Annotated in this window: 44 protein-coding genes and 1 riboswitch; of the genes, 27 read left to right on the top strand and 17 right to left on the bottom strand. The window is 71.1% G+C overall.

The features are described from left to right. Positions 1-133: 133 nt before the first annotated feature. From ACFU97_RS31785 to ACFU97_RS31760, 6 genes are all read right to left on the bottom strand, one after another. Positions 134-1,801 (bottom strand): M4 family metallopeptidase, encoded by a 1,668-nt coding sequence (locus ACFU97_RS31785; RefSeq protein ID WP_384263617.1) that lies wholly within the window; start codon positions 1,799-1,801, stop codon positions 134-136. Positions 1,802-2,050: 249 nt separating this feature from the next. Beyond that, the gene (locus tag ACFU97_RS31780; RefSeq protein ID WP_384263615.1) at positions 2,051-4,075 is read right to left on the bottom strand and encodes a M4 family metallopeptidase; all 2,025 of its coding nucleotides are present in this window, start codon (positions 4,073-4,075) and stop codon (positions 2,051-2,053) included. A gap of 274 nt (positions 4,076-4,349) precedes the next feature. Beyond that, positions 4,350-6,107, bottom strand: a complete 1,758-nt coding sequence (locus ACFU97_RS31775; RefSeq protein WP_384263612.1) for an ABC transporter ATP-binding protein — start codon at positions 6,105-6,107, stop codon at positions 4,350-4,352. Beyond that, positions 6,104-7,906 carry an ABC transporter ATP-binding protein gene (locus tag ACFU97_RS31770; protein WP_384263609.1) on the bottom strand — a complete coding sequence of 601 codons (1,803 nt, stop codon included), beginning with the start codon at positions 7,904-7,906 and terminating at the stop codon, positions 6,104-6,106. The genes ACFU97_RS31775 and ACFU97_RS31770 overlap by 4 nt, the downstream gene beginning before the upstream one ends. 22 nt (positions 7,907-7,928) lie before the next feature. Next, positions 7,929-9,788, bottom strand: coding sequence for an ABC transporter ATP-binding protein (locus ACFU97_RS31765; RefSeq protein WP_384263607.1), 1,860 nt, complete (start codon positions 9,786-9,788; stop codon positions 7,929-7,931). After that, positions 9,785-11,584 (bottom strand): ABC transporter ATP-binding protein, encoded by a 1,800-nt coding sequence (locus tag ACFU97_RS31760; RefSeq protein WP_384263605.1) that lies wholly within the window; start codon positions 11,582-11,584, stop codon positions 9,785-9,787. The genes ACFU97_RS31765 and ACFU97_RS31760 overlap by 4 nt, the downstream gene beginning before the upstream one ends. Before the next feature lie 145 nt (positions 11,585-11,729). Between ACFU97_RS31760 and ACFU97_RS31755 the strand changes: the two genes are divergently transcribed. From ACFU97_RS31755 to ACFU97_RS31740, 4 genes are read left to right on the top strand one after another with little or no spacing between them, the layout of a single operon-like run. Next, positions 11,730-12,635 carry an ATP-binding cassette domain-containing protein gene (locus tag ACFU97_RS31755; RefSeq protein WP_384263602.1) on the top strand — a complete coding sequence of 302 codons (906 nt, stop codon included), beginning with the start codon at positions 11,730-11,732 and terminating at the stop codon, positions 12,633-12,635. Beyond that, entirely contained in the window at positions 12,632-13,366 is a 735-nt protein-coding gene (locus ACFU97_RS31750; protein ID WP_384263600.1) for an ABC transporter permease, read from the top strand. Before ACFU97_RS31755 ends, ACFU97_RS31750 begins: the two co-directional genes overlap by 4 nt. Before the next feature lie 25 nt (positions 13,367-13,391). Beyond that, positions 13,392-14,657 carry a sensor histidine kinase gene (locus ACFU97_RS31745; protein ID WP_384263598.1) on the top strand — a complete coding sequence of 422 codons (1,266 nt, stop codon included), beginning with the start codon at positions 13,392-13,394 and terminating at the stop codon, positions 14,655-14,657. Next, positions 14,647-15,291, top strand: coding sequence for a response regulator (locus ACFU97_RS31740; protein WP_384263595.1), 645 nt, complete (start codon positions 14,647-14,649; stop codon positions 15,289-15,291). Before ACFU97_RS31745 ends, ACFU97_RS31740 begins: the two co-directional genes overlap by 11 nt. A gap of 17 nt (positions 15,292-15,308) precedes the next feature. Here the strand turns inward: ACFU97_RS31740 and glgX are convergent, their stop codons facing one another. Beyond that, complete coding sequence (gene glgX, locus ACFU97_RS31735) at positions 15,309-17,561, bottom strand: glycogen debranching protein GlgX (protein ID WP_384263593.1); 2,253 nt, start codon at positions 17,559-17,561, stop codon at positions 15,309-15,311. A 170-nt stretch (positions 17,562-17,731) separates the two neighbouring features. On the opposite strand from glgX, the gene ACFU97_RS31730 reads away from it, so the two are divergent. From ACFU97_RS31730 to ACFU97_RS31695, 8 genes are all read left to right on the top strand, one after another. Next, complete coding sequence (locus ACFU97_RS31730) at positions 17,732-18,964, top strand: Ig-like domain-containing protein (protein ID WP_384263590.1); 1,233 nt, start codon at positions 17,732-17,734, stop codon at positions 18,962-18,964. 165 nt (positions 18,965-19,129) lie between these two features. Next, the gene (locus ACFU97_RS31725) at positions 19,130-20,371 is read left to right on the top strand and encodes an Ig-like domain-containing protein (RefSeq protein ID WP_384263587.1); all 1,242 of its coding nucleotides are present in this window, start codon (positions 19,130-19,132) and stop codon (positions 20,369-20,371) included. 90 nt (positions 20,372-20,461) lie between these two features. Next, a complete protein-coding gene (locus ACFU97_RS31720; RefSeq protein WP_384263585.1) occupies positions 20,462-21,229 on the top strand; it encodes an enoyl-CoA hydratase/isomerase family protein in 768 nt (255 codons plus the stop codon). Positions 21,230-21,556: 327 nt separating this feature from the next. Further along, positions 21,557-22,060, top strand: a complete 504-nt coding sequence (locus tag ACFU97_RS31715; RefSeq protein WP_384263583.1) for an ATP-binding protein — start codon at positions 21,557-21,559, stop codon at positions 22,058-22,060. A 96-nt stretch (positions 22,061-22,156) separates the two neighbouring features. After that, positions 22,157-22,966 carry a polysaccharide deacetylase family protein gene (locus ACFU97_RS31710; RefSeq protein WP_384263581.1) on the top strand — a complete coding sequence of 270 codons (810 nt, stop codon included), beginning with the start codon at positions 22,157-22,159 and terminating at the stop codon, positions 22,964-22,966. Further along, a complete protein-coding gene (locus ACFU97_RS31705) occupies positions 22,966-24,153 on the top strand; it encodes a YncE family protein (protein ID WP_384263578.1) in 1,188 nt (395 codons plus the stop codon). The genes ACFU97_RS31710 and ACFU97_RS31705 overlap by 1 nt, the downstream gene beginning before the upstream one ends. Before the next feature lie 58 nt (positions 24,154-24,211). After that, positions 24,212-25,123, top strand: a complete 912-nt coding sequence (locus tag ACFU97_RS31700; protein WP_384263576.1) for a MerR family transcriptional regulator — start codon at positions 24,212-24,214, stop codon at positions 25,121-25,123. A gap of 58 nt (positions 25,124-25,181) precedes the next feature. After that, positions 25,182-25,394, top strand: a complete 213-nt coding sequence (locus ACFU97_RS31695) for an EF-hand domain-containing protein (protein WP_384263574.1) — start codon at positions 25,182-25,184, stop codon at positions 25,392-25,394. Positions 25,395-25,455: 61 nt separating this feature from the next. On the opposite strand, the gene ACFU97_RS31690 is transcribed toward ACFU97_RS31695, so the two are convergent. Further along, a complete protein-coding gene (locus ACFU97_RS31690) occupies positions 25,456-26,244 on the bottom strand; it encodes an ABC transporter ATP-binding protein (protein ID WP_384263572.1) in 789 nt (262 codons plus the stop codon). Then, positions 26,241-27,929, bottom strand: coding sequence for a 2-isopropylmalate synthase (locus tag ACFU97_RS31685; protein WP_384263569.1), 1,689 nt, complete (start codon positions 27,927-27,929; stop codon positions 26,241-26,243). The genes ACFU97_RS31690 and ACFU97_RS31685 overlap by 4 nt, the downstream gene beginning before the upstream one ends. Before the next feature lie 198 nt (positions 27,930-28,127). On the opposite strand from ACFU97_RS31685, the gene ACFU97_RS31680 reads away from it, so the two are divergent. Together ACFU97_RS31680 and ACFU97_RS31675 are read left to right on the top strand one after the other, a co-directional pair. Further along, on the top strand, positions 28,128-28,805 hold the full coding sequence (locus ACFU97_RS31680) for a FadR/GntR family transcriptional regulator (protein ID WP_384263566.1): 678 nt from the start codon (positions 28,128-28,130) through the stop codon (positions 28,803-28,805). A gap of 129 nt (positions 28,806-28,934) precedes the next feature. Continuing rightward, complete coding sequence (locus tag ACFU97_RS31675) at positions 28,935-29,594, top strand: NADPH-dependent F420 reductase (protein ID WP_384263563.1); 660 nt, start codon at positions 28,935-28,937, stop codon at positions 29,592-29,594. Between the two features lie 18 nt (positions 29,595-29,612). Here ACFU97_RS31675 and ACFU97_RS31670 read toward each other — a convergent pair whose 3' ends face one another. From ACFU97_RS31670 to gcvT, 6 genes are all read right to left on the bottom strand, one after another. Continuing rightward, positions 29,613-30,155, bottom strand: coding sequence for an MOSC domain-containing protein (locus ACFU97_RS31670; protein WP_384263560.1), 543 nt, complete (start codon positions 30,153-30,155; stop codon positions 29,613-29,615). A gap of 288 nt (positions 30,156-30,443) precedes the next feature. Continuing rightward, positions 30,444-31,001, bottom strand: coding sequence for a GH25 family lysozyme (locus ACFU97_RS31665; RefSeq protein ID WP_384263558.1), 558 nt, complete (start codon positions 30,999-31,001; stop codon positions 30,444-30,446). 97 nt (positions 31,002-31,098) lie between these two features. Next, positions 31,099-32,466 carry an L-serine ammonia-lyase gene (locus ACFU97_RS31660; RefSeq protein ID WP_384263556.1) on the bottom strand — a complete coding sequence of 456 codons (1,368 nt, stop codon included), beginning with the start codon at positions 32,464-32,466 and terminating at the stop codon, positions 31,099-31,101. 56 nt (positions 32,467-32,522) lie between these two features. Next, a complete protein-coding gene (gene glyA / locus ACFU97_RS31655) occupies positions 32,523-33,803 on the bottom strand; it encodes a serine hydroxymethyltransferase (RefSeq protein WP_384263552.1) in 1,281 nt (426 codons plus the stop codon). Positions 33,804-33,817: 14 nt separating this feature from the next. Continuing rightward, the gene (gene gcvH, locus ACFU97_RS31650; protein ID WP_384263550.1) at positions 33,818-34,195 is read right to left on the bottom strand and encodes a glycine cleavage system protein GcvH; all 378 of its coding nucleotides are present in this window, start codon (positions 34,193-34,195) and stop codon (positions 33,818-33,820) included. A gap of 119 nt (positions 34,196-34,314) precedes the next feature. After that, positions 34,315-35,433: a glycine cleavage system aminomethyltransferase GcvT gene (gene gcvT / locus ACFU97_RS31645; protein ID WP_384263548.1), complete on the bottom strand. Its 1,119-nt coding sequence runs from the start codon at positions 35,431-35,433 to the stop codon at positions 34,315-34,317. A gap of 143 nt (positions 35,434-35,576) precedes the next feature. Beyond that, positions 35,577-35,669, bottom strand: a riboswitch (glycine riboswitch). A 185-nt stretch (positions 35,670-35,854) separates the two neighbouring features. Here gcvT and ACFU97_RS31640 point away from each other — a divergent pair. The 10 genes from ACFU97_RS31640 to ACFU97_RS31595 all read left to right on the top strand — a co-directional run bounded on the left by ACFU97_RS31640 (position 35,855) and on the right by ACFU97_RS31595 (position 47,203). Continuing rightward, the gene (locus tag ACFU97_RS31640) at positions 35,855-36,526 is read left to right on the top strand and encodes an AAA family ATPase (protein ID WP_384263634.1); all 672 of its coding nucleotides are present in this window, start codon (positions 35,855-35,857) and stop codon (positions 36,524-36,526) included. 115 nt (positions 36,527-36,641) lie between these two features. Beyond that, a complete protein-coding gene (locus tag ACFU97_RS31635; RefSeq protein ID WP_384263546.1) occupies positions 36,642-37,436 on the top strand; it encodes an enhanced serine sensitivity protein SseB in 795 nt (264 codons plus the stop codon). Between the two features lie 139 nt (positions 37,437-37,575). After that, complete coding sequence (locus ACFU97_RS31630; RefSeq protein WP_384263631.1) at positions 37,576-38,334, top strand: enhanced serine sensitivity protein SseB C-terminal domain-containing protein; 759 nt, start codon at positions 37,576-37,578, stop codon at positions 38,332-38,334. A gap of 309 nt (positions 38,335-38,643) precedes the next feature. Beyond that, complete coding sequence (locus ACFU97_RS31625; RefSeq protein ID WP_384263544.1) at positions 38,644-39,651, top strand: ABC transporter permease; 1,008 nt, start codon at positions 38,644-38,646, stop codon at positions 39,649-39,651. Between the two features lie 70 nt (positions 39,652-39,721). Continuing rightward, entirely contained in the window at positions 39,722-41,512 is a 1,791-nt protein-coding gene (locus ACFU97_RS31620) for an ABC transporter substrate-binding protein (RefSeq protein WP_384263541.1), read from the top strand. Positions 41,513-41,622: 110 nt separating this feature from the next. Further along, positions 41,623-42,621: an ABC transporter permease gene (locus ACFU97_RS31615; RefSeq protein ID WP_384263539.1), complete on the top strand. Its 999-nt coding sequence runs from the start codon at positions 41,623-41,625 to the stop codon at positions 42,619-42,621. Further along, positions 42,618-43,715, top strand: a complete 1,098-nt coding sequence (locus ACFU97_RS31610) for an ABC transporter ATP-binding protein (protein ID WP_384263536.1) — start codon at positions 42,618-42,620, stop codon at positions 43,713-43,715. Before ACFU97_RS31615 ends, ACFU97_RS31610 begins: the two co-directional genes overlap by 4 nt. 23 nt (positions 43,716-43,738) lie before the next feature. Beyond that, positions 43,739-45,034, top strand: coding sequence for an ABC transporter ATP-binding protein (locus ACFU97_RS31605; RefSeq protein WP_384263534.1), 1,296 nt, complete (start codon positions 43,739-43,741; stop codon positions 45,032-45,034). A gap of 97 nt (positions 45,035-45,131) precedes the next feature. Continuing rightward, the gene (locus tag ACFU97_RS31600; RefSeq protein WP_384263532.1) at positions 45,132-46,523 is read left to right on the top strand and encodes a M1 family metallopeptidase; all 1,392 of its coding nucleotides are present in this window, start codon (positions 45,132-45,134) and stop codon (positions 46,521-46,523) included. Positions 46,524-46,546: 23 nt separating this feature from the next. After that, positions 46,547-47,203 carry a trimeric intracellular cation channel family protein gene (locus ACFU97_RS31595; protein WP_384263529.1) on the top strand — a complete coding sequence of 219 codons (657 nt, stop codon included), beginning with the start codon at positions 46,547-46,549 and terminating at the stop codon, positions 47,201-47,203. On the opposite strand, the gene ACFU97_RS31590 is transcribed toward ACFU97_RS31595, so the two are convergent. Next, positions 47,112-48,335 (bottom strand): alpha/beta hydrolase, encoded by a 1,224-nt coding sequence (locus ACFU97_RS31590; protein WP_384263527.1) that lies wholly within the window; start codon positions 48,333-48,335, stop codon positions 47,112-47,114. The genes ACFU97_RS31595 and ACFU97_RS31590 overlap by 92 nt on opposite strands. Positions 48,336-48,499: 164 nt before the next feature. On the opposite strand from ACFU97_RS31590, the gene ACFU97_RS31585 reads away from it, so the two are divergent. Beyond that, positions 48,500-49,387 (top strand): thioesterase family protein, encoded by an 888-nt coding sequence (locus ACFU97_RS31585; protein WP_384263525.1) that lies wholly within the window; start codon positions 48,500-48,502, stop codon positions 49,385-49,387. On the opposite strand, the gene ACFU97_RS31580 is transcribed toward ACFU97_RS31585, so the two are convergent. Next, complete coding sequence (locus ACFU97_RS31580) at positions 49,374-49,961, bottom strand: TIGR03086 family metal-binding protein (protein WP_384263523.1); 588 nt, start codon at positions 49,959-49,961, stop codon at positions 49,374-49,376. The genes ACFU97_RS31585 and ACFU97_RS31580 overlap by 14 nt on opposite strands. A 106-nt stretch (positions 49,962-50,067) precedes the next feature. Between ACFU97_RS31580 and ACFU97_RS31575 the strand changes: the two genes are divergently transcribed. Together ACFU97_RS31575 and ACFU97_RS31570 are read left to right on the top strand one after the other, a co-directional pair. Then, the gene (locus ACFU97_RS31575; RefSeq protein WP_384263520.1) at positions 50,068-51,093 is read left to right on the top strand and encodes a helix-turn-helix transcriptional regulator; all 1,026 of its coding nucleotides are present in this window, start codon (positions 50,068-50,070) and stop codon (positions 51,091-51,093) included. A 58-nt stretch (positions 51,094-51,151) separates the two neighbouring features. Continuing rightward, positions 51,152-51,526, top strand: a complete 375-nt coding sequence (locus ACFU97_RS31570; RefSeq protein ID WP_384263518.1) for a hypothetical protein — start codon at positions 51,152-51,154, stop codon at positions 51,524-51,526. Positions 51,527-51,650: the final 124 nt, after the last annotated feature.

Here is a 51,650-nt window from a genome sequence, read left to right as displayed (position 1 = left end):
ACACAAACACCCTTATTTCCCTCCCCCGCCCCTCCCCGCCGCATCGCACCCCCCAAAGCCAAAAAAAAAAAAACGTCCTCCCGCCCCTCCCACCCTCCCCCTCCCCCCCCCCCCCCCGCCAACCCCCCTCGGGTCAGTTCACGTTGACCGCGGACCAGGCCGCGGCCACCGCCTTGTACTCGGCGCTGCTCGCGCCGTACAGGGCGGAGGCGGCGGACAGCGTGCCCGCGCGCGCCTTCGAGTAGTTGGTCGTCGAGGTGAAGTACGTGGTCAGCGCCTTGTACCAGATCTGCAGCGCCTTGTCCCGGCCGATGCCGGTGACCGTCGAGCCGTTGGACGTCGGCGAGTTGTAGCTCACGCCGTTGATGACCTTGGCCCCGCTGCCCTCCGACAGGAGGTAGAAGAAGTGGTTCGCGACACCGGACGAGTAGTGCACGTCCTTGTTGCCGACGCCGGAGGACCAGTAGTCGGCCGAACCGCCGTCCTTGCTGGGCTTGTCCATGTAGCGCAGCGGGGTGCCGTCGCCGTTGATGTCGATCTTCTCGCCGATGAGGTAGTCGCCCTTGTCGGTCGAGTTGTTGGCGTAGAACTCCACGCCGGTGCCGAAGATGTCCGAGGTGGCCTCGTTCAGGCCGCCGGACTCACCCGAGTAGTTCAGGCCCGCGGTGTTCGAGGTGACGCCGTGGCTCATCTCGTGGCCGGCCACGTCCAGCGCGGTCAGCGGGTGGTTGTTGCCGGAGCCGTCGCCGTACGTCATGCAGAAGCAGCTGTCGTCCCAGAACGCGTTCACGTACGAGTTGCCGTAGTGCACGCGGGAGTAGGCGCCGACACCGTCGTTCTTGATGCCGCTGCGGCCGAAGGTGGCCTTGTAGAAGTCCCAGGTCTCCTGCGCGCCGTAGGCGGCGTCGGCCGCGGCGGTCTGGTCGGTCGCGGAGCTGGAGGCGGTGCCGGTGCCCCAGACGTTGTCCGTGTCGGTGAACAGCGTGCCGGTGCCGGACGTGCCGTGCTTCAGGTTGTACGTCTTGTGGTTGCCGCGCGAGGCGTCGGTCAGCGTGTACGACGAGCCCGAGCCGGACGTGGTGAGGCTCACCGTGCCCGAGTACAGCGTCTTGCCGGTGCCGGTGGCGTTCTCGATGCCCTGGTACTCGAAGAGCTTCTTGCCGGTGGCAGCGTCGGTGATGACGTGCAGCTGGTTGGGGGTGCCGTCGTCCTGGAGGCCGCCGACGACCGTCTCGTAGGCGAGGACGGGCTTGCCGGAGCCGGCCCAGATGACCTTGCGGGCGCCGTCGGCAGCGGACTTGGCGGAGCCGAGCGTCTTGGCGGCGCTGACCGCCTGCTTCTCGGCCGCGGCCGGGGTGACCTGCGCCTTGAGCGAGGCGACCTTGATGGTGGCCGAGTTCGCCTTCGTCACACCCTCGGTCTTTCCGGCCTTCGAGGTGTGGACGACCAGGTCGCCGCCGAGGACGGGCAGGCCCGCGTAGGTGCGCTCGTAGCGGGTGTGCAGCGTGCCGTCCGCGTCTCTGACGACGTCCTTGACGACCAGCTTCTCCTTGGCGCCGAGGCCTATCTTCTGGGCCGTCCGGGCTATGTCGGCCTGGGCCTGCTGCACGAGCGAGGTACGGGCTGCCGCCGAGAGCGCGGTGGGCGCGGCGGCGAGGGTGGCCCTGCCCGTCTGGTCGGACGGGACCTGGGCCGATGCCGTACCGGCGGCGAGTCCGCTGGTGAGCAGGGCTCCGGCGGCGACGGCGGTGGCGATGGCCAGGCTTGAGCGCTTGTGACGCGCGTAGCGGGGGGTGGTCACACAAGCTCCTTGAAGTGGGGGCCGGCTCGGCGTGGGGCGCCCGGGCCGGAAGCGGAGTGAATTTGTGCGGCGGTTGTGAGGAAGAGTGACACCGGCGATGCGTACATGTCAGGACCCTCAAGTGATGTTGGCTGAAATTCGACTGCCGGGTGAACTTTGCGGTCATGTAACAGCGGGCGGAACAGGAGGGCGCCGCCCCGGGGATTCGAACCTCCGGAGCGGCGCCCTGACTTGGGGTCCCGTCTCGGTCTACGGGAAGGTGAGCTTCCAGCTGTTGATGTAGCCGGTGTCCTGCGCAGCCTGGTCCTGCACCCGCAACTTCCAGGTTCCGTTGGCGACTTCGGAGGAGGCGTTGACCGTGTAGGTCTGCTGGACGTTGTCCGCCGAGTCGGAGCCGCTGAAGTTCTTCAGGCGGTACGCCGTCCCGTCCGGGGCCAGCAGGTCGATCACCAGGTCACCGCGCCAGGTGTGCACGATGTCGACCGAAACCTGAAGGTTCGACGGGGCGTTGCCCGTGCGGCCGGAGACGGTGATGGACGACGTCACGGCCGGGCCGTTGTCCGGAATCGACACGTCGGTGGTGTTCTCGAAGGACGTGCCGCCGCCCCCGCCGCCCCCGGAGCGCGAACCGACCGCGACGCCGGCCCAGGCGTCCTGCACGGCCTTGTACTCGGCGGACGTGGTGCCGTACAGCTCACCCGCCGCCGCGAGCGTGCCGGTGCGGGCGGCCGCGTAGTTGGTGGTGGAGGTGAACTTCGTGGTCAGCGCCCGGTACCAGATCTGCAGCGCCTTGTCCCGGCCGATGCCGGTGACCGGAAGCCCGTCCGCCGTCGGCGAGTTGTAGCTGACGCCGTTGATGACCTTGGCGCCGCTGCCCTCGCTCAGCAGGTAGAAGAAGTGGTTCGCGGGGCCGGACGAGTAGTGCACGTCCAGGCCGCCGAGCCCGGAGTACCAGCTGTCCTTGGACGCGCCGTCCTTGCTGGGCTTGTCCATGTAGCGCAGCGGGGTGCCGTCGCCGTTGATGTCGATCTTCTCGCCGATGAGGTAGTCGCCGACGTCGGAGGAGTTGTTGGCGTAGAACTCCACCCCGGTGCCGAAGATGTCGGAGGTCGCCTCGTTCAACCCGCCCGACTCACCGGTGTAGTTGAGTCCGGCCGTGTTCGAGGTGACGCCGTGGCTCATCTCGTGGCCGGCCACGTCGAGGGAGGTCAGCGGGTCGGCGTTGCCGGAGCCGTCGCCGTAGGTCATGCAGAAGCAGCTGTCGTCCCAGAACGCGTTCACGTACGAGTTGCCGTAGTGGACGCGGGAGTAGGCGCCGACGCCGTTGTTCTTGATGCCGCTGCGGCCGAAGGTGTTCTTGTAGAAGTCCCAGGTGACCGCCGCGCCGTAGTGGGCGTCCGCGCCCGCCGTCGCCGCGTTCGACGTGGTGCCGTTGCCCCAGGTGTTGCTCGTCTGCGAGAACAGCGTGCCGGTGCCGGACGTCCCGTGGTTCAGGTTGTACGTCTTGTGGCCGCCGCGGTCGCCGTCGGTCAGCGTGTAGGAGGAGCCCGACTGCGTCGTCGTCAGCGAGACCGTGCCGCTGTACTGGGTGTTGCCGGTGCCGGTGGCGTTCTCGATGCCCTGGTACTCGTAGAGCTTCTTGCCGGTGGCCGCGTCGGTGATGACGTGCAGCTGGTTGGGGGTGCCGTCGTCCTGGAGGCCGCCGATGACGGTCTCGTAGGCGAGGACGGGCCGGCCGCTCGCCGCCCAGATCACCTTGCGCGCGCTGTCGGCGGTCGCCTTCGTCGAGCCGAGGGCCTGCGCACGCTTCACGGCCTGCTGCTCGGCGGCCGCCCTGGTGATGTCCGGGGTGACGTCGGGGACCTTGATGGCGGCGTTCGTCGCCTTGATGACCTGCTTGGTCGCGCCCGACTTGGCGGTGTCGACGATGAGGTCGCCGCCGAGGACCGGCAGGCCGTCGTAGGTGCGCTCGTAGCGGGTGTGAACGGTGCCGTCGGCGTCCTTGACCACGTCACGGGCGACGAGCTTCTCCTTGGCGCCGAGGCCGATGTCGCGGGCGGTCTGCGCGCGGGCGGTGTCGGCGTCGCGTATCAGCTCCGCGCGCTGGGAGGCGGTGAGCTGCACGGCCGTGTGGGCGGGGTTGACCTTTCCCGCCGAGGGCCGGGCGGGGGCGGCGGAGGCGGCGCCCGACTGGACGGCCGCGGCGAGCAGCGCGGTGACGCCGGCGACGGCGACGATGTGGGAGGTGCGTCTGCGAGAGATATTGCTTCTCAACACTGACTCCTTCTGCGTGGCCGCGGGGTTGCGCGGCCAGGGGAGATCCGGACGGTGGGTCGACCGTCCGGGCAGAGCTGTGCAGAACCAATGCGGAACCAGGTGCGCGGCCGTGACGACACAGCGAGGTGTTTCTGTGGGGTTGCTGTGAAGCGGCCGTGGGAAGCGTGGCACCGGATGGCGCTTTCTGTCAGGCGCGCGTCAGAAACTTGGCCGAATTTGGTTCGTTGTCCGGTTGTTCGTGTTCGTTATCCGGAAACGTGGTCGATGGACGTCAGGTGCGGTCCCCGTGCCACGTCCGCCACAGCGCCGCGTACGCCCCCTCGGCCGCCACCAGCTCCTCGTGCGTGCCGAGTTCGCTGAGCCGGCCGTCCTCCATCACGGCCACCCGGTCCGCGTCGTGCGCGGTGTGCAGGCGGTGCGCGATGGCGACGACCGTGCGGCCCTCCAGCACGGCAGCCAGGGCGCGTTCGGTGTGCCGGGCCGTCGCCGGGTCCAGCAGCGCCGTCGCCTCGTCGAGGATCAGCGTGTGCGGGTCGGCCAGCACCACGCGGGCGAGGGCGAGTTGCTGCGCCTGGGAGCCGTCGGTGCGGCACCCCCCGTCGCCGAGCGCCGTGTCGAGGCCGCCCGGCAGCTCCCGCACCCAGTCGTCGGCGCCGACCGCCGCGAGCGCGGCCCACAACTGCGCGTCCGTGGCGGCCGGTTCGGCGATCAGCAGGTTGTCGCGGACCGTGCCGAGGAACACGTGGTGCTCCTGGGTGACCAGCACGACCTGGCGGCGCAGCTGCTCCGGTCCGAGCGCGACCACCGGCACCCCGCCGACCGTCACCGTGCCCTCGGTCGGCGCGTCGACGCCCGCGAGCAGCCGGCTGAGCGTGGTCTTGCCCGCGCCGGAGGGGCCCACCACGGCCAGCCGCTCACCCGGCCGCACGGTCAGGTCCACCCCGCGCAGCACCTCGCCGCCGCGGTCGTAGGCGTACCGCACCGCGGTCACGTCGAACCGGTCGTCCGCCGGTGCCGGCGCCCCGGTCTCCCGGGTGCGCGGGGCCCGGGCCAGGCCCTCCACGCGGGCGAACGAGGCGCCGCTGTTCTGGAGTTGCTCGATCCGCATCAGGATCTCGTCGAGCGGGCCGCTCAGCCGCTGGAGGTACAGGGCCGCGGCCACCACCGCGCCCAGACTCAGCGTGCCCCGGCCGTGCAGCACGCCGCCGACCAGCAGCACGGCCGCCACGGGCACCAGGTAGGAGACCTCCACGGACGGGAAGAACACGGTGCGCAGGAACAGCGTGTAGAGGCGGGTGCGCCGGGAGGTCTCCAGCGCGTCCCGGCTCGCCGCGATCCGCTGCTTCTCCAGCCGCAGCGCCTCGACCGTGCGGGCGCCGGAGGCCGTCGCCGCGACGATCTCCGCGATGTCGGAAGTGGCGGCGCCCTCGGCGAGGTAGCCGTCGCGGGCCCGGCGCAGATACCAGCGCAGCGCCCACCAGATGCCGATCAGGCCGAGCAGGCCGCACGCGCCGAGCAGCGGGTTCAGCCAGAACACCGCGCCGAGCAGGAACACCGCCTGCACGGTGTTGATGAGCAGCTCGGGCCCGACGTCGCGCAGCGTGGTGCCGACCATGGCCACGTCGGCCGTGCCGCGGGCCGTCAGGTCGCCGGTGCCGGCCCGTTCCACCACGGCGGCGGGCAGGGCGAGGGTCCGCTCCACGAACTGCTCCCGCACCCGGGCCAGGGTCCGCTCGCCGAAGCGGTGGCCGACGTAGCGGGCCCAGCGGGCGAGCACCAGCTGGGCGAGGGAGCAGAGCAGGATCCACAGGGCCAGGCGGTCCACCGCGTGGACGCCGTCGCCGGCCTTGACCTCGTCCACGATCCGGCCGACCAGCCAGGGGCCGGCCAGACCCGCGGCGGCGGCGAGCGCGTTGAGCGCGAGCACGGCGGCGAACGCCCCGCGGTCGGCCCGCAGCAGCCGTACGACGGCCCGGCGCACGTCGGCACGGTCTGCGACGGGCAGCCGGCCCGATGCCGTCGCCGTCACCGTACGACCTCCTCGGCGTCGGCGTCCCGGGCCACGAGGGCGCGGTATCCCGGCTCGGTGTCCAGCAGTTCCTGGTGTCTTCCGGTGGCCGCGACCTTGCCGTCGACCAGGTAGTACACGGTGTCGGCGTGGTCCAGGACCAGGGGGGAGGTGGTCGTGACCACGGTCGTACGGCCCTGGCGGGCGGTCCGCAGGCGCTGCGCGACGCGGGCTTCGGTGTGGGCGTCGAGGGCGGAGGTCGGTTCCACGGCGAGCAGTACCTCGGGGTCGGCGACGAGGGCTCTCGCCAGGCGGATGCGCTGGCGCTGGCCTCCGGAGAGGTTTCTGGCCTGGGCGTCGATGGCCGAGTCGAGGCCGCTCGGGAGGGCCTGGACGATGTCCTCCGCGGCTGCGGTGCGAAGGGCCCGGGTGAGGTGCGCGTCTTCATTCGCCGGGGGGTGTTCGTCGGCGGGTGCGGGTTCGTCGTGGCTGGTCGCGCCCCGCGGCGGAGCCGCGTGCCGGTACGGTCCCGCGCCCCTGGCAAACCTGCCGCCCACCGCTTCGCGCAAGGTGCCTGCGAAGAGGTCTGCCTCGTGGTCCGCGACCAGGATGCGGCGGCGGATCCGGGGGAGGGGGATCTCGTCCAGGGGGATGCCGGACCAGGTCGCCGTGGAGGGGGCGTAGCGGCCCAGGCGGTCGACGACGGACGCCGCGTCCGACGGGCGGGCGCAGGCCAGCGCGGTCAGGCTGCCGGGGAGCACCCGGACGCCCGACTGCGGGTCGTGCAGGGGCGACGGCCGTGCGGGGGCGTCGCGGGTGCCGAGGTCGGCCAGCGGCTGGAGCTGCAGGAAGCGCACGACCCGGCGGGCGGCGACCAGGCCGCGGCTGATCTGGTAGCCGCACTCGACCCAGAAGGCGACCGGGCCCACCAGGACCGCCACGAAGCCGTAGACCGAGACCAACTCGCCGATGCTGATGGTGCCTTGGGCGGCGAGGCGGGCCGCGAGCCAGGTCACCACGGCGAGGAAGAGCGTCGGCAGCCCGACGCCGAGCGCCTGCACCCAGCTGGTCACCGCGCCGACCCGGTAGCCCTGCCGGCGCAGATGCTGCGAGTCGCGGTGGAAGGCGTCGGCGAACAGGCCCTTGCCGCCGAGGCCGTTGAGGACGCGCAGGCCGCCCGCGAGGTCCGCGATCCGCGCGGTGAGCACGCCCTGGCGCTCGCGGTACTCGGCCTCCGCGCCCTGGAGCCGGGCGAGCAGCGGGCCGACGAGGACGACGATCAGCGGGATCCCGAGCAGGACGACCGAGGCGATCAGCGGGGAGATCGACAGCAGCAGACCGGCGACCACCAGATACGCCACGACCGCGCCGACCCCGGGCCCGACGACCGTCAGGGACTGGCTGATCGTCTGCACGTCGCCCACCCCGATGGTGACGACCTCCCCGGACCCGACCCGGCGCTGCAGTGCCGCCCCCAGCCGGACCGACTGCGCCACCACCACCTTCACGGTGCGGAAGTTGGCGTCCATCCGCACCCGGGTCATGGTGCGATGGCGCATGATGCTCAGCCAGGCGTTGAACGCCCCGACCGCGAACAGCGCGGCCGTCCAGCCCGCCAGCGCCGGGTAGTCACCGGGCTCCAGCCCCTCGTCGATCGCCCGGGACAGCAGATACGGCGTCGCCGCCAGCAGCACCATCCACACGCTGCCGAGCACCGCACCGGCCAGCGACCGGCCCGGCTGGCACCGCACCAGCCACCACAGATAGCGCCCGCCCCCGCGGCAGTCGGGCTCACCCGGCTCCTCGTACGCGTCGATCATCCGACCCCCGCTCCCCTGATCCCTACGCCAGACTGTCGCGCCACGCCCGGTGCAGATCCGCGAACCGCCCTGTGCCCGCGACGAGTTCGGCCGGGCTGCCGTCCTCGACGATCCTGCCGTGCTCCATGACCAGGACCCGGTCCGCGATCTCGACGGTCGACAGGCGGTGCGCGATGACGATCGCCGTACGCCCCTGCAGGACCGTCGACATCGCCCGCTGCACGGCCCGTTCGCCCGGGACGTCGAGCGAGCTGGTCGCCTCGTCGAGTATCAGCACGGCCGGGTCCGCCAGCAACGCCCGTGCGAACGCGACGAGTTGGCGCTGGCCCGCGGAGATGCGGCCGCCCCGTTTGCGTACGTCCGTGTCGTACCCGTCCGGCAGCGCGCCGATGAACTCGTGCGCCCCGATCGCCTTCGCGGCCCGCTCGATCTCCTCCCGGGTCGCGTCCGGGCGGCCGATGGCGATGTTCTCGGCGACCGTGCCGGAGAACAGGAACGCCTCCTGCGTGACCATCACCACCCCGCGCCGCAGGTCGGCCACCGACAGCTCGCGCAGGTCGACGCGGTCCAGCAGGACCCGGCCCGCGGAGGGGTCGTAGAAGCGCGCGAGCAGCTTGGCCAGGGTCGACTTGCCGGCGCCGGTCGAGCCGACCACGGCGACCGTCTGCCCGGCGGGGACCGTGAGATCGAAGCGGGGCAGGACCTCGCCGCCGGTGCGGTAGCCGAAGCCGACCCCGTCGAAGACGACCGCGCGGCCCGGGTGCTCGCTCTCCAGCCGCGGCAGCTCCACGGGGGCCGCCGGCTCCGGCACGGACGGGGTCTGCGCGAGCAGCCCGGCGATCTTCTCCAGGGAGGCGGCCGCCGACTGGTACGCGTTCAGGAACATGCCGAGCCGGTCGATGGGGTCGTACAGCCGCCGCAGATACAGCACCGCGCCCGCCAGCACGCCCAGTTCCAGCGAGCCGCCCGCCACCCGGTACGCGCCCCACAGCACGATCCCCGCGACGGCCGTGTTGGCGACCAGCCGGGAGCCCACCACGTAGCGGGCCATCTCCAGCAGCGCGTCGCCGTTGACCCGCTCGTGCCGCCGGTTCAGCACCCGGAAGGCGGCGTCGTTGGCGGCCTCGCGGCGGAAGGCGCGCACCGGGCGGATGCCGTTCATGGTCTCGACGAACTTCACGATGACGGCCGCGATGGCGGTGGACCGCACCCGGTACACCCGCACCGCACGTCGCTGGTAGACCCGGACGAGCAGGTACAGCGGCACGAAGGACGCCACCGCCACGGCGCCGAGCCCGAGGTCCAGCCAGAGCAGCATCGCCGAGATGTAGACGAACGACAGGACGACCGTGATGAGTTCCTGCAGGCCCTCGTTGAGCAGCTCCCTGAGCGACTCCACGTCCGCCGTCGAACGGGAGATCAGGCGGCCGCTCGTGTACCGCTCGTGGAAGTCGATGCTGAGAGCCTGCGCGTGGCGGAAGATACGGCCGCGCAGATCGAGCAGCACGTCCTGGCTGACGCGGGCGGAGGCGAGGATGAACGCGGACTGCAGCCCGCCGGAGACCAGCGCGCACAGCAGATAGGCGACGGCCACCGCGATCAGCGGCCCGTGGTCGTGGTCCCGGAACGCGGGCACGGCGCTGTCGATCGCGTACGCCACCAGCAGCGGGCCCGCCTGCACGGCCGCCTGCTGGAGCAGCAGCAGGACCGTGGTGAAGGCGACGCGCCCCTTCATCGGGGCGAGCAGGGAGCGCAGCAGCGTGGCGGTGGCGCCCGGGGGAGAGGGCAGGACGTCCCGGTCGAAGGGGTCGCCGGTGTCCTTGGGGAGGGGGAGGTCCGGGTCGTCGTCCGCCGTGGGCGCGGACGTGGTCGGAGCCGTCATCGGTCGTCCTCCGCTTCTCCGATCCCGGACATCAGGTGCGCGTACTCGGCGTTCGTACGCAGCAGTTCGTGGTGCGTGCCGACGGCGGTGATCCGGCCGCCGGAGAGCAGGGCGACGCGGTCGGCGAGCAGGACCGTGGAGGGGCGGTGCGCCACGATGAGCGCGGTGGTGTCCGCCAGCACGTCGCGCAGCGCGGCCTCCACGGCGGCCTCGGTGTGCACGTCCAGGGCGGACAGCGGGTCGTCCAGGACGAGGAATCTCGGTCTGCCGACGACGGCCCGGGCGAGCGCGAGACGCTGGCGCTGACCTCCGGAGAGGCTGAGGCCCTGCTCGCCCACCTCGGTGTCCGTGCCCTGGGGGAGCGCGTGGGCGAAGTCCGCCTGGGCGACGGCCAGGGCACGGTTCAGGTCGGCCGCGCCGGCGGTGTCCCCGCCACCCATGAGGACGTTGTCCGCGACGGTGGCGGAGAAGAGGGTGGGTTCCTCGAAGGCCATGGCCACCTTCGCGCGCAGCTCCTCCCGGGACATGGCGGTGATGTCCTCGCCGTCCAGGGTGATGCGGCCGGAGGTGACCTCGTGGAGGCGGGGGACGAGGGCGGTGAGGGTCGTCTTGCCGCTGCCCGTCGCGCCCACCAGCGCCATGGACTCGCCGGGCCGGACGTGCAGGTCGATCCGGTCGAGGACGGGCGGGGAGTCCGCGGGCGCGTCCGGGTAGCGGAACCGGACGTCGTCGAAGCGGAGTCCCGCGCCCTCGGGGTGCGGCGGGGCCGCTCCCGGCACCGAGGTCTCCGGACGCGCGTCCATGACCTCGAAGAAGCGCTCCGTCGCCGTCGCCGCCTCCTGGCTCATCGCCAGCAGGAAGCCGATGGAGTCGACCGGCCAGCGCAGGGCCAGGGCGGTCGAGAGGAAGGCCACCAGGGTGCCCGCGGACAGGGAGCCGTCGGCCACCTGGACCGTGCCGAGGACCAGGGCCGCCCCGATCGCGGCCTCCGGGAGGGTCACGATGACGCCCCAGATCGTGGCGAGCAGGCCGGCCTTGCGAAGTTCCGTCCCGCGCAGGGTGCGTGCGAGGTCGCGGAAGGCGCGGGCCTGGCTGCGGTGGCGTCCGAAGCCCTTGATGATGCGGATGCCGAGGACGCTCTCCTCGACGACCGTGGTGAGGTCGCCGACCTGGTCCTGCGCCCGGCGCGCCGCGCGGGCGTAGCGCTTCTCGAAGACGGCGCAGGTGACGATCACGGGGACGGCGGGACCGAGGATCACCAGTCCGAGCGTCCAGTCCTGGAGCAGCATGATGATCACGCCGACCAGAATCGTCACGCCGTTGACCAGAAGGAACGTCATCGGGAAGGCGAGGAACTGACGCAGCAGCATCAGGTCCGTCGTCCCCCGCGACAGCAGCTGCCCGGAGGCCCAGCGGTCGTGGAAGGCGACGGGCAGGCGCTGCAGATGCCGGTACAGGTCCGCGCGCATGCCCGCCTCGACGCCCGCCAGTGGCCGCGCCACGAGCCAGCGCCGCAGTCCGAACAGCAGGGCCTCCGCGACTCCGAGGAGCAGCAGGTACAGCGCCCCGAGCCAGACGCCCGCCGGGTCCCGGCCGGCGACCGGCCCGTCGACCATCCACTTCAGGACGAGCGGGATCACCAGCCCCGTGCACGAGGCGACCACGGCGACCGACGCGGCCGTGAACAGGCGTACCCGCACGGGCCGCACATACGGCCACAGACGCAGCAGGGTGCGTACGGCGGATCGTTCGGTGGTCTCCCCGGGTTCTTCTGCGGCGGCGTGTGTAGTGGGCATCGGATGTGAGCCTACGGACCGGCACCGACAACGCCCACCGAGTTTTGGCCGGTCCGGTCGTACCCCGGCATCAACCGATCGGTTGATGCCCCTTCGAGCGCGACGGCCGATGTGGCGGACCCCGGCCTGCCGGGACTCTGATGCCATGCCTGTCATCGAAGTCACCGATCTGCGCAAGTCCTACGGCGGCCGGCCCGCCGTCGACGGCGTCTCCTTCGCCGTCGAGGAGGGCGAGATCTTCGGCATCCTCGGCCCGAACGGCGCCGGCAAGACCACGACCGTCGAGTGCGTCGAAGGGCTGCGCGTCCCCGACGGCGGCAGCGTCCGGGTCACCGGCCTCGACCCCGTCGCCGACCACGCGCGCGTGTCCCGCGTCCTCGGTGCCCAGCTGCAGCAGAGCGAGCTGCAGCCCAAGCTCACCGTCCGCGAGGCGCTGGAGCTGTACGCCTCCTTCTACCCGGGCCCGCTCGACTGGGCGCCGCTCGCCGAACGCCTGGGCCTGACCGCCAAGCTGACCACCCGGTTCGGCAAGCTCTCCGGCGGGCAGAAGCAGCGCCTGTTCATCGCGCTCGCCCTGATAGGCAACCCCCGCGTCGTCGTCCTCGACGAGCTCACCACCGGCCTGGACCCGCGGGCGCGCCGGGACACCTGGCAGCTGATCGAGGACGTCCGGGCCGGCGGCGTCACCGTCCTGCTCGTCACCCACTTCATGGAGGAGGCGCAGCGGCTGTGCGACCGGATCGCCGTCATCGACAAGGGCCGGGTGGCCGCCCTGGACACCCCGTCCGGGCTGATCCGGCGCTCGGCGGGCTCCACCGTCATCAGCTTCACGCCGTCCGCGCCGCTGGACGAGCGTGACCTCAACGCGCTGCCCGAACTCGCCTCGGTCGAGCACCGGGACGGCCGGATCACGCTGACCGGCACGGACGAGACGGTCAACGCCGTCATCACGCTGCTCGCCCGCCACCGCGTCACCGCCCACCAGCTCCGCGTCGTGGACGCCACGCTCGACGACGCCTTCCTCGACCTGACGAAGGAGACCGCGGCATGAGCACCGCCGTCCTGCGGACCGAGGTCCGCCTCTTCCGCCGCGAACCCGGCGCCGTCTTCTGGATCCTGCTCTTCCCGACCCTGCTGCTGCTGATCCTCGGCTCCATCCCGTCCTTCCGGCAGCACCAGGACGACCTCGGCGGCCTGCGCACCATCGACGCCTACGTCCCGGTGGCCGTGCTGCTCGGCCTGATCGTCGGCGGCCTGCAGTCCATGCCGCAGTCCCTGACCGGCTACCGGGAGCGCGGCATCCTGCGCCGGATGGCCACCACGCCCGTCCGCCCCGGCTCCCTGCTGTCCGCGCAGATGGTGGTGTTCGGCGCCGCCTCGCTGCTGTCGGCGCTGCTGGTGCTCGTGGTCGGCAGGCTCGCCTTCGCGGTACGGCTGCCGAAGCAGGGCGCCGGATACGTCCTCGCCCTGCTGCTCGCCGTCCTGGTGGCCCTCGCTCTCGGATCGGTGGTGTCGGCGCTGTCCCGTACGACGAAGATCGCGGGTGCGATCGGGTCCGCGGTGTTCTTCCCCTCGATGTTCTGCGCGGGCGTGTGGCTGCCGGTGCAGGCCATGCCGCACCTGCTCGGCAGGATCGTCGGGTACACGCCGTTCGGCGCCGCCGCACAGGCCCTCAATCAGGCCGCCGCGGGGCACTGGCCGGGCTGGAGCCACCTGGGCGTGCTGGCGGTGTGGATCCTGCTGCTGACGGGGGCGGCCACGCGCTGGTTCCGCTGGGAGTAGGCGGCCGGCCGTGCAGACTGGGGACATGACCGTGGTGGACACGCACCTGGACCGGCGCTGGGAGCAGTTTCACACCTGGGGGCCGTACGGGCTGCTGGGCATCAGTGTCGTCCTCGCCCTCGCCACCGCCGACCCGCATGCGCCCGCGGCCAAGTGGTACGCCGCCTGGAGCCTGATCGCCGGTGCGATCGCGCTCCAGCTGTGGTGGCACAGCACCCGGCCCGACGGGCCCGACCGGCGCCGGACGCCGTCCCGCGCCGGGACGGCGTACTACACCGTCCGCTGGGCCCTCGCCTTCGGCCTGACCTACCTCAACCCGTTCTTCGCGTTCTACGCCGCCACCGGCTTCATGGACGCCGACGAGACCCTCCCCGGCCGGTGGCACCGGCTCGGACTGCTCGCGAGCGCGGCCACCGTGGCCGGCGCGCAGGCCGGCGGAGTGCCGTTCCACGGCGCGCTCCAGTGGACCGTCTTCGCCGCGCTGCTGGTCGCCAACTCCGGTCTGCAGATGGTGGTCGCGCACCTCACCGAGCAGGAGGCGCAGCGCTCCCGCGAGCGCACCGAGACCATCGCCGAGCTGGAGCGCACCAACACGGCGCTGCAGCAGGCCCTCGACGAGAACGCCGCCCTGCACGCCCAACTGCTGGTCCAGGCGAGGGAGGCCGGGGTCGCCGACGAGCGGCGGCGGCTGGCGGCCGAGATCCACGACACCATCGCCCAGGGGCTGACCGGGATCATCGCCCAGCTCCAGGTCGTGGTGAACGCGCCCGACCGGGACCAGGCCCGCGAGCACACCGGGCGGGCCATGGAGCTGGCCCGGCACAGCCTCGGCGAGGCCCGCCGCTCCGTGCACAACCTGGCGCCGGTGGCGCTGGAGAACGACGGGCTGCCCGAGGCGCTGAAGAAGACGGTCGCCGAGTGGGGCGAACGGACGGGTGTACGGGCCGAGTTCACGGTCACCGGGACCGCCGAGCAGCTCCACGAGGAGGTCTCGGCCACCCTCCTGCGCATCGTCCAGGAGGCCCTGTCCAACGCGGCCCGGCACGCCCGCGCCACCCGCGTCGGCGTCACCCTCTCCTTCCTCGGCGACGAGGTCATCCTCGACATCCGCGACGACGGCACCGGCTTCGACCCGCTGGCGCTGCCCGCCCGCACCAGCGCGGGCGGCTTCGGCCTCGACGGCATGCGGGCCCGCGCGGAACGCATCGCCGGCTCACTGGCCGTGGAGTCCGAACCGGGGCACGGCACGGCGCTGTCGGCTCGCGTACCGTTGGTCCGCCATGACCAGTGACGCCCTGATCTCCCTGCTGATCGTCGACGACCATCCCGTCGTACGGGACGGCCTGCGCGGCATGTTCGACGCGGCCCCCGGTTTCACCGTCCTCGGCGAGGCCGCGAACGGCGTCGAGGCGCTGGAGCGCGCCGCCGTCCTCGACCCCGACGTGATCCTCATGGACCTGCGCATGCCGGGCGGCGGCGGGGTCGACGCCATCAAGGAGCTCGCCCGCCGCGGCGCCCGCGCCAAGGTCCTCGTCCTGACCACGTACGACACCGACTCCGACACCCTGCCCGCGATCGAGGCGGGGGCGACGGGCTATCTGCTCAAGGACGCCCCGCGCGACGAACTGTTCACCGCCGTGCGCGCCGCGGCCGACGGCCGCACGGTGCTCTCCCCGGCGGTCGCCTCCCGGCTGGTCTCCGCGGTCCGCTCGCCCGGCACCCCCGGCGGCGAGCCGCTCTCCGCCCGCGAGCGCGAGGTCCTCGCGCTGGTCGCCCGGGGCACCTCCAACCGCGAGATCGCCCGCGAACTGTTCATCAGCGAGGCGACCGTGAAGACCCATCTCACGCACCTCTACGCCAAGTTGGGCGTGAGCGACCGCGCGGCGGCGGTGGCGACGGCGTACGAGCGCGGGATCCTCGGCTAGGGCGCGAGGGCCCCGGCTCACCCGGCCGCCGACACCTTCAGCAGCAGGACCGACCGCGCCGGCACCGTGATCGACGTCCCCGACCGGTGCACCACCCCCGGCTCCTCGGCCTGGGCCTCGCACGAGGTGTCGACCACGACCTCGTACCGCTCCGCCCACGGCGGCCCGGGCAGCACGAACGCCGCCGGCCGGTCGCCCGCGTGCAGGACGGCGAGGAAGCTGTCGTCGAGGACCGGGTCGCCGAGTTCGTCGCGCCCCGGGATGTCCCGCCCGGAGAGGTACATGCCGAGCGTGGCGGCCGGCGCGTACCAGTCCCGTTCCGTCATCTCCGTGCCGCGCGCGGTGAACCAGGCCAGGTCGCGCAGGCCGTCCGCGGAGTGCGCCCGGCCGGAGAAGAAGGCGCGGCGGCGCAGCACCGGGTGGCGGTGGCGCAGGGCGATCAGCCGGGCCGTGAGGTCGAACAGGGCCTTCCAGCCCGGCTCCTCGAGCAGCCCCCAGTCCAGCCAGCTGATCTCGTTGTCCTGGCAGTAGGCGTTGTTGCTGCCGCGCTGGGTGCGTCCCAGCTCGTCGCCCGCGACCAGCATGGGCACGCCCGTCGACAGCAGCAGTGTGGTCAGCAGGTTCCTGAGCTGGCGCCGCCGCAGGGCGCGTACCCGCTCGTCGGGCGTCTCGCCCTCGGCGCCGCAGTTCCAGGCCCGGTTGTCGTCCGTGCCGTCCCGGTTGCCCTCGCCGTTCGCCTCGTTGTGCTTGCGCTCGTAGGACACCAGGTCGCGCAGGGTGAAGCCGTCGTGCGCGGTGACGAAGTTGACCGAGGCGTACGGCCGCCGGCCGCCCCAGGCGTACAGGTCGCTGGAGCCCGACAGGCGGTAGCCCAGGTCCCGTACGTCGGGCAGGGCGCCCCGCCAGAAGTCCCGTACGGCGTTGCGGTACCGGTCGTTCCACTCCGTCCACAGGGGCGGGAACGCGCCCACCTGGTAGCCGCCGGAGCCGACGTCCCACGGCTCGGCGATCAGCTTCACGCGCCGCAGCACCGGGTCCTGCGCGATGACCGCGAGGAACGGCGACAGCATGTCGACGTCGTGCATCGAGCGGGCGAGCGCTGCGGCCAGGTCGAAGCGGAAACCGTCCACGCCCATCTCCGTCACCCAGTAGCGCAGCGAGTCGGTGATCAGGCGCAGCACGTGCGGCTGCACGACGTGCAGGGTGTTGCCGCAGCCGGTGTAGTCGGCGTAACGCCGCGCGTCGGACTGCAGGCGGTAGTAGCCGCGGTTGTCGATGCCCTTCAGGGAGAGCGTCGGACCCAGTTCGTTGGCCTCCGCCGTGTGGTTGTAGACCACGTCCAGGATGACCTCGATGCCCGCCGCGTGCAGCGCCCGCACCATGCGCTTGAACTCGCCGACCTGCTGGCCCGTGGTCCCGGACGCGGCGTACGCGGCGTGCGGCGCGAAGTAGCCGATCGAGTTGTAGCCCCAGTAGTTCCGCAGGCCGCGGCGCAGCAGGTGGTCCTCGTGCGCGAACTGGTGGACGGGCAGCAGCTCCACGGCGGTGACGCCGAGCCGGACCAGGTGCTCGACGGCGGCGGGATGCGCCAACCCGGCGTAGGTGCCGCGCAGTTCCTCGGGAATGCCGGGGTGCAGCTTGGTGAAGCCCTTGACGTGCAGCTCGTAGATGACCGAGTCCGCCCAGGGCGTCTTCGGGCGGCGGTCGTCGGCCCAGTCGTCGTCGTCGTGGACCACCACGCCCTTGGGGACGTACGGCGCCGAGTCGCGGTCGTCGCGGACGGTGTCGGCCACGTGCTGCTGCGGCCAGTCCCGCACATGCCCGTACACCTCCGGCGGCAGGCTGAAGTCGCCGTCCACCGCGCGCGCGTACGGGTCCAGGAGCAGCTTCGCCGGGTTCCAGCGGCCGCCGGTCCACGGGTCCCAGCGGCCGTGCACCCGGTAGCCGTAGCGCTGCCCCGGCATCACGCCCGGGACGAAGCCGTGCCAGATCTCGTGGGTCAGCTCGGTCAGCCGCGCCCGCGTCTCCTTGCCGTGCTCGTCGAACAGGCACAGCTCCACCGCCTCGGCCCCGCCCGCCCACAGCGCGAAGTTGGTGCCCGCCACCCCGTCCTGGCCGACCCGGAACCTCGCACCGAGGGGCGTCGAGGAACCCGGCCGCACGGGCACGCCCGGCATCTTCCGGGGCGCGCCGTTGACCGCGGCGGCCGGCTGCCCGTCCCCTTCGGCCTGCCCCTCGGCCACCGCCTCCTGCTCGGCTGCGCTGGACACCTCTCAGCCTCCCACGGCTCGTGGGACGACCTGGAAAAAGAGCGCACGGCGTCCCGGCCGCGGCTCCTCGTCGCGTCGTCCTCCCCACTGTTCTGCCCAGACGACGCCCGGGCGACCCCGGTGACCTCCCATTCACGTTTCCCCCGGGGGCCCGCGTCGTTGGGCAGCACGTGAGGCAAGGACAAGGGCGCGCACGGCGCGCGGGGGCCGCGCTGGCCGCCGTACTGACATGGGCAGGACTGCTGGCCGGAGCCGCCGGCTGCACTTCGGACGGGACGGGCGGGAGCGACATCGGGGAGGCCCTCGGCAAGGCCCCCGCACCCGAGGACGTCATCCGCATCTCCCCGGACGACGGGAGCAAGGACGTCAGGCCGGGCCGCAAGCTCCTGGTGCGGGTGCCCAGCGGCCGCCTGGAGTCGGTGAAGGTCGTCCGGTCCCAGGACGCACAGGACTCCGCGGTGCCCGGCCGCATCTCCGCGGACGGCCTGCGCTGGGAGCCCTTTGAGCCGCGGCTGTCGCTGGCCGCCAAGTACACGGTCGACGCGGTGGCCCTGGACGGCCACGGCCGCCGCTCCGCACGGCACACGACGTTCACCACGTACGTCCCCGACGAGCGCTTCATCGGCTACGTCACTCCGGAGAACCGCTCCACGGTCGGCACCGGGATGATCGTCTCGCTGGAGTTCAACCGGGAGATCGACCACCGCGCTGCCGTCGAGCGCGCGATCCGCGTCACCGCGAAGCCCGCGGTCGAGGTCCGCCCGCACTGGTTCGGCAAGGCCCGCCTCGACTTCCGCCCCGAGCGGTACTGGAAGCCCGGCACCCAGGTCACCGTCTCCCTCAGGCTCCGCGACGTCGAGGGCGCGCGCGGTGTCTACGGGCTCCAGCACAAGACCTTCTCCTTCACCGTCGGCCGCAGCCAGGTCTCCCTGGTGGACGCGGCCGCCCACACCATGCAGGTGCGCCGCGACGGCGCACTGCTGGGCACCGTGCCGATCACCGCCGGGGCGCCCAAACACACCACCTACAACGGGAAGATGGTGGTGATGGAGATGCTCGACGTGACCCGCATGAACAGCCGCACGGTCGGCTTCGGCGGCGAGTACGACATCCCGGACGTCCCGCACGCCCTGCGCCTGACCGACTCGGGCACCTTCCTGCACGGCAACTACTGGGCGCCGGACGCCCCCGGGCACGTCAACGTCAGCCACGGATGCGTGGGGCTCAGGGACGTGAAGGGCGGCAGCTCCGACACCCCCGCGGGCTGGTTCTACGACCGCAGCCTGGTCGGGGACGTGGTCGAGGTCGTCAACAGCAATGACAAAAAGGTCGCTCCCGACAACGGACTCGGAGGGTGGAACATGGGCTGGAAGGAGTGGAAAGCGGGCGGCGCGGTCAAGTGACCGGTGCGGAGGCGGGGATGGAGTCGGGCGCGAGGAACGATGTTGCTACTGAACGGTGACCTTCACCTGACACGATCCCCAAAACCTTGCGGTTAATATGCGCCAATGCGCGCGTGAAACGCGCCGGGGCGCGGGCCCGACCAGGCCCGGCGAGGGGAGAGCAACTTGAACGTGTGGCCGATATCGGGGGCGTCGGTTGACGCGAGCGGACGCCGGCGCCGGGGGGTGCCGGTCCTCATATCCGGAGTGCTGCTGCTGGCCCTCACGGCGTGCGGCGGGGGAGGTTCGAGCTCCGGGTCGGCCGACGACGGCAAGGCCAAGGGGGCGGACGCGGCGCAGACCAAGCAGTCCGAAGCCGTCGTCACCATCAGCCCCAGGAGCGGCGCCAAGTCCGTGGACACCACCGGCGCGCTGAAGGTGAGTGCCGGCAAGGGCAAGCTCACCGCCGTCGAGGTCAAGGACGACAAGGGCGCGAAGATAGCCGGCACCATCACCGGCGGCGGCACCGCCTGGGCGCCCGCCACGCACCTGGCGGCGTCCACCAAATACACGGTGCACGCGGTCGCCAAGGACTCCGCGGGCCGCCAGGCGGCCGAGGACTCGACCTTCACCACCCTCACCCCGCAGAACACCTTCATCGGCAACTTCACCCCCGAGGACGGCTCCACGGTCGGTGTCGGAATGCCGTTCTCCGTCCGCTTCACCCGGGGCATCACCCACCCCGCGGACGTCGAGAAGGCCATCAGCATCACGACCGAGCCGGCCGTCGACGTCGAGGGCCACTGGTTCGGCAACGACCGCCTCGACTTCCGTCCCGAGCAGTACTGGAAGTCCGGGACGAAGGTCACGGTCAAGATGAACCTCGACGGCGTCGAGGGCCGCAAGGGCGTCTACGGCAAGCAGGCCAAGACGGTCAAGTTCACCATCGGCCGCAACCAGGTCTCGGTCGTGGACGCCAAGACCCACAAGATGAAGGTCACCCAGGACGGCAAGGTCGTCAAGACCCTGCCCGTCACCACCGGCAAGCCCGGCTACGACACCTGGAACGGCCAGATGGTCATCAGCGAGCGGCTCCGGGTGACCCGTATGAACGGCGAGACGGTCGGCTACGGCGGCGAGTACGACATCAAGGACGTCCCCGACGCGATGCGCCTGACCGACTCCGGCACCTTCATCCACGGCAACTACTGGGCCGGCGGCGCCTTCGGCAACTACAACGCCAGCCACGGCTGCGTCGGTCTGCGCGACGTGCGCGGCGGCTACGACCGCAAGGTGCCCGCGGGCTGGTTCTTCGACCACTCGATCATCGGCGACGTGGTGGTGGTCAAGCGCTCCCACGACGAGACCGTCGACCCGGCCAACGGCCTCAACGGCTGGAACATGTCCTGGGAGAAGTGGAAGGCGTAGCCCTCCCGCGGTCCACGGATCGTGACCTACGGCCCCGGTGTGAGGTACCGCACCGGGGCCAACGCCGTTAGTGCCCGTTAACCTGCCTTCATGACCGTGAATCTCGAAGTCGCCGAAGGCGTCGGCACCATCCGTCTCGACCGTCCGCCGATGAACGCCCTGGACGTCGCCACGCAGGACCGGCTGAAGGAACTCGCCGAGGAGGCGACCCGGCGCGACGACGTGCGGGCCGTGATCGTCTACGGCGGGGAGAAGGTGTTCGCGGCGGGCGCGGACATCAAGGAGATGCAGAACATGGACCACGCCGCGATGGTCCTGCGCTCCCGCGCCCTGCAGGACTCGTTCACGGCCGTGGCCCGCATCCCCAAGCCGGTGGTGGCGGCCATCACGGGCTACGCGCTCGGCGGCGGCTGCGAGTTGGCGCTGTGCGCGGACTACCGGATCGCCGCGGAGAACGCCAAGCTGGGCCAGCCCGAGATCCTGCTCGGCCTGATCCCGGGCGCGGGCGGCACCCAGCGGCTGTCCCGTCTGGTCGGCCCGTCGAAGGCCAAGGACCTCATCTTCACCGGTCGCATGGTCAAGGCCGACGAGGCGCTGACGCTGGGTCTGGTGGACCGCGTGGTGCCGGCCGAGGAGGTCTACACGGCCGCGCACGCGTGGGCGGCGAAGCTCGCGCAGGGGCCGGCGATCGCCCTCCGGGCCGCCAAGGAGGCGATCGACACCGGTCTGGAGACGGACATCGAGACCGGCCTGGCCGTCGAACGGAACTGGTTCGCGGGCCTGTTCGCCACCGAGGACCGCGAGCGCGGGATGCGGAGCTTCGTGGAGGAGGGCCCGGGCAAGGCGAAGTTCCTCTGAGCCCGCGCCCTCCGCTTCCGCGGCCGCTCTGCCTCCCGTCACGCGAAGCCGTGAACATCCGTGGAACCACTTGCAATTGACGCGGTGTCTGATCCGGGTCCCTCGATGGGGCGGTTTATGGGAGCCTTAAGGTAACCTTAAGTCTGTCTCGTCGAGGGAGACCGTCGATTGCCATCCGATGAGCCTTCATCGCAGGCCAGACGGGCTGCGAGCACCCCCAATCTGCCGTTGGCATATGCCGAACCGATCATTCGGAATGGTGTGTTCCGGGGGGTGGATTCCCCTGGAACGGCCCCGAAGGACGCTCCGGGCGGCCATGATGGGGGCATGGCGGGGCTGGAGGGCATCGAACAGCCGCGGGGACACGGCCGTGTGACGGCGGCGCGCTGGTCGCCCGCGGTCGAGGACGAACAGGCGCTCAAGGCGCTCGACTTGTTCGGCAATCCGACCGAGGCGGAGGTTCCGCTGCCGTCGCGCCCGGAGTCCGCCGCCACCGCCCGCCGGCTCACCCAGGTCGTGGTGCTGAGGCAGTGGGGCCTCACGCTCAAGATGACCGAGGACGCCGTCCTGCTCGTCTCCGAACTCGTCGGCAACGCCGTCCGGCACACCGGCGCCCGCACCTTCGGCCTGCGGATGCGCCGCCGCCGGGGCTGGATCCGCATCGAGGTCCGCGACCCCTCCCGGGGCCTGCCCTGCCTGATGCCGGTGCAGGAGCTGGATGTCAGCGGGCGGGGCCTGTTCCTGGTCGACAAGCTCTCCGACCGCTGGGGGGTCGACCTGCTGCCGCGCGGCAAGACGACCTGGTTCGAGATGCGGGTGGCCGACCGCTAGGGCGCCTCCGGCCCCTTTCTGCCCGCCCGTCGGCGCGACTCGAAGAGTGTCCCTCGATCGGATGAATCACCCGATTTCCCACTGATCACCCTTTAAATGGGGCGGGTGACCTCGACCGACCGCCGGACGGCGCTTCGCACGGGCGCCGGGCTTCTCGCCGCGGGCGCCCTCACCGCAGGCTGCGCGCCGAACGGCACCGTCGCGCACTCCTCCTCCGTGGCGCACACCGCCGCCCGCCCCTCCGCGCAGGCGGACGCCGACGCTCCCGCCGCGTCGCCCGCGCCGTCCCCCCGCGGCTACCCGGGCCAACCCGCCCAGCTCGTCCACGGCCCGCGCACCCGGCCCCGGGTGGCCCTCACCTTCCACGGGCAGGGCGACCCCGCCATCGCCCACTCGCTGCTCACCACCGCCGAGAAGCACGGCGCCCGCCTCACCGTCCTGGCCGTCGGCACCTGGCTCGACGCCCAGCCGGCTCTCGCGCGCCGCATCCTCGACGGCGGCCACGACCTCGGCAACCACACCCAGCGCCACCTCGCGGTGAACACCATGTCCGAGGCCGACGCCCGCACCGAGATCACCGCGTGCGCCGGCCGGCTGAAGAAGCTCACCGGCTCCATCGGCACCTGGTTCCGCCCCTCCCGCGCCCCGCTCGCCTCGCCGCAGGTCGTGCGGCTGGCCCGCGAGGCCGGCTACCCGCACGTGCTGTCGTACGACGTCGACTCGCTCGACTACACCCGGCCCGGCGCGGACGCCGTGGCGCGCAAGGTCCTCGGCGAGGTCCGGGGCGGTTCCGTGGTGAGCCTGCACTTCGGCTACCCGGACACCGTCGCCGCGCTCCCCGTCGTACTCGAAGAACTCGCCCGTCGCGGCCTGTCCGCGGTGTCCACCACGGAGTTGTTCAGCTGATGCACCCCACCCGGCTCACCCGCGCCCTCACCGCCACCGCCGCCCTCGCCGCGCTCTCCACCCTCGCCTCGTGCACCGACGCGCCCGGGAAGCACAAGGACGAGGCCCTCGGCAGCAATCCCGCCGTCGCCCCGGTGAAGCAGAAGGCGCCCGTCGGCGGCCTGCCCGGCATGCCGCCGGTCCTCGACCCGTCCGACGTGTACGCGGCCGACCGCCCCAACCGGCTCTCGCCGGTGGTCCGGGACTTCCCGTCCCGCGTGTACGTCCCCAACACCAACTCCAACACCGTCACGGTCATCGACCCGACGACGTACAAGGTCATCGAGACGATCCCGGTCGGCACCCAGCCGCAGCACGTCGTGCCGTCCTGGGACCTGAAGACGCTGTGGGTCAACAACGACCGGGGCAACACCCTCACCCCCATCGACCCGCGGACGGGGAAGGCCGGCAAGAGCGTCGACGTGCACGACCCGTACAACCTCTACTTCACGCCCAACGGCAAGTACGCGATCGTCATGGCCTCCCTCGACCGCGAACTCGTCTTCCGCGACGCGCACACCATGAAGCGCGAGAAGACCGTCCCGGTCAGCTGCTACGGCGTCAACCACGCCGACTTCTCCGCCGACGGCCGCTACTTCATCGTCTCCTGCGAGTTCAGCGGCGAGCTGCTCAAGGTCGACACCGAGAAGATGAAGGTGGTCGCCCAGGAGAAGCTGCCCTTCGACGGCGCGATGCCGCAGGACGTCAAGATCTCGCCGGACGGCAAGCGGTTCTACATCGCCGACATGATGGCCGACGGGGTGTGGATCCTGGACGGCGACAGGTTCACGCGGCCCACCCTGCTGCATACCGGCAAGGGCGCCCACGGCATCTACGTCAGCCGCGACTCGCGCGAGATGTACATCTCCAACCGCGGCGAGGGCACCATCTCCGTCTTCGACTTCACGGAGAACCGGCTCACCAAGAAGTGGCGGCTGCCCGACGGCGGCAGCCCCGACATGGGCGGCGTCTCGGCGGACGGCAAGGTGCTGTGGCTGTCGGGGCGCTACAACGCCGAGGTGTACGCGATCGACACCCGCACCGGCGAGCAGCTGGCCCGCATCAAGGTGGGCAGCGGCCCGCACGGTCTCGCCGTGTACCCGCAGCCCGGTCGCTACTCCCTCGGCCACACGGGCGTCTTCCGCTGACCACGGCCTCGCCGCGCTCCTTGAGTCTCCACCCACTGGAAGGCCCAGACTCGTCGGCATGAGCGACGACGGCACCGCACTGTTCACCATCGGCGAGCTGGCCAGGTCCACCGGCCTGACGGTGCGCACAATCCGCTACTGGTCCGACGAGGGCGTCCTCACCCCGGTGACCCGCTCCTCGGGCGGCTACCGGCTCTACGACGCCGCGTCCGCCGCCCGGCTGGAGCTGATCCGCACGCTGCGCGAGCTGGGGCTCGGGCTGGAGGACGTGCGCCGGGTGCTGGCCGGGGAACGGACGGTGGCGGAGGTCGCGGCGGCGCACGTGGTGGCGCTGGACGCGCAGATCAGCACGTTGCGGGTGACGCGGGCGGTGCTGTCGTCGGTGGCGCGACGCGGTTCGACCGCACAGGAGATGACCCTGATGAACAAACTGGCGAGGCTGTCCGCGGCCGAGCGCAGGCGGATCATGGAAGAGTTCGTCGAGGAGATGTTCCACGGGCTCGACCTCGTCGACCCGGACATCCGCGAACGGATGCGCAACACCGCGGTGAACCTGCCGGACGACCCGACACCCGAGCAGGTCGACGCGTGGGTGGAGCTCGCGGAGATGGTGCAGGACCCCGAGTTCCGGGCGCAGATGCGCAAGGCGGCCGAGTTCAACCACGCCGACCGCGGCCCGGACACGCCCGCCGGCGCGTCCATGTGGTTCGCCAAGCGGCTCGTGGAGCTGGTGGGCGAGGCGCGCGGGAACGGGATCGCCCCCGAGTCGCCGGAGGCCGAGACGGTGCTGCGCCACCTCCTCGGGGACGCCGACCGCGCCGCGGTCCTGGAGCGCATCACGGCGTCCCACACCATCCGCATCGCCCGCTACCGCGAACTGCTGGGCGTGCTGAAGGGGACGCCGGTGCGGGCGTACGAGGAGGAGTTCGGGTGGGTGGTCGCCGCACTGGAGGCGCATCCGGGCCGTTAGTCTGACCAGCGTCAGTACGCCAGCACGGCACAGAAGCACGAACAAAAGGGGCGGATCGGTGGCCGACATCGAAGAAGCACGCAAGGATTTCCAGCGGATCGACACCGACGGCGACGGCTTCATCACCGCCGCCGAGTTCAAGACCGCCCTCGCCCAGGGAGGCGACTGGAACGTCACCGACTCGGTCGCCGAGGCGATCATCAAGACGCGTGACCTCAACGGCGACAAGGTCCTGTCGTTCGACGAGTTCTGGGCGTACCTGAGCAAGTAGGACCTGGCTCGCAGGACATCAGGGGGGTGCCCGGCCGCACGGCGGACGGGCACCCCCTTCGTCACGTCCGGCGCCGGATCCGCACGCTCCAGCGGCCGTCGTGCCGGTCCAGGGTCAGCGGCAGGTCGAAGCACTTGCCGACCTGGTCGCCGGTGAGGACGCCGGCCGCCGGGCCCTGCGCGAGGACGCGGCCCTCGCGCAGCAGCATCGCGTGGGTGGTGTGCGCCGGGAGCTCCTCCAGGTGGTGGGTGACCAGGACCGTCGCCAGGGCCGGGTGCGCGCGGCGCAGGTCGTCCAGGGCGGCGATCAGCTGCTCGCGGCCGGGCAGGTCCAGTCCCGTCGCCGGTTCGTCGAGCAGCAGCAGCCGCGGCTCCGGCATGAGCGCCCGGGCGATCAGGGTCCGGCCGCGCTGGCCCTGCGAGAGCGTCGTCCAGCGGGCCTCGCGCAGGCCGTCCAGGCCGAGCGTGCCGATGAGCCGCTCCGCCCTCTCCTCCTGCTCCGGCGTCGCACGCCAACGGGGCAGCGGGGCCACGGAGTTGGTCAGCCCCGTCAGGACGACGTCCCGGACCCGCAGCGGCTCGGCGAGCGGATGGCGCGGATCGACATGGCCGACGAACGACCGCAGTTCCCGCAGGTCGACCCGGCCCAGCCGGCGGCCGAGCACCTCCACCGTGCCCCGGGTGGGGTGGACGAGCGCGCCGAGCAGGCGCAGCAGCGTCGACTTGCCCGCGCCGTTCGCCCCCAGCAGCGCCCAGTGCTCGCCGGACCGCACGGTCAGCGACACCTCCTGCAGAAGCGGCCGGCCGTCCCGGACGACATGGACGTCCTCCGCGCGCAGCACCTCGCTCATCGCACCGCCCGGTTCACCGCGGAGAGCACGGCCCGCACCGGGGCCGCCGGGCCCTCGCCCGCACCCCAGGCGGTGACCCCGTCCACCCGGCACTCCGCGAAGGCCGCCGTCCCGTCCTCGTGGAAGTCCAGCACCTCGACGGTGTACCCGGCGCCGGCCAGCGCGTCGACGAAGGCGGTCAGCGGGCCCGCGCCCGTGCCCTCGTGGTCGCCGGCGCGGTCACCGGTCTCCAGGGTGCCGACGAAGCGGTGGACGCCCGGGGCCTCCTCGTGCGTGGACCAGTCGTGCAGCCGTACGGAGCCCTCCGCCAGGTAGGTCGCCCGGAACAGGTCGTACAGCTCCTTCGGGGTGGCCTCCCGGCCGCTGTCGTCCGTCGCCCGCTGGACGACCCGGGAGAAGTCCGGCCGCATGCGCGGCGGCAGGTCGATGCCGTGCCGTGTGCGCAGCAGGTACGCCACTCCGCCCTTGCCCGACTGGGAGTTGACGCGGATGACGGCCTCGTAGGAGCGCCCGAGATCGGCCGGGTCGATCGGGAGGTACGGCACCGACCACGGTGCCCGGTCCGCCGGCACGCCCAACTCCTCGGCCCTGCGGGCGTGGTGGGCGAGTCCCTTGCCGATGGCGTCCTGGTGGGTGCCGGAGAACGCGGTGTGGACGAGGTCGCCGGCGTAGGGGTGACGGGGATGCACGGGCAGCCGGTTGCAGTGCTCGACCGTCTCCCGGACCGCGTCGATGTCGCTGAAGTCGACCATGGGGTCGACTCCTTGGGCGTACAGGTTCAGCGCGAGGGTCACCAGGTCGACGTTGCCGGTGCGCTCGCCGTTGCCGAACAGGCAGCCCTCCACGCGCTGCGCGCCAGCGAGCACGGCGAGTTCGGCGCAGGCCACGCCCGTGCCGCGGTCGTTGTGCGGATGGACGGAGAGGATCACCGACTCGCGGCGGGCCAGCCGGCGGTGCATGTACTCGATCTGGTCCGCGTACACGTTCGGGGTGGCGATCTCCACGGTCGCGGGCAGGTTGTGGGTGACCGGCCGGTCCGGGCTCGCGTCCCACAACTCGGTGAGCCCGTCGCACAGTTCGAGCACGAAGTCCGGTTCGGTGAGGTTGAAGGTCTCGGGGGAGAACTGGAAGCGGACGCCCGGGGCGTCCCCGGCCCGGCGCGCCATGTGCTCGGCCGCCGCCCGGACGGTCCGCCACACCCCGCCCCGGTCCCGGCCCAGCACGACGTCCCGCCAGACCGGCGAGGTCGCGATGTACAGGTGCACGACGGCCCGCTCCAGCCCGGCGATCGCGTCGAAGGTCCGGTCGATCAGCTCCGGCCGGGCCGGGGTGAACACGACCGGCGTGACGTCGTCCGGGACGGCGCCGCCCGCCGCCAGGTGCCGTACGAAGTCGAAGTCCGTGCGGCTCGCCGAGGGGTAGCCGACCTCGATCTCCTTGAAGCCGGTCGCCACCAGCAGATCGAAGAAGCGGCGCTTGCGGGGCGTGTCCATCGGCTCGGCGAGCGCCTGGTTGCCGTCGCGCAGGTCCACGGGGACCCACAGGGGAGCGCGCTCGATCCGGGCGCTGGGCCAACTCCGCTCCGCGACAGGGACGTTCACGCGCTCCTGGAAGGGGCGGTAGCGATGGTGGGGCATGGGGCCGGGACGCTGCGGGTTCCACGGCTCGTACGGGGTGGTGGTCATCGTCTGCTGCTGGCCTTCGGCTCGGTAGGACGGTGACCGGCAGCACGGCGACCCGCGGCGGGGTGCCGGTCGCGTCAGGCCCCGCCGCGGCAGCCGAGAAGAAGGAGACCGCGGAGCGTCATGCCGGTAGGCTAGCCACTGCTCAGCTCCTCAGACAAGTGAGAACGGCTCACTCCTCAGACAAGTTGGTGGATCCGTATGCCGCTCGGCGCCCTTCGCCCCAGCCCCCTGGTCGAGCAGGCAGCCGAGCGGCTGCGGGCGCAGATCACCGGCGGGCACTGGCCGGTCGGCACCCGGCTGCCGGGCGAGACGACGCTCGCCAAGGAGCTCGGCGTGGGCCGCTCCACCGTCCGTGAGGCGCTGCGCGCGCTGGCCGGGGCGGGCCTCGTCCGGGCCCGGCAGGGCGCCGGCGTCTTCGTCATCGCCGCCGAACCGGTCGCGGACTGGCCCACACGGCTGCGCCGCGCGGCGGTGACCGACGTCTACGAGGTGCGCATGGCCGTCGAGGTGCACGCGGCCCGGCTGGCGGCCCGCCGCCGCACCCCCGAGGACGTCACGGCGATGGAGCTCGCGCTGGAGGGCCGCCGCACCGCCTCGGCCGGTGACGACGTGGCCTTCGTCGACGCCGACATCGCCTTCCACGCGGCCGTGGTCGCCGCCGCCCACAACCCCGTACTCGCCGACCTGTTCACCGAGTTCACGCCCGTCCTGCGCACCGGCCTGGTCGACCTGCTGGCCCTGACCGGCCTGCGGCACCAGGACCCGAACACCGCGGACGCCGCCCACGAGGCTCTCGTGCGGGCGATCGCGGACGGGGACGCGGAGGCGGCGGCGGAGGTGCTCCGGCAGGAACTGGAGGACCCCTTCGGGGGCTAGCCGCGCCCGTCGCGCCCGTTCGGGTGGCGCGTTACGCCGGTCGGGGCAGCGCCCGGAATAGGGCGCAGACCCTGGGGGTTGACGCCACCCAGACAGATGCGCATGCATGAATTCATGGAAGGGCCTGTCATGAAGATCGGCATCATCGGCGCGGGCAACATCGGCGGCAACCTCACCCGCCGGCTCACCGCCCTCGGCCACGACGTCTCCGTCGCCAACTCCCGTGGCCCCCACACCCTCACGGCACTGGCCGAGGAGACCGGCGCGACGCCCGTACCCGCCGAGCAGGCGGCCCGCGGAGCCGAGATCGTCGTCGTCACGGTCCCCGTGAAGGCGCTGTCCGGCCTCCCGTCCGGCCTGCTCGACGGCGCGGCGGACGGTGCCGCGGTCATCGACACCGGCAACTACTACCCGCAGCGCGACGGCCGGATCGCGGCGATCGAGGACGACGGCCTCACCGAGAGCCGCTACGCGGAGCGCGAGATCGGCCACCCCGTGATCAAGGCGTTCAACGGGACCTACGCCCAGGACCTGCTGGAGCGCCCCCTCCCGGCCGGCGACCCCGGGCGCATGGCGCTGCCGGTCGCGGGCGACGACGCCGCCGCGAAGCGCAGGGTGCGGGACCTGATCGACGAGCTCGGCTTCGACACCGTGGACGCGGGCGGTCTCGACGACTCCTGGCGCCAGCAGCCCGGCACGCCGGTCTACGGCCTGCGGGCGGGCGTCGACGCGGTCACCAAGGCGCTGGCCGAGGCGTCGCCGGAACGCCCGGCGGACTTCCGGGCGTAGGGCCCCGGGCCCGGCGCCTCAGACGACCTCGAGGGGACGGTGCGGTCCGTCCGGCAGCTCGACCTTCACCGGGTCGCCCGGCCGCACCACCCCACCGGTCAGCACCACGCTCATGATGCCGGCCTTGCGCCAGGCCGAGCCGTCCTCGTCCCGCCCGACCATCTGCTTCAGCAGCCCGTGGTCGAAGCCGTCGATCTGCGGGCAGGGGTTGCGCAGGCCGGTGACCTCGACCACGGCCTCGTCGCCGAGGCGCAGCAGCGTCCCGGCGGGCAGGCCCAGCAGATCGATCCCGCGCGTGGTGACGTTCTCGCCGAGCTGCCCGGCGGCCACCTCGAAGCCGGCCGCCCGGACCTCGTCGAACAGCTCCTCGTGGATCAGGTGCACCTGCCGCAGATTCGGCTGCGAGGGATCCCGGCGCATCCGGCTCCGGTGCTTCACCGTCGTCCCGGCGTGCACGTCCCCCTCCACCCCGAGCCCGGCGAGCAGGGTGATGCTCTCCCGGTTCGGCTTGGTGAACGAGTACACACCGTTGCTGCTGACCGCACTGACTGTCCCACCCACGCAAAGCTCCCCTGACCTGACGAGTGCCTCTACCGCAGTTCAGATCGTATAAGCGGCCCGACCGGTGGAGGCGTGCGACCTCGACTCGGCGTGCGATCGGTCGCCCGACCGGTATGCGATGACCAAGGGGCTCTGCAGAACCCACTACGCACAGCACCGGCGAGTGAAGGAGCGGGCGCCCATGGACAGCGCACGCGCGACGGCCGGCAGCCGCTGAACCACTCCATCGCGGATCCACCCGCTCGGCAGCTCCGGTTCCGCCCGGCCGCCACGCAAGACGGTTGGCCGTCAGGCGTTGTTGGCCCACTCCTTCAGGGCGGCCTTGCTGGCGAAGTCCGCGACGTCTTTGTCGTGCGGTTCGCTCGTGTACTGGTGGAAGCGCCACTTGGCCTTGATGCGGGGGTGGCCGGCGGTCACATAGTCGGCGATCCACAGACCGTCACCCGCGTACGAGGTCGTGTCGACGTTGAGCCAGTAATCCCTGTTCGTGTAGAGGATCACCTGGTTGTTCGGGCGCAGTTCCTTGACCTTGCGGATGAAGTGGTCCTTCTCCGCGTTGCTCGCGTGCGTGCCGTCGCTGGTCGTCTCCCAGTCGACGGCGAGGACGTCGCCCGCCTTCTCGGGGGCGTGCTTCACGAAGTACTCGGCCTGGGCGTCGAGATGGCCCGGCCACAGGAAGTGGTAGAAGCCGACGACGAGTCCGGCGTCGCGGCCGTGTTTCGTCTGGGCGGTGAGTTTCGGGTTGACGTACGAACGGCCCTCCGTCGCCTTGATGAAGGCGAAGGAGAGGCCGTCGGTGCCGTACGAAGAGGACTGATAAGCGCTTACGTCGATGCCGCGCAGCATGTGGGGACTCCCTGAAGGGCCGGTGGGGGGACAGGGGTTGATGTCCCCCACCTTGGCACGGGTGATCCCTTCCGGATGTGGAAACCGGGTGGAAACGTCAGCATTCGATGATGTTGACCGCGAGCCCCCCGCGCGCCGTCTCCTTGTACTTGACCGACATGTCGGCGCCGGTGTCCTTCATCGTCTTGATGACCTTGTCGAGGGACACCTTGTGCGAACCGTCGCCGCGCATCGCCATCTTGGCGGCCGTGACCGCCTTGACCGCGGCCATGCCGTTGCGCTCGATGCACGGGATCTGCACCAGGCCGCCGACCGGGTCGCAGGTCAGGCCGAGGTTGTGCTCCATGCCGATCTCGGCGGCGTTCTCCACCTGTTCGGGAGAGCCGCCGAGCACCTCCGCCAGCGCTCCGGCCGCCATCGAGCAGGCAGAGCCGACCTCGCCCTGGCAGCCGACCTCCGCGCCGGAGATCGACGCGTTCTCCTTGAAGAGCATGCCGATCGCGCCCGCGGCGAGCAGGAAGCGGACCACTCCGTCCTCGTCCGCGCCGGGCACGAAGTTGATGTAGTAGTGCAGGACCGCGGGGATGATGCCGGCCGCGCCGTTCGTGGGGGCGGTGACCACCCGGCCGCCCGCCGCGTTCTCCTCGTTCACCGCCATCGCGTAGAGCGTGATCCATTCCATCGCGTGCGCCAACGGGTCGCCCTCGGCGCGGAGTTGGCGCGCGGACACGGCGGCCCGGCGCCGTACCTTCAGACCGCCGGGGAGGATGCCCTCGCGGGACAGGCCGCGCGTCACGCACGCCTGCATGACCCGCCAGATCTCCAGCAGCCCCGCGCGGATCTCGTCCTCGGTGCGCCAGGCGCGCTCGTTCTCCAGCATCAGCGCGGAGATCGACAGACCCGTCTCCTTCGTCAGGCGCAGCAGCTCGTCACCGGTGCGGAAGGGGTACTTGAGCACCGTGTCGTCGAGCTTGATGCGGTCCGCGCCGACCGCGTCCTCGTCGACGACGAAGCCGCCGCCGACCGAGTAGTACGTCTTGGACAGCAGCTCTGCGCCGTCCGCGTCGTACGCCCACAGCGTCATGCCGTTGGCGTGGTACGGAAGCGCCTTGCGGCGGTGCAGCTCGAGGTCGTCGTCGAAGGAGAACGGGATCTCGTGCTCACCGAGCAGCCGGATGCGCCGCTCCGCCTTGATCTGCTCGACCCGGTCGTCGGCCCCCTCCACGTCCACCGTGCGGGGCGAGGCGCCCTCCAGGCCGAGGAGCACCGCCTTCGGGGTGCCGTGGCCGTGGCCGGTCGCGCCCAGGGAGCCGTACAGCTCGGCGCGCACCGAGGCGACCGAGCCCAGCAGCTGCTCGTTGCGCAGCCTGCGGGCGAACATGCGGGCCGCGCGCATCGGGCCCACCGTGTGGGAACTGGACGGGCCTATGCCGATCGAGAACAGATCGAACACCGAGATGGCCACGGGAAATCCTCCTGAGAGGGTGGGGGCACGCGCCGTCGGGTGCCCCCACCACGGAACTACTTGTTCAGACCCGGGTAGAGCGGGTGCTTGTCGGCGAGCGCCTTGACCCTGGCCTTGAGCGCCTCGGCCTCGGCCCCCTCGAAGGGGGACGGTGCCTTCAGCGCCTCGGCGATCACGTCGGCGACCTCGGCGAAGTCCTCGGCACCGAAGCCGCGGGTGGCCAGGGCCGGGGTACCGATACGCAGACCGGACGTCACCATGGGCGGGCGGGGGTCGTTGGGCACCGCGTTGCGGTTGACCGTGATCCCCACCTCGTGCAGCCGGTCCTCGGCCTGCTGCCCGTCCAGCTCGGACTCGCGCAGGTCGACCAGGATCAGATGCACGTCGGTGCCGCCGGACAGCACGTTCACCCCGGCCGCACGGGCGTCCGCGGCGGTCAGCCGCTCGGCCAGGATGCGCGCACCCTCCACCGTACGCCGCTGGCGCTCCTTGAACTCCTCGCCGGCGGCGACCTTGAAGGACACCGCCTTCGCGGCGATCACGTGCTCCAGCGGGCCGCCCTGGAAGCCGGGGAAGACCGAGGAGTTGAGCTTCTTCGCGAAGTCCTTCTTCGCCAGGATGATGCCGCCGCGCGGCCCGCCCAGCGTCTTGTGCGTGGTGGAGGTGACCACGTCGGCGTGCTCGACCGGGTTGGGGTGCAGCCCGGCCGCGACCAGGCCGGCGAAGTGCGCCATGTCCACCCACAGGTAGGCGCCCACCTCGTCGGCGATCCGGCGGAACGCGGCGAAGTCCAGCTGCCGCGGATACGCCGACCAGCCCGCGATGATCACCTTCGGGCGGTGCTCCTTGGCCAGCTTCTCCAGCTCGGCCATGTCGACCAGGCCCGTGGCCGCGTCCACGTGGTAGGCGACCACGTTGAACTGCTTGCCGGAGAAGTTCAGCCGCATCCCGTGGGTGAGGTGCCCGCCGTGGGCGAGGTCCAGGCCGAGGATGGTGTCCCCGGGCTGGGCCAGCGCGAACAGCGCCGCCTGGTTGGCGGAGGCGCCGGAGTGGGGCTGCACGTTGGCGTACTCGGCGCCGAACAGCTCCTTGATCCGGTCGATGGCGATCTGCTCGGCGACGTCGACGTGCTCGCAGCCGCCGTAGTAGCGCCGGCCCGGGTAGCCCTCGGCGTACTTGTTGGTCAGGACCGACCCCTGGGCCTCCATGACCGCGAGCGGCGCGAAGTTCTCGGAGGCGATCATCTCCAGGGTCGACTGCTGGCGCACCAGCTCGGCGTCGACCGCGGCGGCGATCTCCGGGTCCAGCTCGTGCAGGGACGTGTTCAGGACAGACATGCGTCTACGGCTCCTCAGCCGGCGTTCTGGGCGGTGTACTCGTCGGCGGAGAGCAGGTCGGCCGGCTCCTCGGTGAGCCGGACCTTGAACAGCCAGCCGCCCTCGAAGGGGGCCGAGTTCACCAGGGACGGGTCGTTGACGACGTCCTCGTTGATCTCGGTGACCTCACCGGTGACGGGGGAGTACAGGTCGCTGACCGACTTGGTCGACTCCAGCTCGCCGCAGGTCTCGCCGGCGGTCACCGCGGAGCCGACCTCCGGAAGCTGGGCGTAGACGACGTCGCCGAGCGCGTTCGCCGCGAACTCGGTGATGCCGACCGTCGAGACGCCGTCCTCGGCGGCCGACAGCCACTCGTGCTCCTTGCTGTAGCGCAGCTGCTGGGGGTTGCTCATGGCCTGAATTCTCCTGTACGCGCGAAGATGCTGGTGAATGGGGGACTGCTGAATGCGTGAGGGAACAGGGAGATGTGCGCGGAGTCACGTCCGTGGCCCCGGCCGCACCCGTCCAGTGTCTACTTCTGGCGCTTGTAGAACGGCAGTGCCACGACCTCGTACGGTTCGTGGCTGCCCCGGATGTCCACGCCGACCCCGGAGGTGCCGGGCGCCGCGTGCGCCGCGTCGACGTACGCCATCGCGATCGGCTTGCCCAGTGTGGGGGAGGGGGCGCCGGAGGTGACCTCGCCGATCACCGCGCCGCCGGCGACGACCGGGTACCCGGAGCGCGGGACCCGGCGGCCCTCGGCGACCAGGCCCACCAGGACGCGCGGCGGGTTCTCCTGCGCGCGTTCGGCGGCCTCCTGCAGCGCGGCGCGCCCCACGAAGTCGCCGTCCTTCTCGAACTTCACCACCCGGCCGAGCCCGGCGTCGAAGGGGGTGAGGGAGGTCGACAGCTCGTGCCCGTACAGCGGCATGCCCGCCTCCAGGCGCAGGGTGTCCCGGCAGGACAGCCCGCAGGGGACCAGTCCGGCGCCCTCGCCGGCCTTGGTCAGCGCCTGCCACAGCTCGACGGCGTGCTCCGGCTTCACGAACAGCTCGAAGCCGTCCTCGCCGGTGTAGCCGGTGCGCGCGATGAGGGCGGGGACGCCCGCGACGGTGCCGGGCAGGCCGGCGTAGTACTTCAGGCCGTCGAGGTCGGCGTCGGTCAGGGACTTCAGGATTCCGGGCGACTCGGGGCCCTGCACGGCGAGCAGCGCGTAGGCGTCGCGGTCGTCGCGCACCTCGGCGTCGAAGCCGGCCGCCCGCTCGGTCAGCGCGTCCAGGACGGTCTGGGCGTTGGAGGCGTTGGCCACGACCATGTACTCGGTCTCGCCGAGCCGGTAGACGATCAGGTCGTCCAGGATGCCGCCGTCGGCGCGGCAGATCATGGTGTAGCGGGCGCGGCCGAGGCCCACAGAGGCGATGTTGCCGACCAGGGCGAAGTTCAGCAGGGCGGCGGCGCCGGGGCCGGTGACCGTGATCTCGCCCATGTGCGAGAGGTCGAAGAGCCCGGCCCGGGTGCGCACCGCGAGATGCTCGTCGCGCTCGGAGCCGTAGCGCAGGGGCATGTCCCAGCCGGCGAAGTCGGTCATCGTCGCGCCGAGCGAGCGATGCAGGGCATCGAGCGCGGTGCGGCGCGGTTCGGTACTGCTCATCGGTCCGTCTCCCAAGTCATGACAGATGGTGGTTCCTCCCCATCTGTCATCGGAACCTGAGAGGTTCGCCCTGATCGCGCGGGCGATCGGAGCTTGCACCTTGGGTGGAGCCACTGACGCAGCGGCCCGCTTTTCAGATGTGCCTCGCCCGCGCGGTAACGGGGCCTGAGAGATTCAAGGGAGGAACTTGCTCCTTCGGCGCCCCAGCGGTCTGGGGACTCTCCCGCGCGGATTCAAGCGGCCGGTATGCAGTTGGCGCGCACATCATTGCACGCCTTCTCCACGGGTGGCAGGTCCGCATCCGCCCGCTCCCTTTGTTGCCGGCTTGTGGCAGAGCGATCACGAAAACGCGAGGCACCGCGCATTACCTTCTCTTTACACTCGACGGGCAGGGGATCCGCACCCGGCCCAGGGGAGGACGATCACGGTGAACAGGCCCACGGCGTACGCCACGACCTCGGCTCTCGCGCTGCCGAAGCAGTCCGCGGCCCCGGCCCGGGAGGCCTGCGGCGGCCGGACTCCCGTGGTCCGTGACCTGCGCGACCGCTCGGGGCGCAGCCCGCACGCCCTGCTCTTCGGCCCGGGCGACGTCGTGGTGATCACCGGTCTGCCCGGCAGCGGCAAGTCGACGCTGATGGAGCGCGCCGTGCGGGGCGTGCGCATCGACTCCCAGGACACCCGCGACCGCTGGGCCGCCCGCGTGCCGCGCGTGCTGCCGTACGCGGTCTACCGCCCCCTGGTCCGCCTCGCGCACTACGCCGGCCTGCGCCGGGCCCTGCGCGGCGGCGAGGGAGCCGTCGTGCACGACTGCGGCACCCAGGCCTGGGTGCGCGGCTGGCTGGCCCGCGAGGCGCGCCGCCGCGGCGGCACCCTGCACCTGCTGCTCCTGGACGTCACGCCGGGCACGGCCCTCAGGGGCCAGCGCGAGCGCGGCCGCGGCGTCTCCCGCTACGCCTTCCTGCGGCACCGCACGGCGGCCGCCCGCCTGATCCGCGCCGTGGAGCGCGGCGACCTGCCCGAGGGCGTGGGCTCGGCGGTACTCCTGGACCGCGACGCGGCGGACGTACTGCGCAGCATCGCCTTCACGGACTGACCCCTGAGGGCCAGGCCCTCGTCCCTCCCACCCGCTAGCCTTTCCAGCCTCAGCAGTTCTTCTCAAGCGCACTGGCTCTCAGCAGCAGTGGTTCTCAGCAGGCGGTCGGACACAGATGGACTTCCCGGCGGATCTTCCCGCGGACTTTCCCTTGCAGGCGCACCCCCATCCGCACGGCGGATGGCCCGGCAACGAGCTGGAGGAGGTGCTGTCGGCCTCCCTCGGCGTTCCCTCCGCGGGCGGCCGCATCCTCGAGGTGCTCGGCCGCAGCTTCCTCTGGGTGCCGCTGCCGAGCGGCGGCGGCCCGCACAGCGGTCCGCTGGACCTGCCCTCGCTGGAGATCGAGGGCCAGGCCTACGTCCCGGTCTTCAGCTCCGAGGAGCAGTTCCGGCACGTCGTCGGCCAGCACATGGCGTACACGATCGCCCCGGCGGTCGAGTTCGCCCGCGGCCTGCCCCCGCAGGTCGGTCTGGCGATCAACCCGGACGGCGTGGTGGGCATCCCGCTCCCGCCGGCCGCCGTCGCCGAACTGTGCCGGATGGGCCGCACCGCGCTGGACGGCCCCACCACCGGCGGCCGCGTGCGCCTCTACGAGCCGGACTGGCAGGACGACCCGATGGACTTCCTGGCCGCCGCCTCCGCCGAGTTCGCGGCGACGGGCGTGGTCGTCTCGGCCCGCCGCTGCCTGGCGGCCGTGGAGACCGCGGACCCGGTGATGTTCGTCGGCGTCGAACTCGCCCACCGGGAGGGCGACCTGAGGGCGCTTCCCCTCCAGGCGCTGGAGCGTGCCGTGACCAGGGTCCCCGCCCCGTGGCCGGTCAACCTCGTCCTGCTGGACGTCACGGACGACCCGGTGGCGAACTGGATGCGCGAACAGGTACGCCCTTTCTATACGAGGGATCACCTGTAGCCGCCGCCCGCGGCGCACTCGCCCGCGGAGTCATCCGGTCCCGGGCCACCGGGCGCTTAAGCTGTCACAAGAACGCGGGGCATTCTTCGAAGGGGCGGTACGACACGTGAGCGCGAGCCTCAGCGGCAGCGTCGAGCAGATGCTGCGCCAGGTGACGCCAGGGCGTTACGACGCCTACGAGGCACTCCTCCGCGCACTCGCGTCCCCGGGATCCGGCCAGGTCTGGATGCTCCTGTGGCACGGCCAGGCGGGCTCCCCGGACGCCCAGTACGGAAACATGGAGGTCGAGGGCTACGGCTACGCGCCGTGCGTCACCTCCGCCCAGGAGCTCTCGGCCAGCGGCTGGAACAGGTCGTACGAGGTGGTCGACGGCCTGGACGTCGCCCGGACCCTCTACCCCGACCACTACGGCCTCTGGCTCAACCCGCACGCCCCGGGCGGCGGCGTGGGCATCCCCTGGCTGGACCTGCGCCGGATCGCCACCGGCCTGGAGCGCCAGGCGGCCGGCCCCCTGCGGCTGTCGGAACCTGCGCTGGAGATCCCGCAGTTCTACGCCCTGCTCGCGCAGAACGCCCACCGCACCCCCGCCGTCCGCTCGCTGCGCCGCGCCTGGGTGCAGCCGGCGCTCGGTGCGCCGTATCTCGCCATCGGCCTGGACGTGTACGACACGAGCCCGCCCGCCGTGGACTCGGTACGGGCGATGATGCAGCAGTCCATCGGCGCCGTCCCGGACGGGCTGCCGGTGTCGACGGTGGCGATGTCCGACGAGTACGACCCCGTGGCCCTCTGGATGCGAGCGAGTGCTCGTCCCTTCTACGATCGCGAGGCCCACGCGGCGGCTCCGGCGCAGGCTCCGGCGGGCGGCTACGGCTACCCACCGGTGCATGGCGGATACTGAGACGACTCACTGGTCCGTACCGGACCCCAAGGTGATCTGCGCGCGTAGATAGCGCCATTAGAACCTGATGTTTCCGCAGATGTCCGAAATGCCTCGCGTCCGACGGCCGTAACCTGCTGTCCGGATAACGGAACCCACCAGCCCGCATCACGTTTACGCATCCTTTCACGGCCAAGTCTGGCAACAGATCGCCAAAGCGTTGAAGACTCCCGCTCCAGAGGGGTTCGCCCCCATGTACGACGGACTGATCACGCCGCTACAGCGGCAAGTGCGGGCCGGCTACCGCCGGTTGAGAGGGGTCCCTGCCAGATGACGGCACCAATCCACGAGCCGACCGCGGAAGCGGCCCCGAGCGCGGCCGACGAAGCGGCGGTCGCCGCTGCGGGTGAAAAGGCTGTTCAGGGCCGGTCCTTGGGCCGGATCGCCTGGGAGCGGCTCAAGCGGGACAAGCTCGCGCTCGCGGGCGGCGTGGTCGTGCTCGCCCTGATCGTGATCGCCGTGCTCGCTCCCTGGCTCGCGAACCTGGTCGGGCAGGATCCCGACGCCTACCACGAGAGCCTGATCGATCCGCTGTTCGGGACGCCCAAGGGCTCCCTGGGGGGTATCAGCGGCGATCACCTGCTGGGCGTCGAGCCGGTCAACGGCCGCGACATCTTCGCGCGCATCCTCTACGGCGCTCGGATCTCGCTGCTCGTCGGCTTCCTGTCCGCGATCGTCGCCGTCGTGATCGGCACGGTCCTGGGCATCCTGGCCGGCTTCTTCGGCGGCTGGGTCGACTCGGTCATCAGCCGCATCATGGACGGCCTGCTCGCCTTCCCGCAGCTGCTCTTCATCATCGCCCTCGTCTCGGTCATGCCGAACGAGATGCTCGGCCTGACCGGTTCGAGCGTGCGCGTGTTCGTGATGATCCTGGTCATCGGGTTCTTCGGCTGGCCCTACATCGGCCGCGTGGTCCGAGGCCAGACGCTGTCGCTGCGCGAGCGCGAGTACGTCGAGGCGGCCCGGTCCCTGGGCGCGGGGCGGTTCTACATCCTGTTCAAGGAACTGCTGCCCAACCTGGTCGCACCGATCATCGTCTACACGACGATGATGATCCCCACCAACATCCTCACCGAGGCGGCACTCAGCTTCCTGGGCGTGGGCGTCAAGCCGCCCACCTCCTCGTGGGGGCAGATGCTCTCGACCGCGATCGACTACTACGACTCGGACCCCATGTTCATGGTGGTTCCGGGTGTGGCGATCTTCATCACCGTTCTGGCCTTCAACCTCTTCGGCGACGGCGTGCGCGACGCGCTCGACCCGAAGGGCTCCCGCTGAACTGCCGTACCCCCAGCGTCCCGTGAGCTCAGCCACGGGGTCTCTCATCAACACCGGAGGATCCGAGATCGTGACTACCCAACGCACCTCAGGGCGGCGTAAGCAGGCATTGGCCGCTGCTGTCGGGGTCGCTGCGCTGCTGACCACGGCGGCGTGCGGCGGCGGCAACGACAACAGCGGTTCGAAGAGCGGCGCGCCCGGCTTCGACGCGGCGAACAACAAGGTTGCCCAGGCCTCTGCGGTCAAGAAGGGCGGCACGCTGAAGTTCGTCACCGCCCAGGACGCCGACTCGTGGGACACCACGCGCGGTTACTACGGCTTCATGTGGGACTTCTCGCGCTACTACAGCCGTCAGCTGCTCACCTACAAGACGCAGCCGGGCGCCACGGGCGCCGAGGTCACTCCCGACCTGGCCGCCGCCATGCCGAAGGTCTCCGCCGACGGCAAGACGTACACGTTCACGCTGCGCGACGGGATCACGTGGGAGGACGGCAAGCCGATCACCTCCCAGGACATCAAGTACGGCATCGAGCGTGTCTGGGCCCAGGACGTCCTGTCCGGCGGCCCGATCTACCTGCAGCAGATGCTCGACCCCAAGGCCACCTACAAGGGCCCCTACAAGGACAAGTCCAAGGACAAGCTGGGCCTGAAGGCGATCGACACGCCTGACGCCAAGACCATCACCTTCCACCTGCCCGAGGCGAACTCGGACTTCCCGCAGGTGCTGGCCATGGTCACGGCCTCCCCGGTCCGCCAGGACAAGGACACCAAGTCCAAGTACGGCCTGCACCCGTTCTCCTCGGGTCCGTACAAGTTCCAGTCGTACAGCCCGGGCAAGTCGCTCGTCCTCGTCCGCAACACCAACTGGAAGGCGTCCTCGGACCCCATCCGGAAGGCGTACCCGGACAAGATCACGATGGACATCTCCACCAACCAGAGTGACATGGACCAGCGCCTGATCAACGGCGACTACGACATCGACGCCAGCCAGACGGGCCTGGGCCCGCAGGGCCGCACCATCGCCCTGAAGGAGCACAAGGCCAACCTGGACAACCCGGTCTCCGGCTTCATCCGGTACGCGGTCTTCCCGCAGACGGTCAAGCCGTTCGACAACGTCCACTGCCGCAAGGCCGTGATCTACGCGGCCGACCACGTGTCGCTGCAGACCGCGCGCGGAGGCCCGATCGCCGGTGGTGACATCGGCACCAACATGCTCCCGCCGTCCGTCCCGGGCGCCGAGGGCCAGAAGTACGACCCGTACAAGATCGCGGGCGAGAACAAGAACGGCAACGTCAGCCTGGCCAAGCAGGAGCTCAAGGCCTGTGGTCAGCCGAACGGCTTCAAGACCACGATCGCCGTCCGCAACAACAAGCAGCAGGAAGTGGCCACGGCCACGTCCATGCAGGCGTCGCTGAAGAAGGTCGGCATCAACGCCGACATCTACCAGTACGACGGTTCGCAGAGCTCCGGCATCATCGGCAGCCCCTCGAACGTCGAGAAGAAGAAGCTCGGCATCATCATCATGGGCTGGGGTCCGGACTTCCCGACCGTCCAGGGCTACGGCATCCCGCTGTGGGACAGCAGCTACATCCTGCAGAGCGGTAACAACAACTTCGCCATGATCAAGGACAAGTCGATCGACGGCCTGTTCGACCAGTACAACAAGGAACAGGACCAGGCGAAGAAGACGCAGATCTCGACGGAGATCAACCACAAGGTGAGCGAGGGCGCGTACTACCTGCCCTTCACCTTCGAGCGGCTGCTGAACTGGCGCTCCTCGCGCATCGGCAACGTCTACACGACGGACGCCTACAGCGGCTACTACGACTTCGTCAACATCGGCCTGAAGTCCACGAAGTAAACCCGGCACACCCGCCGAACGGCACGAAAGGCAGGTGAAGGCCGGCGCGGCGTGACCGTGGGCCGCCGGACAACCTCCGGCGGCCCGCGGTCCGCGGCGGGCCGTAAGCTGTGCTCGCTTACCTCATCAGGCGGCTGTTCGCCGCCGCAGTGATGCTGGTGGTCATCATCCTGGTGGTCTTCAGCATCTTCTTCCTCGTCCCCAAGTGGGCGGGTGTGGACATCGCCACGAGCTTCGTGGGGAAGCAGGCGGACCCCGCGGCGGTGGAAGCCGTGCGGACGAAGCTGGGTCTGGGCGACCCGGTCTTCGTGCAGGTCTGGCACTTCTTCAAGGGCATCTTCGTGGGCCGCACGTACGCGGCCGGCGGCGATGTCACCCACTGCTCCGCGCCGTGCTTCGGCTACTCCTTCCGCAGCGAGCAGGCCGTCTGGCCGGTGCTGACCGACCGCTTCCCGGTGACCCTGGGTCTGGCGCTCGGTGCTGCCGTGCTGTGGCTGCTCTTCGGTGTCTCCGCCGGTGTGCTCTCCGCGCTCAAGCGGGGCACCATCTGGGACCGCGGCGCGATGGTCATCGCCCTCGGCGGTGTGTCGCTCCCCATCTACTTCACCGGCCTGCTGTCGCTGGCGATCTTCAGCTACGGACTGGGCTGGGTCGACGGCAAATACGTGCCCCTCAGCGAGAGTTTCACCGGCTGGCTGGGCGGCATGATCCTTCCCTGGGTCACCCTCGCGTTCCTCTACGCGGCCATGTACGCCCGGATCACCCGCGCCACCATGCTGGAGATCCTCGGCGAGGACTACATCCGCACCGCGCGCGCGAAGGGCCTCAAGGAGCAGGTCGTCATCCGCAAGCACGCCATGCGCTCCACGATGACGCCCATCCTCACCATGCTCGGCATGGACCTCGGCGCCCTCATCGGCGGCGCGATCCTGACCGAGACGACGTTCAGCCTGCCCGGCCTCGGCCAGGCCGTCCTGAACGGCATCAAGAACCAGGACCTGCCCATCATTCTGGGCGTCACCCTGATCACCTCCCTCGCGGTACTCATCGCCAACCTCGTGGTGGACGTCCTGTACGCCGTGATCGACCCCCGAGTGAGGCTCGCATGACCGAACTCAGCAAGACCGGAGCAGCCGTGGGCGAACCCACGTCGGCCTCGCCGGCCCCGACCTCCTTCCTGGAAGTGCGCGACCTGAAGGTGCACTTCCCGACCGACGACGGCCTGGTCAAGTCCGTCGACGGGCTGTCCTTCAAGCTGGAGAAGGGCAAGACCCTCGGCATCGTGGGTGAGTCGGGTTCCGGCAAGTCGGTGACCTCGCTCGGCATCATGGGCCTGCACACCGCCGGCCAGTACGGCAAGCGCAAGGCGCAGATCTCCGGGGAGATATGGCTGGACGGCACGGAGCTGCTGACCGCCGACCCGGACGAGGTGCGCAAGCTGCGCGGCCGCGAGATGTCCATGATCTTCCAGGACCCGCTGTCCGCACTGCACCCGTACTACACGATCGGCCAGCAGATCGTGGAGGCGTACCGGATCCACCACGACGTCGACAAGAAGACCGCCCGCCGCCGGGCGATCGAGATGCTCGACCGGGTGGGCATCCCGCAGCCCGACAAGCGCGTGGACGGCTACCCGCACGAGTTCTCCGGCGGTATGCGCCAGCGCGCGATGATCGCGATGTCGCTGGTCAACAACCCCGAGCTGCTCATCGCGGACGAGCCGACCACGGCCCTCGACGTGACCGTGCAGGCGCAGATCCTGGACCTGATCCGTGATCTGCAGAAGGAGTTCGGCTCCGCGGTCATCATCATCACCCACGACCTGGGCGTCGTCGCCGAACTGGCCGACGACATCCTGGTGATGTACGGCGGCCGCTGCGTCGAGCGCGGTCCGGCGGAGAAGGTGTTCTACGAGCCCCGCCACCCCTACACCTGGGGCCTGCTCGGCTCGATGCCGCGTCTGGACCGCGAGCAGCAGGACCGTCTGATCCCGGTCAAGGGCTCCCCGCCCTCGCTGATCAACGTCCCCTCCGGCTGCGCCTTCAACCCGCGCTGCCCGTACGCGGACGTCCCCAAGGACAACCTCACCCGCACGGTCCGCCCCGAGCTGACCGAGGTGGGCAGCCAGCACTGGGCCGCCTGCCACATGACGCAGGAGCAGCGGGAGCGCATCTGGACCGAAGAGATTGCGCCGAAGCTGTGAGCGAGAACGCCGAGGACACAGTTGTGACCACTCCCGCGAAGAGCGACGGTGCCACCCTCACCAAGGACGCCGCCCCCGGCGAGACCCTGCTGAAGGTGACCGGGCTCCAGAAGCACTTCCCGATCAAGAAGGGCCTGCTCCAGCGGCAGGTCGGCGCCGTGCACGCGGTCGACGGCATCGACTTCGAGGTCAAGTCCGGCGAGACGCTGGGCGTCGTGGGCGAGTCGGGCTGCGGCAAGTCGACGATGGGCCGGCTGATCACCCGGCTGCTCGAACCGACCGGCGGCACGGTCGAGTTCGAGGGCAAGGACATCACGCACCTCGGCGTGGGCGGCATGCGCCCGATGCGCCGCGACGTGCAGATGATCTTCCAGGACCCGTACTCGTCGCTGAACCCGCGCCACACCATCGGCACGATCATCGGCGCTCCCTTCCGCCTGCAGGGCGTGGAGCCCGAGGGCGGCATCAAGAAGGAAGTGCAGCGGCTGCTGTCGGTGGTCGGTCTCAACCCCGAGCACTACAACCGCTATCCGCACGAGTTCTCCGGCGGTCAGCGCCAGCGCATCGGCATCGCCCGCGCGCTCGCCCTGAAGCCGAAGCTGGTCGTCGCGGACGAGCCGGTCTCCGCGCTCGACGTGTCGATCCAGGCCCAGGTCGTCAACCTGCTCGACGACCTCCAGCAGGAGCTGGGCCTGACGTACGTGATCATCGCGCACGACCTCTCCGTCGTCCGGCACGTCTCGGACCGCATCGCGGTGATGTACCTCGGCAAGATCGTCGAGCTCGCCGACCGTGAGTCGCTGTACCGGGCGCCCATGCACCCGTACACCAAGGCGCTCATGTCCGCGGTGCCGATCCCGGACCCGCGGCGCAAGAACGCCAAGAGCGAGCGCATCCTGCTCAAGGGCGACGTGCCCTCGCCGATCTCCCCGCCGAGCGGCTGCCGCTTCCACACCCGGTGCTGGAAGGCGACGCAGATCTGCAAGACGACCGAGCCGCCGCTCCTGGAGCTCAGGCCCGGCCAGCAGGTCGCCTGCCACCACCCGGAGAACTTCGAGGACCAGGCCCCGCAGGACACGGTGCTGCTGACCGTGGCCAAGGAGGCGGCCGAGCTGGTCGCCGACGAGGTGCTGGCGGAGTCGGCGGAGACGTCGGCGGCGGTCGCGGCCGAGGTCGCCGAGGCGAACGGCGAGGCCGGTGACACCACCGAGCCTGCCGCCGCCGAGGAACCCGCCACCGCGGATGCCGTCCCCACCCCGGAAGCCTCCGCCACCGCCGACGCCCCGGAGGGCGAGCGCCAGGAGTCAACCGACAAGTAACGCATGACAAGTTGGCAAAGTCATGCACATGCCTGAACGGGAGAGTTCAGAGTCGTCCGTGCCCGAATTATCGGCACACGCTCGAAAGGGACGGCTCATGAAACTCTCCCGTTCGGCACGCTTAGGGGCCCTCGCGACCGCGGCGGCCTCTTTCCTTGTCATCGCCGCCTCGTCCGCCCCCACCCAAGGCGCCCCCGGCATCGGTGACACCTACTTCCCGAATCTCGGCAACGGCGGCTTCGACGCCCGCCACTACGCCCTCGACGTGGCGTACAACCCGGACACCGACCGGCTCGACGGCCGCACGACGCTCACCGCCCGGGCCACCCAGTCCCTCTCCTCCTTCGATCTCGACCTGCAGAAACTGGAGGTCACCCGGGTCGAAGTGAACGGCAGACGGGCCGACTTCACCCGCGACGGCGACGAACTGCACATCACCCCGCACGGCGTGCTCCGCAAGAACGGCACCTTCACCGTCGCGGTCACCTACGGCGGCGTCCCCGAAGCCCTCGGCGGCCCCATCGTGTTCGGCTCCAGCTACGGCTGGATGAAGACCGCCGACGGCGTCTTCGTCGCCTGCGAGCCCAACGCGGCCTCCACCTGGTTCCCGTCCAGCGACCACCCCTCCGACAAGGCCACCTACGACATCCGCATCAAGGCCCCCAAGGGCCTGACCGGCGTCTCCAACGGCCGGCTGGTCTCGACGTACGACAAGGGCGGCTCGACGTACACCCACTGGCGCGAGAACCGGCCGATGGCGACCTATCTCGCGACCGCCACCATCGGCACGTTCGACGTGCGGACGGGGAAGACGCCGGCCGGGATCCCGATCTACGTCGCCATCGACCCGGTGCTGGCGAACAGCAACAGCGTCGACGTGTACGCCGTCACCGCCGCGGCCACCGACTACTGGCAGCAGGTCTTCGGCCCGTACCCCTTCGAGGAGACCGGCGCGATCGTCGACGACATGCCGGAGGCCGGGTTCTCGCTGGAGGTGCAGAGCAAGCCCGCCTACTCCGCCGTGCGCAGCGAGACGACGATCGTGCACGAGCTGGCCCACCAGTGGTTCGGCGACTCGGTCTCGGTGGAGCGCTGGAAGGACATCTGGCTGAACGAGGGCTTCGCCACGTACGCCCAGTGGCTGTGGGCCGAGCACCAGGGCACCCGCAGCGCCCACGACTCGTTCCTGGCCGGCTACAACTCGCGCCCCGCCGACAGTTCCTTCTGGCAGACCGTCGTCGCCGACCCGCAGCGCGACACCATGTTCGCCTCCGCGGTCTACCAGCGCGGCGCGATGACCCTGCAGGCGCTGCGCGAGCGGATCGGCGACAAGGCGTTCTTCAAGCTGCTGCCGGCCTGGACGCATGTGCACCGCTACGGCAACGCGAACACACGGCAGTTCATCCAGCTCGCCGAGCGGGTCTCCGGGCAGAAGCTCGACGACCTGTTCCAGAAGTGGCTCTACACGACGGGCAAGCCCGCCCTCTAGCGACCCCTGAGTAAGAATGTGGGGTGCTTCAGCAACTGTTCAGCCCCTCCGTCCAGCACACGCTCGACCTCATCGGCATCTTCGTGTTCGCCATCTCCGGCGCGCTGTTGGCGGTCCGCAAGAACTTCGACGTCTTCGGCATCGCCGTCCTCGCCGAGGTCACCGCGCTGGGCGGAGGGCTGTTCCGGGACCTGATGATCGGTGCCGTGCCGCCCGCCGCCTTCACCGACTTCGGCTACTTCATCACGCCGCTGCTCGCCGCCCTCATGGTCGTCTTCCTCCATCCGCACGTCGAGCGCATCCAGGTCGGCGTGAACGTCTTCGACGCGGCCGGCCTCGGCCTGTTCTGCGTCGCCGGGACGACCAAGGCGTACGAGTACGGGCTCAGCCTCACCTCGTCGGCCACCCTCGGGCTCGCCACCGCGGTGGGCGGCGGCGTGCTCCGGGACGTCCTGGCCAACGAGGTGCCCTCCCTGCTGCGCTGGGACCGCGACCTGTACGCGGTCCCCGCCATGGTCGGCGCCACCATGGTCGTCCTGTGCATCCGCTACGACGCCCTCACCCCGTTCACCAGCGGACTCGCCGTCGTCACCGCCTTCGTACTGCGCCTGCTCGCGATGAAGTACCACTGGCGAGCGCCGCGTGCCTGGAACCGGCGCTCGACCGTACGGGAGGAGTAGTGCTCCCGCCGCGGGCGTGGTGCCGGCCCATCTCCACCGAGAGCCACCGGAAGGACGGGACCACCTGCGGCCGCCACAGCGCCATGGTGTGGCCGCCCGCGCTCCTCGGGATGAAGACCACGTGCACGGTCGTCGGTGCCTTCGCGGCCTGTTCGAGACCGATGCCGGCCTCGTAGCCGTCGTGCGGCTGGCCGGAGATGTACAGCGCGATCCGCGGCGGGGTGAGGGCCTTCTTCAGCAGCAGGTAGGGGTTGTTCTCGGCCCTGACCTGGAGGTTCTGCGCGGCGAGCGAGTTGCGTTCGCCGATCGGGTCGTTGTAGCCGGACATGCTGATCGCGGCCATGTAGCGGCCCGGATGCGCGACGGCGAGCTTCACCGCGCAGTGCCCGCCGGCCGAGTACCCGGCGACCGCCCAGCCCCTGGGCGCGGGCGCGGCGCGGAAGTTGTCCGTGATCATCCGGGGGACGTCGATGCTGAGCCAGCTGTCGGCGTTGACCGTGCCCGGGATGTTGGCGCAGCCCGTGTCCACGCCGGCCAGCAGGTTGGTGCGCGGGGCGACCAGGATGAACGGCGCGACCTCGCCGCTGCGCATCAGCGGCGCCAGCTGCTGGGTCGCCTTCATCGCCCCGAACCACGCCTTCGCCGAGCCCGGGTACCCCGGCAGCAGCTCCACGACCGGGAAGGTGCGGTGCCGGTAGCGCGGCTCGTCGTACTGCGGCGGCAGCCAGACGTAGACCTCGGCGTTCACCCCGGAGACGCGGCCCTTGAGCTGGGTCTCGCGCACGCCGCTCATCCCGGGGCCGGTTGCCTGGGTGAAGTCCTGCTTGACCTTGGGGAGTCGTTTCAGCGCTATGCCGCCGGTGCCGTCGGCGCCCAGGTTCGCGGCCTGCTGCACGTGGTTGCCGGTGCCGAGCAGGTCGGCCCAGTTGTCGTACAGGCTGTTGGCGTTGTTGACGAGGACGAAGACCAGCGCGACCGCCGTGCCCTGGGCGAACAGCAGCATCAGCATGCGGCCGGCCGTGCGCAGGGCCTGCGGCCCGCGCACGCGGGACCACAGGAGCAGCGGCAGTATCAGTGCGATCGCGAACAGCACGATCAGCGTGTAGAGGAACGGGGTCCCGGTGAGGCTCATGCCCCCATAGAGGGGGACGAAGGGGTCCGGGTTTCGGACGAGTGGGGACACTTACCAAGAAATTGCCGGAACCTCACCCGCAAGGACGGGCGGGCGGCCTGCGTGTCATCTGCCGTTAACTCGAAAAGCTACCGCTTAGTAGTTTCTCGTTGTACGGTTCAGGCATGCCAGAAGCAGCTTCCGCAGCGGCCACGAGGGCCGCCGTCGGCGACAGTGAGTTCGACCGGGACACCGCGCTCACCCTGCGCGAGCCCGGGGTGTACGACATCGACCTCTCCGCCGGCTGGACCATCATCAACGCCGTCAACGGCGGCTACCTGCTGGCCGTCCTGGGCCGCGCGCTCGGGGACGCCCTGCCGCACCGCGACCCGTTCACGATCTCGGCGCACTACCTCACCGCCTCCCAGCCGGGCCCGGCGGTGGTCCGCACCGAGCTGGTGCGCGGCGGCCGCACCCTCTCCACCGGCCAGGCGTCCCTCTTCCAGTACGACGAGAAGGGCCGCGAGGTGGAGCGCATCCGCGTCCTCGCCTCCTACGGCGACCTGGACGCGCTGCCGGACGACGTGCGCACGACCGCCGTGCCGCCCGCGTTCCCGCCCATGGACCAGTGCTTCGGCCCGCAGGACACCGCGTCCGATGTCGGACCACCGTCGGGTGGCGCGCCCGTCGACGGCAGCTCGGCGATCGCCGACCGGCTGATGATCAAGCTCGACCCCGCCACGCTCGGCTGGGCGCTCGGCGCCCCGTCCGGCAAGGGCGAGATGCGGGCCTGGTTCGGCCTCGCCGACGGCCGCGACGCCGACCCGCTCTCCCTGCTGCTGGCGGTGGACGCGCTGCCGCCCACCGCCTTCGAGATCGGTCTCTCCGGCTGGGTCCCCACGGTCGAGCTCACGGTGCACATCCGCACCCGCCCGGCCCCCGGCCCGCTCCGCGTCTCCATCACCACCCGCAACCTCGCGGGCGGCTTCCTGGAGGAGGACGCTGAGGTGTGGGACAGCGCCGACCGGCTGGTGGCGCAGTCCCGCCAGCTCGCCCGCGTCAGGCTCGGCTGAGCGGCCGCCGGCCCAGCCAGGCCGCCAACTGCCCGTAGGCGTCGGCCTCTTCGGGGGCCGGCTGGGCCGCGGCGAACGGGGTGCCCGCGTCGCGGTCCGGCGCGGGAAGGACACGGCGCGCGGTGGCGAGGGCGAACTCGGCCAGTTCCTGGTCGAGTTGCAGCGGGTGGCCGAGGGACTCGGACAGGTCCCAGGTGTGGGTGACCAGTTCCATCACGTAGCCGGAGAGGGCCGCGCGGCCCGGGACCTCGCCCCAGGGCACCCGGACCGGCGCCTCCATGCGCTCGTCGGCCGCCCAGGCGGCGAGGACCCGCGTGCGGATCTCCTCGTACGCGGCGGGCCAGCCGTCGTCCTTGACGCCGTCGGTGACGGGGCGCACGGCCATGCCGTCGCCGCCCTCGCCGACGACCGCGATGCGCCGGCTGCCGCCGACGACGTGTCCGAGCAGGGCGCGCACGTCGAACTCCGTACAGGGAGTGGGGTCGTCGAGCTGTTCGGGGCGTACGGTCCTGATCAGCGCCGCCGCCTGCCCGGTGGCGCGGGTGTAGACGGGGCGCGGGTCGATCGCGTTCATGGGGTGACCTCTCTCTGCCGGGCTGTCGGGGGAGAGCGTGCCCCACATAACCTGACAGCTCCCGTCAACATTTGCCGCGGCCCGTGAGTGGCGCGATTCTGATCCCGTGAAGTCCGACCGCCTGCTCTCGATCCTGCTGCTCCTGCAGACCCGCGGCCGCGTCCCGGCGCACGAACTGGCCGAGCGGCTGGAGGTGTCCGTACGCACCATCTACCGCGACATCGAGGCCCTGTCGGCCTCGGGCGTGCCGGTCTACGCCGAGCGCGGGCGGCACGGCGGCATCGAACTGCTCGCGGGATTCCGCACGGACGTGACCGGGCTGACCGCGGACGAGTCGCGTGCGCTGTTCATCCTGGCCGCGCAGGGCGCCCACGCCGCGCTCGGCCTGGACGCGGCGCTCGGCTCCGCGCTGCGCAAGGTGATGGCCGCGCTGCCGGCTCCGCACCGCCCGGCCGCCGAGGTGACCTCCCGCCGCATCCTCGTCGACGCCACGCGCTGGAAGGGCGGCCCGCAGGCCGCCGTCGACCTGGACACCCTCCAGGACGCCGTCTTCGCCGACCGACGGCTGCGGCTGCGCTACCGGCACAGCGGGCAGCAGGAGGCGCGGACGTACACCGTAGATCCGTACGGTCTCGTGTCGAAGGCCGGCGTCTGGTACCTGGTGGCCGACCGCCGGGCGACCCCGCGGCTGTTCCGCGCGGACCGGGTGCGGTCCGCCACCGTCCTGGGCGACGACGTACGCCGGCGGCCGGGTGTCGAACTCGCCGACGTCTGGGAGGTGTTGCGCCGCCAGGTGGAGGAGCGGCCCGGCGGACTCGACGTCACCGTGCGCGTCCGGCGTGACCGCCTCGACATGTTCCTGCGCCTGAACGCCGCGCAGTTGGCCGAACTGCCCGCCCCCGGCGACACCGAGGGCGACGGCGGGGGCGAGGACGCGTGGGTGACCGTGCGGCTGGCGTACGGCATCGTGCGCGAGGCCCGCCAGCTCCTTCAGTTCGCCGACTCCGTCGAGGTGCTGGAACCGCCTGAGGTGCGCGCGGAACTGGCCGCGGCGGCCGTCTCCGTGACGCGTCTGTACCCCTCTTTGCCCGAACCACAGGCCCCGGACAGGCCGTCCCCAAGGAAGCCCTAAGAGCCGTTGGTTGAGTGCCGGTCCCAGAAGTCCCTCATTCTTCTTGGAGTTGCCTCTCATGAAGCGCGTGCGTCTCGTTCCCGCGACGGCCCTGCTGGTGCTCTCGCCGCTAGCCCTGGCGGCCTGCGGCTCCGGCGACTCGTCGTCGTCCTCGGGCAGCGGCAACTCGGGTCAGCAGCAGGCGTGTTCGGCGGCGGGCGGAAACCCGTCGGGGATGCCGTCCGGGATGCCGAGCGGTGCGCCTTCGGGGGGCCCGTCGGGCGCCCGGACCGGCAAGGCCACCGCCAGGCCGTCGGGCACGCCCACGGGGATGCCGTCCGGGATGCCGAGCGGTCGGCCGTCCGGGATGCCGGGTGGCGGACAGGGCGGACAGGGCGGCCCCGGCGGCGGTTGCGGCGGCCCGGGCGGGGGCCAGGCCGGGGGACAGGGCTGACCTCGTCTCTCGTGCGGCAGGGGGGGGGGGGAAAAACGGCCGGGGGGGGAGGAAAGCAAGCGAGGTGAGGTAAGCAAATAACCGATAAACACACCGAACGACAACCACGCGGCACAAACGAAGA

This window comes from Streptomyces sp. NPDC057616, assembly GCF_042800575.1.
Classification (GTDB): Bacteria; Actinomycetota; Actinomycetes; order Streptomycetales; family Streptomycetaceae; genus Streptomyces.
Note: the sequence above shows the minus strand (reverse complement) of the source record. Positions and strands in the feature narration are given on the sequence as shown.

Bases quoted from the DNA above. Each gene is read 5' to 3' on its own strand.
- ACFU97_RS31770 (WP_384263609.1), bottom strand. From the start codon at position 7,906: ATGATCGACGCGTACGAGGAGCCGGGTGAGCCCGACTGCCGCGGGGGC.
- ACFU97_RS31765 (WP_384263607.1), bottom strand. From the start codon at position 9,788: ATGACGGCTCCGACCACGTCCGCGCCCACGGCGGACGACGACCCGGAC.
- ACFU97_RS31760 (WP_384263605.1), bottom strand. From the start codon at position 11,584: ATGCCCACTACACACGCCGCCGCAGAAGAACCCGGGGAGACCACCGAA.
- ACFU97_RS31755 (WP_384263602.1), top strand. From the start codon at position 11,730: ATGCCTGTCATCGAAGTCACCGATCTGCGCAAGTCCTACGGCGGCCGG.
- ACFU97_RS31750 (WP_384263600.1), top strand. From the start codon at position 12,632: ATGAGCACCGCCGTCCTGCGGACCGAGGTCCGCCTCTTCCGCCGCGAA.
- ACFU97_RS31745 (WP_384263598.1), top strand. From the start codon at position 13,392: ATGACCGTGGTGGACACGCACCTGGACCGGCGCTGGGAGCAGTTTCAC.
- ACFU97_RS31740 (WP_384263595.1), top strand. From the start codon at position 14,647: ATGACCAGTGACGCCCTGATCTCCCTGCTGATCGTCGACGACCATCCC.
- ACFU97_RS31720 (WP_384263585.1), top strand. From the start codon at position 20,462: ATGACCGTGAATCTCGAAGTCGCCGAAGGCGTCGGCACCATCCGTCTC.
- ACFU97_RS31715 (WP_384263583.1), top strand. From the start codon at position 21,557: ATGGCGGGGCTGGAGGGCATCGAACAGCCGCGGGGACACGGCCGTGTG.
- ACFU97_RS31710 (WP_384263581.1), top strand. From the start codon at position 22,157: ATGGGGCGGGTGACCTCGACCGACCGCCGGACGGCGCTTCGCACGGGC.
- ACFU97_RS31705 (WP_384263578.1), top strand. From the start codon at position 22,966: ATGCACCCCACCCGGCTCACCCGCGCCCTCACCGCCACCGCCGCCCTC.
- ACFU97_RS31700 (WP_384263576.1), top strand. From the start codon at position 24,212: ATGAGCGACGACGGCACCGCACTGTTCACCATCGGCGAGCTGGCCAGG.
- ACFU97_RS31690 (WP_384263572.1), bottom strand. From the start codon at position 26,244: ATGAGCGAGGTGCTGCGCGCGGAGGACGTCCATGTCGTCCGGGACGGC.
- ACFU97_RS31685 (WP_384263569.1), bottom strand. From the start codon at position 27,929: ATGACCACCACCCCGTACGAGCCGTGGAACCCGCAGCGTCCCGGCCCC.
- ACFU97_RS31680 (WP_384263566.1), top strand. From the start codon at position 28,128: ATGCCGCTCGGCGCCCTTCGCCCCAGCCCCCTGGTCGAGCAGGCAGCC.
- ACFU97_RS31675 (WP_384263563.1), top strand. From the start codon at position 28,935: ATGAAGATCGGCATCATCGGCGCGGGCAACATCGGCGGCAACCTCACC.
- ACFU97_RS31665 (WP_384263558.1), bottom strand. From the start codon at position 31,001: ATGCTGCGCGGCATCGACGTAAGCGCTTATCAGTCCTCTTCGTACGGC.
- glyA (WP_384263552.1), bottom strand. From the start codon at position 33,803: ATGTCTGTCCTGAACACGTCCCTGCACGAGCTGGACCCGGAGATCGCC.
- gcvH (WP_384263550.1), bottom strand. From the start codon at position 34,195: ATGAGCAACCCCCAGCAGCTGCGCTACAGCAAGGAGCACGAGTGGCTG.
- gcvT (WP_384263548.1), bottom strand. From the start codon at position 35,433: ATGAGCAGTACCGAACCGCGCCGCACCGCGCTCGATGCCCTGCATCGC.
- ACFU97_RS31635 (WP_384263546.1), top strand. From the start codon at position 36,642: ATGGACTTCCCGGCGGATCTTCCCGCGGACTTTCCCTTGCAGGCGCAC.
- ACFU97_RS31630 (WP_384263631.1), top strand. From the start codon at position 37,576: ATGCTGCGCCAGGTGACGCCAGGGCGTTACGACGCCTACGAGGCACTC.
- ACFU97_RS31625 (WP_384263544.1), top strand. From the start codon at position 38,644: ATGACGGCACCAATCCACGAGCCGACCGCGGAAGCGGCCCCGAGCGCG.
- ACFU97_RS31610 (WP_384263536.1), top strand. From the start codon at position 42,618: ATGACCGAACTCAGCAAGACCGGAGCAGCCGTGGGCGAACCCACGTCG.
- ACFU97_RS31600 (WP_384263532.1), top strand. From the start codon at position 45,132: ATGAAACTCTCCCGTTCGGCACGCTTAGGGGCCCTCGCGACCGCGGCG.
- ACFU97_RS31590 (WP_384263527.1), bottom strand. From the start codon at position 48,335: ATGAGCCTCACCGGGACCCCGTTCCTCTACACGCTGATCGTGCTGTTC.
- ACFU97_RS31585 (WP_384263525.1), top strand. From the start codon at position 48,500: ATGCCAGAAGCAGCTTCCGCAGCGGCCACGAGGGCCGCCGTCGGCGAC.
- ACFU97_RS31580 (WP_384263523.1), bottom strand. From the start codon at position 49,961: ATGAACGCGATCGACCCGCGCCCCGTCTACACCCGCGCCACCGGGCAG.
- ACFU97_RS31570 (WP_384263518.1), top strand. From the start codon at position 51,152: ATGAAGCGCGTGCGTCTCGTTCCCGCGACGGCCCTGCTGGTGCTCTCG.